The 57,671-nt window shown below is 52.2% G+C and carries 55 protein-coding genes and 1 pseudogene; 28 read left to right on the forward strand and 28 right to left on the reverse strand.

What is annotated here, in order from left to right; translation table 11 throughout:
* The 7 genes from LJE94_09470 to LJE94_09500 all read right to left on the reverse strand — a co-directional run.
* A partial coding sequence (locus LJE94_09470; protein MCG6910335.1) for a hypothetical protein occupies positions 1-597 on the reverse strand: 597 nt, incomplete at its 3' end.
* 301 nt (positions 598-898) lie between these two features.
* A complete protein-coding gene (locus LJE94_09475) occupies positions 899-2,251 on the reverse strand; it encodes a B12-binding domain-containing radical SAM protein (GenBank protein MCG6910336.1) in 1,353 nt (450 codons plus the stop codon).
* Positions 2,252-3,055 carry a class I SAM-dependent methyltransferase gene (locus LJE94_09480; protein ID MCG6910337.1) on the reverse strand — a complete coding sequence of 268 codons (804 nt, stop codon included), beginning with the start codon at positions 3,053-3,055 and terminating at the stop codon, positions 2,252-2,254.
* 247 nt (positions 3,056-3,302) lie between these two features.
* The gene (locus LJE94_09485; GenBank protein MCG6910338.1) at positions 3,303-3,515 is read right to left on the reverse strand and encodes a dodecin family protein; all 213 of its coding nucleotides are present in this window, start codon (positions 3,513-3,515) and stop codon (positions 3,303-3,305) included.
* Between the two features lie 256 nt (positions 3,516-3,771).
* Positions 3,772-4,164, reverse strand: a complete 393-nt coding sequence (locus tag LJE94_09490) for a Rid family detoxifying hydrolase (protein MCG6910339.1) — start codon at positions 4,162-4,164, stop codon at positions 3,772-3,774.
* 48 nt (positions 4,165-4,212) lie between these two features.
* Complete coding sequence (locus LJE94_09495) at positions 4,213-7,542, reverse strand: efflux RND transporter permease subunit (protein ID MCG6910340.1); 3,330 nt, start codon at positions 7,540-7,542, stop codon at positions 4,213-4,215.
* Entirely contained in the window at positions 7,539-8,678 is a 1,140-nt protein-coding gene (locus LJE94_09500; GenBank protein ID MCG6910341.1) for an efflux RND transporter periplasmic adaptor subunit, read from the reverse strand. Before LJE94_09500 ends, LJE94_09495 begins: the two co-directional genes overlap by 4 nt.
* 228 nt (positions 8,679-8,906) lie before the next feature.
* Between LJE94_09500 and LJE94_09505 the strand changes: the two genes are divergently transcribed.
* Both LJE94_09505 and LJE94_09510 read left to right on the forward strand, forming a co-directional pair.
* On the forward strand, positions 8,907-9,938 hold the full coding sequence (locus LJE94_09505) for a phenyltransferase domain-containing protein (protein ID MCG6910342.1): 1,032 nt from the start codon (positions 8,907-8,909) through the stop codon (positions 9,936-9,938).
* Between the two features lie 84 nt (positions 9,939-10,022).
* Entirely contained in the window at positions 10,023-10,742 is a 720-nt protein-coding gene (locus LJE94_09510) for an acyltransferase (GenBank protein MCG6910343.1), read from the forward strand.
* Positions 10,743-10,779: 37 nt separating this feature from the next.
* Here LJE94_09510 and LJE94_09515 read toward each other — a convergent pair whose 3' ends face one another.
* A complete protein-coding gene (locus tag LJE94_09515; protein MCG6910344.1) occupies positions 10,780-11,928 on the reverse strand; it encodes an MFS transporter in 1,149 nt (382 codons plus the stop codon).
* A 294-nt stretch (positions 11,929-12,222) separates the two neighbouring features.
* Here LJE94_09515 and LJE94_09520 point away from each other — a divergent pair, with 294 nt between their 5' ends.
* The 6 genes and pseudogenes from LJE94_09520 (at position 12,223) to LJE94_09545 (ending at position 18,790) form a co-directional block, all read left to right on the forward strand.
* On the forward strand, positions 12,223-12,678 hold the full coding sequence (locus tag LJE94_09520; GenBank protein MCG6910345.1) for an Hsp20/alpha crystallin family protein: 456 nt from the start codon (positions 12,223-12,225) through the stop codon (positions 12,676-12,678).
* A gap of 84 nt (positions 12,679-12,762) precedes the next feature.
* Positions 12,763-15,111, forward strand: coding sequence for an endopeptidase La (lon, locus tag LJE94_09525; GenBank protein ID MCG6910346.1), 2,349 nt, complete (start codon positions 12,763-12,765; stop codon positions 15,109-15,111).
* 269 nt (positions 15,112-15,380) lie between these two features.
* Positions 15,381-15,674 (forward strand): annotated as a pseudogene (locus tag LJE94_09530) (septal ring lytic transglycosylase RlpA family protein).
* Entirely contained in the window at positions 15,648-15,959 is a 312-nt protein-coding gene (locus tag LJE94_09535) for an SPOR domain-containing protein (GenBank protein MCG6910347.1), read from the forward strand. The pseudogene LJE94_09530 and the gene LJE94_09535 overlap by 27 nt, the downstream one beginning before the upstream one ends.
* Complete coding sequence (gene gmhB / locus LJE94_09540) at positions 15,949-16,542, forward strand: D-glycero-beta-D-manno-heptose 1,7-bisphosphate 7-phosphatase (GenBank protein ID MCG6910348.1); 594 nt, start codon at positions 15,949-15,951, stop codon at positions 16,540-16,542. Before LJE94_09535 ends, gmhB begins: the two co-directional genes overlap by 11 nt.
* A gap of 31 nt (positions 16,543-16,573) precedes the next feature.
* A complete protein-coding gene (locus LJE94_09545) occupies positions 16,574-18,790 on the forward strand; it encodes an ATP-dependent RecD-like DNA helicase (protein MCG6910349.1) in 2,217 nt (738 codons plus the stop codon).
* Here LJE94_09545 and LJE94_09550 read toward each other — a convergent pair.
* Positions 18,785-19,204: a DUF1178 family protein gene (locus LJE94_09550; protein MCG6910350.1), complete on the reverse strand. Its 420-nt coding sequence runs from the start codon at positions 19,202-19,204 to the stop codon at positions 18,785-18,787. The genes LJE94_09545 and LJE94_09550 overlap by 6 nt on opposite strands.
* A gap of 390 nt (positions 19,205-19,594) precedes the next feature.
* On the opposite strand from LJE94_09550, the gene LJE94_09555 reads away from it, so the two are divergent.
* The 4 genes from LJE94_09555 to queD all read left to right on the forward strand — a co-directional run bounded on the left by LJE94_09555 (position 19,595) and on the right by queD (position 23,495).
* A complete protein-coding gene (locus LJE94_09555; GenBank protein ID MCG6910351.1) occupies positions 19,595-20,161 on the forward strand; it encodes a TIGR04211 family SH3 domain-containing protein in 567 nt (188 codons plus the stop codon).
* Complete coding sequence (gene nadB / locus LJE94_09560; protein ID MCG6910352.1) at positions 20,158-21,798, forward strand: L-aspartate oxidase; 1,641 nt, start codon at positions 20,158-20,160, stop codon at positions 21,796-21,798. The genes LJE94_09555 and nadB overlap by 4 nt, the downstream gene beginning before the upstream one ends.
* 157 nt (positions 21,799-21,955) lie before the next feature.
* Positions 21,956-23,074 (forward strand): molecular chaperone DnaJ, encoded by a 1,119-nt coding sequence (gene dnaJ / locus LJE94_09565; protein ID MCG6910353.1) that lies wholly within the window; start codon positions 21,956-21,958, stop codon positions 23,072-23,074.
* A 49-nt stretch (positions 23,075-23,123) separates the two neighbouring features.
* Complete coding sequence (gene queD, locus LJE94_09570) at positions 23,124-23,495, forward strand: 6-carboxytetrahydropterin synthase QueD (protein ID MCG6910354.1); 372 nt, start codon at positions 23,124-23,126, stop codon at positions 23,493-23,495.
* A 9-nt stretch (positions 23,496-23,504) separates the two neighbouring features.
* Here the strand turns inward: queD and pyrE are convergent, their stop codons facing one another.
* The gene (gene pyrE, locus LJE94_09575; protein ID MCG6910355.1) at positions 23,505-24,071 is read right to left on the reverse strand and encodes an orotate phosphoribosyltransferase; all 567 of its coding nucleotides are present in this window, start codon (positions 24,069-24,071) and stop codon (positions 23,505-23,507) included.
* A gap of 253 nt (positions 24,072-24,324) precedes the next feature.
* Between pyrE and LJE94_09580 the strand changes: the two genes are divergently transcribed.
* Genes LJE94_09580 through LJE94_09605 form a run of 6 tightly spaced genes read left to right on the forward strand, consistent with a single transcriptional unit; the run spans position 24,325 to position 30,704 of the window.
* A complete protein-coding gene (locus tag LJE94_09580) occupies positions 24,325-25,629 on the forward strand; it encodes a TolC family protein (GenBank protein ID MCG6910356.1) in 1,305 nt (434 codons plus the stop codon).
* Complete coding sequence (gene ftsE, locus LJE94_09585; GenBank protein MCG6910357.1) at positions 25,626-26,297, forward strand: cell division ATP-binding protein FtsE; 672 nt, start codon at positions 25,626-25,628, stop codon at positions 26,295-26,297. Before LJE94_09580 ends, ftsE begins: the two co-directional genes overlap by 4 nt.
* The gene (gene ftsX, locus LJE94_09590; GenBank protein MCG6910358.1) at positions 26,297-27,178 is read left to right on the forward strand and encodes a permease-like cell division protein FtsX; all 882 of its coding nucleotides are present in this window, start codon (positions 26,297-26,299) and stop codon (positions 27,176-27,178) included. The genes ftsE and ftsX overlap by 1 nt, the downstream gene beginning before the upstream one ends.
* A gap of 7 nt (positions 27,179-27,185) precedes the next feature.
* A complete protein-coding gene (locus LJE94_09595) occupies positions 27,186-28,358 on the forward strand; it encodes a peptidoglycan DD-metalloendopeptidase family protein (protein MCG6910359.1) in 1,173 nt (390 codons plus the stop codon).
* Positions 28,359-28,369: 11 nt separating this feature from the next.
* A complete protein-coding gene (locus tag LJE94_09600) occupies positions 28,370-29,725 on the forward strand; it encodes a S41 family peptidase (protein ID MCG6910360.1) in 1,356 nt (451 codons plus the stop codon).
* Positions 29,718-30,704: a divergent polysaccharide deacetylase family protein gene (locus LJE94_09605; protein ID MCG6910361.1), complete on the forward strand. Its 987-nt coding sequence runs from the start codon at positions 29,718-29,720 to the stop codon at positions 30,702-30,704. Before LJE94_09600 ends, LJE94_09605 begins: the two co-directional genes overlap by 8 nt.
* 17 nt (positions 30,705-30,721) lie before the next feature.
* Here LJE94_09605 and prmA read toward each other — a convergent pair whose 3' ends face one another.
* From prmA to LJE94_09655, 10 genes are all read right to left on the reverse strand, one after another.
* Positions 30,722-31,660: a 50S ribosomal protein L11 methyltransferase gene (gene prmA, locus LJE94_09610; GenBank protein MCG6910362.1), complete on the reverse strand. Its 939-nt coding sequence runs from the start codon at positions 31,658-31,660 to the stop codon at positions 30,722-30,724.
* Positions 31,661-31,832: 172 nt separating this feature from the next.
* Positions 31,833-33,107, reverse strand: coding sequence for a radical SAM protein (locus tag LJE94_09615; GenBank protein ID MCG6910363.1), 1,275 nt, complete (start codon positions 33,105-33,107; stop codon positions 31,833-31,835).
* Complete coding sequence (locus LJE94_09620) at positions 33,104-33,979, reverse strand: carbon-nitrogen hydrolase family protein (GenBank protein MCG6910364.1); 876 nt, start codon at positions 33,977-33,979, stop codon at positions 33,104-33,106. The genes LJE94_09615 and LJE94_09620 overlap by 4 nt, the downstream gene beginning before the upstream one ends.
* A gap of 30 nt (positions 33,980-34,009) precedes the next feature.
* Positions 34,010-35,008 carry an ABC transporter ATP-binding protein gene (locus LJE94_09625; protein ID MCG6910365.1) on the reverse strand — a complete coding sequence of 333 codons (999 nt, stop codon included), beginning with the start codon at positions 35,006-35,008 and terminating at the stop codon, positions 34,010-34,012.
* Between the two features lies 1 nt (position 35,009).
* On the reverse strand, positions 35,010-36,047 hold the full coding sequence (locus LJE94_09630) for an ABC transporter ATP-binding protein (GenBank protein MCG6910366.1): 1,038 nt from the start codon (positions 36,045-36,047) through the stop codon (positions 35,010-35,012).
* Positions 36,048-36,052: 5 nt separating this feature from the next.
* A complete protein-coding gene (locus tag LJE94_09635) occupies positions 36,053-36,943 on the reverse strand; it encodes an ABC transporter permease (GenBank protein MCG6910367.1) in 891 nt (296 codons plus the stop codon).
* Between the two features lie 16 nt (positions 36,944-36,959).
* Positions 36,960-37,976 carry an ABC transporter permease gene (locus tag LJE94_09640; GenBank protein ID MCG6910368.1) on the reverse strand — a complete coding sequence of 339 codons (1,017 nt, stop codon included), beginning with the start codon at positions 37,974-37,976 and terminating at the stop codon, positions 36,960-36,962.
* A gap of 64 nt (positions 37,977-38,040) precedes the next feature.
* Positions 38,041-39,588 carry an ABC transporter substrate-binding protein gene (locus LJE94_09645; protein ID MCG6910369.1) on the reverse strand — a complete coding sequence of 516 codons (1,548 nt, stop codon included), beginning with the start codon at positions 39,586-39,588 and terminating at the stop codon, positions 38,041-38,043.
* A gap of 71 nt (positions 39,589-39,659) precedes the next feature.
* The gene (locus LJE94_09650) at positions 39,660-40,304 is read right to left on the reverse strand and encodes a GntR family transcriptional regulator (protein MCG6910370.1); all 645 of its coding nucleotides are present in this window, start codon (positions 40,302-40,304) and stop codon (positions 39,660-39,662) included.
* A 173-nt stretch (positions 40,305-40,477) separates the two neighbouring features.
* Positions 40,478-40,984 (reverse strand): molybdenum cofactor biosynthesis protein MoaB, encoded by a 507-nt coding sequence (locus LJE94_09655; protein ID MCG6910371.1) that lies wholly within the window; start codon positions 40,982-40,984, stop codon positions 40,478-40,480.
* 223 nt (positions 40,985-41,207) lie between these two features.
* Between LJE94_09655 and LJE94_09660 the strand changes: the two genes are divergently transcribed.
* From LJE94_09660 to LJE94_09695, 8 genes are all read left to right on the forward strand, one after another.
* Entirely contained in the window at positions 41,208-41,840 is a 633-nt protein-coding gene (locus LJE94_09660; GenBank protein ID MCG6910372.1) for a molybdenum cofactor guanylyltransferase, read from the forward strand.
* The gene (locus tag LJE94_09665; protein MCG6910373.1) at positions 41,818-42,180 is read left to right on the forward strand and encodes a molybdenum cofactor biosynthesis protein MoaE; all 363 of its coding nucleotides are present in this window, start codon (positions 41,818-41,820) and stop codon (positions 42,178-42,180) included. The genes LJE94_09660 and LJE94_09665 overlap by 23 nt, the downstream gene beginning before the upstream one ends.
* 2 nt (positions 42,181-42,182) lie before the next feature.
* On the forward strand, positions 42,183-42,668 hold the full coding sequence (gene moaC, locus LJE94_09670; protein ID MCG6910374.1) for a cyclic pyranopterin monophosphate synthase MoaC: 486 nt from the start codon (positions 42,183-42,185) through the stop codon (positions 42,666-42,668).
* 76 nt (positions 42,669-42,744) lie between these two features.
* Entirely contained in the window at positions 42,745-44,211 is a 1,467-nt protein-coding gene (gene rmuC / locus LJE94_09675) for a DNA recombination protein RmuC (protein MCG6910375.1), read from the forward strand.
* On the forward strand, positions 44,208-45,443 hold the full coding sequence (locus tag LJE94_09680; protein MCG6910376.1) for an MltA domain-containing protein: 1,236 nt from the start codon (positions 44,208-44,210) through the stop codon (positions 45,441-45,443). Before rmuC ends, LJE94_09680 begins: the two co-directional genes overlap by 4 nt.
* A 118-nt stretch (positions 45,444-45,561) precedes the next feature.
* Positions 45,562-46,092 (forward strand): Sec-independent protein translocase protein TatB, encoded by a 531-nt coding sequence (gene tatB / locus LJE94_09685; GenBank protein MCG6910377.1) that lies wholly within the window; start codon positions 45,562-45,564, stop codon positions 46,090-46,092.
* The gene (tatC, locus tag LJE94_09690; protein ID MCG6910378.1) at positions 46,079-46,828 is read left to right on the forward strand and encodes a twin-arginine translocase subunit TatC; all 750 of its coding nucleotides are present in this window, start codon (positions 46,079-46,081) and stop codon (positions 46,826-46,828) included. Before tatB ends, tatC begins: the two co-directional genes overlap by 14 nt.
* A 124-nt stretch (positions 46,829-46,952) precedes the next feature.
* Complete coding sequence (locus LJE94_09695; GenBank protein ID MCG6910379.1) at positions 46,953-47,423, forward strand: cytochrome c family protein; 471 nt, start codon at positions 46,953-46,955, stop codon at positions 47,421-47,423.
* An 82-nt stretch (positions 47,424-47,505) separates the two neighbouring features.
* Here the strand turns inward: LJE94_09695 and LJE94_09700 are convergent, their stop codons facing one another.
* The 7 genes from LJE94_09700 to LJE94_09730 form a co-directional block, all read right to left on the reverse strand.
* On the reverse strand, positions 47,506-48,405 hold the full coding sequence (locus LJE94_09700; protein ID MCG6910380.1) for a 50S ribosomal protein L11 methyltransferase: 900 nt from the start codon (positions 48,403-48,405) through the stop codon (positions 47,506-47,508).
* Positions 48,402-49,853, reverse strand: a complete 1,452-nt coding sequence (locus LJE94_09705; protein ID MCG6910381.1) for a cobyrinate a,c-diamide synthase — start codon at positions 49,851-49,853, stop codon at positions 48,402-48,404. Before LJE94_09705 ends, LJE94_09700 begins: the two co-directional genes overlap by 4 nt.
* A 65-nt stretch (positions 49,854-49,918) precedes the next feature.
* A complete protein-coding gene (locus LJE94_09710; GenBank protein ID MCG6910382.1) occupies positions 49,919-50,158 on the reverse strand; it encodes a dissimilatory sulfite reductase D family protein in 240 nt (79 codons plus the stop codon).
* A 60-nt stretch (positions 50,159-50,218) separates the two neighbouring features.
* Positions 50,219-51,364, reverse strand: coding sequence for a dissimilatory-type sulfite reductase subunit beta (gene dsrB, locus LJE94_09715; protein MCG6910383.1), 1,146 nt, complete (start codon positions 51,362-51,364; stop codon positions 50,219-50,221).
* Positions 51,365-51,377: 13 nt separating this feature from the next.
* Complete coding sequence (gene dsrA, locus LJE94_09720) at positions 51,378-52,694, reverse strand: dissimilatory-type sulfite reductase subunit alpha (protein ID MCG6910384.1); 1,317 nt, start codon at positions 52,692-52,694, stop codon at positions 51,378-51,380.
* 311 nt (positions 52,695-53,005) lie between these two features.
* Complete coding sequence (locus tag LJE94_09725) at positions 53,006-54,061, reverse strand: hypothetical protein (GenBank protein MCG6910385.1); 1,056 nt, start codon at positions 54,059-54,061, stop codon at positions 53,006-53,008.
* A gap of 85 nt (positions 54,062-54,146) precedes the next feature.
* A complete protein-coding gene (locus tag LJE94_09730) occupies positions 54,147-54,767 on the reverse strand; it encodes a tetratricopeptide repeat protein (protein ID MCG6910386.1) in 621 nt (206 codons plus the stop codon).
* A gap of 217 nt (positions 54,768-54,984) precedes the next feature.
* Here LJE94_09730 and LJE94_09735 point away from each other — a divergent pair, with 217 nt between their 5' ends.
* A complete protein-coding gene (locus LJE94_09735; protein MCG6910387.1) occupies positions 54,985-55,317 on the forward strand; it encodes a hypothetical protein in 333 nt (110 codons plus the stop codon).
* A 13-nt stretch (positions 55,318-55,330) separates the two neighbouring features.
* Complete coding sequence (gene dapA / locus LJE94_09740; protein ID MCG6910388.1) at positions 55,331-56,371, forward strand: 4-hydroxy-tetrahydrodipicolinate synthase; 1,041 nt, start codon at positions 55,331-55,333, stop codon at positions 56,369-56,371.
* 295 nt (positions 56,372-56,666) lie between these two features.
* Here the strand turns inward: dapA and LJE94_09745 are convergent, their stop codons facing one another.
* Positions 56,667-57,458 (reverse strand): YkgJ family cysteine cluster protein, encoded by a 792-nt coding sequence (locus LJE94_09745; GenBank protein ID MCG6910389.1) that lies wholly within the window; start codon positions 57,456-57,458, stop codon positions 56,667-56,669.
* Positions 57,459-57,671 lie beyond the last annotated feature (213 nt).

The following is a 57,671-nucleotide window of genomic DNA, read 5'->3' on the forward strand; positions in this document are numbered from 1 at the left end:
TTCGACATTTGTCTCAGGATTGATCCACTGGGATGTCTGCGGTGGTTCAAGCGAAATTTTCACGTGAAAAGAATCCGTTGAAAAATCCTTTAAAACGCCTTTGAAAATAACGCTGTTTTGTATGAGCTGGGCGGTTATTCCCTCACAGGGATGATGTGAAATCGCTTCATACTGCAATGGATAGTGCATCTCGGAAAAGGCAAGCCTCAGACCGCACCCATCAATATGGACAACCGCCGGATACAAAACCAGCTTTTTAGCATCGTTGATCAAATTGACACTTTCGAAGGCATACCTGGCCAGCTTGCGTTCAGCCTCCGACCGGTCGACCCACTCGCAAAAAACCTCATCACCTGCACATGGCTGTGGCTTGGCCTGCAATGAAATCAGATTGTCAAAACGGGTGTTTCTCAAATTGACGATTATGATTTCATCCTGAAAATTCAAATAGTTAAGCATGTTGATGATTTGCTTTTGACCGATTCTTTTCGCAGCACCTTCGTCTTTGTTGCCAACAGACGGCTTAATGCTGCCGACAACTTTGGGATTAACGGTTGCTGTGTTGTTCGTGCCCGGTTGAATGATATGGTAGCTCATCTGGGGTATTCCTTGTTCGCCTAAGTAAAATTTGTGGTGCCCGGGATGTGGTCGTCAATCTGCGATTCCTTGAATTGGCAGGCATTGCGAAGCAGACAGGCCCGCAACCAACTTGTTCAATAAATCTAAATACATTTAGCACAGATACCGGGTTTGTTCAAGTTGATTGCCCCCAAAAGAACCACCCTCTCAATTTGTCGGATATGCCCGGGAAGAGCATGTTGCCTTTCCTGCGGAACATTTCCAAACCTGGAAGGCTACAAGCTCCTCTTGTACCAAACACGACCGCCGATACTGAAATTTAGCTGATCTTTTTTGGGTATTTTGAATAGTAGTGCGCATTCTCCCAGCTTAGCTTCAGCGCCTTGTTCAACATGTAGGCCGCGTAAAATTTTTTCAAATTTTTGAGCCTTGCTAGGGATTTAATCATGCGTATTGGATAGGTGGGAAACGCGTAAAGCCTCTTTTTTATGTAATTGTCAGCCACGTAGACCCTGTCGAGGTTCGTATTGTCAGATTTGTGCACAACGTAAGAAAACCTGTATTTATCCCAATCTGCTGGAAAATCGCTGTATATAAGGCGATTTTCTTTATTCATCTGGTCCATCAGATCGGTTCCCGGGAGTGGTGTAAGGATGCTTATCTGAAACATGTCGATCCCGGAGTCCACCATAAAATCGGCAAGATCTTTGTAATATCGATCAGATTCATGGTCATTACCGATGATAAAGGCACCGAACACGCCGATGCCGTATTTGTGAAAAGTCTCCACAACCCGCTTGTAATTATCCACGCCGGTTTTGACATTAACGCCTTTTTTCATGCTCTGCAATGAATCCAGGCTGATTGTCTCAAATCCGATAAACACGAACATACAGCCTGCCTCGGCGGCAAGCCGGATAACCTCGTCATCGTCGGCCGCATTAATCGACGTCTGCATCCACCACTTTTTATTCAGGGATTGTTGGATCATGCCTTTGAACAGTTCTTTGGCCCTTTGGATACTTTCCGGGCTGTAGCCGATCAGGTTGTCGTCCACAAAGGCGATATAAGGACTTTCGATCGCTTTCAATTCGTGCAGCACGTCATCCGGACGCCGGCACCGATATTGCTTTCCCAGGTAGCGTGACACCGAGCAGAAATGGCAGTTGAAAGGACACCCTCTGGAGGTCTGGACCGAACTCCAAAGGTAATCAGGATGCAGCAAATCCCTCCGAGGCATAACGTCGAAGTTATCCAGATCGACACGCGGTCCGTCATAACGCCTGGCCAGGCAGCCGTTTTCAAAATCTCCAATGACTTTTCCCCAGATTCCCTCGACCTCTCCCACGATGATACTGTCTACGTGTCCCATCACCTCTTCAGGAATCATTGATGCGTGGATGCCGCCCATGACAACCGTTGTCCCCTGATTTCTATAGTGAGAAGCGATTTCGTAAGCGCGGTTTACGTTACTGGTAAAGGCCGTAATAGCGACCAGGTCCGCCGCCTCCGGCTGGAAAGCGTCGAAGTTCTCATCTGCAATCTTGACGTCCCATCCCGATGGTGTTACCGCCGCCACATAGGCAAGGCCCAAGGGTGAAAACGTCGAATATTTGCTCATCAAATAGCCACTCTTGCGGCCGACGGGATTTATCAACAGAAGCTTTTTCATTTAGGCCGGCCTTTTCCCCCTGCATAAAATAATGGGCGTGTAGGTAAATCTTCGGGGGTCTGCAAAGGCCGTCTCGAATTCCCGGTAAAACTCCTCGTAGCCACCCTCGTATTGATCGAACGGGTAGGCCATAGCGCCATCCGATTTGACTTTCATTGCCCAGTTAAAGGCGTCTATTTCATTCAACTCTCCGAAGATGAGGTGATGGGGTGCAAGGGAAACATCGATGTCTCTGTAACCCAGATCATATAAAAACGAATACAGCTTTCTACCGATATACGGATCAAAATTGGCCTTCTTTTCCAGCATGCTTTTCATCCCAACAATGGCGGATTCAAGCCTCTCGGGAAGACCATAGTGGGTTAGGCAATTGTAATCCAGGTCTGCCAGGCACAATATACCCTCGGGTGCCAACATACTGGTAATTTTCTTGACAATTTCGAAACTGTTGGAGCGATAGTACTCCAAAACGAACCGCATCCACACAAAATCGAACCGTCCCAATTCACCCAGATCCTCACGAATGTCCCTCTGTACAAACGACAGGCCCTCATCCTGATAGTTTTTTTGGGCAAAACAGATGCGTTGAGCTGCATTGTCCACACCGATGGTTTCACCGGTCGGTTGCACAAGTTTGTTTAAATAAAACGAGGTCTTTCCCGAACCGCACCCCAGGTCGGCCACCCGCATCCCCGCTTCGATACCCGCCCACCGAGCATGCTCCTGGACCGTTTTAGGATTTGTTTTTATATCCAGTCGACGCGCTTCCTGATCGCTTTCCATTAGGTAACCGCTGGAACCCATGTACCACCCTGACTTGCAATGTACTGTTTAAGATAATGCCTGTATAATGCGCGCGTCAAAACATTCCCATTTTGTCAAGCCGCATGCAAAATAGCAATAATAGTCTTACGCGCATTAGTACAGGTTGCCATTTTTGTCAATATTGCAGTGTTTCAGATCCGGTCGTCAGGCATTGTCCATAAAAAAGAGCCGCTAATTGCGGCTCATGCTTTATTACATTTATCGTTTACCGAAAGGACAGAAAAAATCAATCGGCTCCGTACTTGAAAGACAGGGCAACCCGTGCTCTGAAGGCGGTTACCTGTCCATCCTCCACCTTCATGTCGAGTTTGGTAATTTCTGCAATTCTGAGTTCCCTGAGACTTTTAGACGCTTTCGCGACAGCATTTTTAGCCGCATCCTCCCAGGAATCACTGCTTGTTCCCACGAGTTCGATGATTTTGTATACGCTATTAGTCATTTTTTCCTCCTTTCCTGCAAACATATGGAATTTGCAGGCCTGTGGTTTGGAACAATTCTGGATTGTTCCGTTTGGAATGGAAATCAGGCAACAATATGGCGGTGCAAACTAGATCGGAAGCAAAATGGGCTTGGGGATGTCAGCGATAATGCCCGAATGGATGCATGATAGGATATGTAGCCAGCGCAAGTCAACTAAAAACAGCCATTTCCCTTTATCCTGGCCTCAACGTTGCAACCTCGAGGTTAGGTCTGCATCACCCACGGTCGATAAAACCGACGGCATCAATTTCAACCCGCAGACCAAACGGAAGCTTGTCTACCTGAACACACGTGCGGGCGGGGTAATCTTTAAGGAAAAAGGTTTCGTAGACGTCGTTAAACCGCCCGTAATCCCTGATGTCTACAAGGTAAGCGGTCACCTGCATCAGATTGCTCATGGACGCTCCGGCCGCCGCCATGATGATGCGAATATTCTCCATGGCCAGTCTGGCCTCTTCCTCAATCGTCCCGGTTCTGACCCTGTTGGTAGATGGGTCGACGGCACCCTGGCCGGATAAAAAAATAAGCCCGTTGTGGGTGACCGCCTGCGAATATGGACCGCCCAGCTCAGCCGCCTCGGAAGTGCACACCATCACTTTATCTGTCATAGCTACCTCCCGCCGATCGATGAAAACCAAAGGAATGCCAGGCCGGTATTACTCCTCATCCGGTTTGGTTCCCACCATGCGATAAAAAGGCGCCCAATATGCTCTGTGAACCGCCTTGGCCCCGCGCGACAAGGAAAGGCTCGTCGTGTATATGAGAGCATACAGCGTCGGTACGACGATGAGGGTCAGGATCGTCGCCAGTGCCAGACCAAAAATCACCGCGCTCGCCATCGAACTCCACCACTGAGTGGACGCGCTGACCCAGGATATTTCCATTTTTTGAAAATTATAAGCCACCCCCGTTACCATGGGCAACAGGCCCAGGATGGTTGTGATCGCCGTCAGCAAAACCGGTCTGAGCCGGGTGCAGCCTGCTGCAACGATGGCATCCCTGAAGCGGATGCCCCGCTCGTGAAGTCGGTTGGTGTAATCGATCAAAACAATGGCATTGTTCACCACGACCCCTGCCAGGGAAATGACGCCAACACCGGTCATGACAACCCCGAAGGAAAATTCCATGACTGAAAGCCCCAAAAACACGCCGCCCAGAGAAAGAATGACCGAGGTCAAGATGATTAACGGCTGCAGGATGGAATTGAACTGTGTCACCAGGATTATCATAATTAAAAAAAGAGCAGCGGCAAATGCCTTGGTAAGAAACGCCTGGGCCTCATCCTGTTCCTGCTGCTCTCCGGTGAGGCTTAACTTGTATCCCGGGGGCAGCTTGATTTTGTCCAATATCTTTGCGGCCTGGGCCCTTACCACCGCACTGGGGACATGCTGTTCGTCGACATTGGCCGTGACCGTTACCACCCTTTGGTGATTGATGCGATTTATCTCACCCAAACCGCCGGTAATTTCAAATTTGGCAATGGTGCTCAAGGGCACTAAGCCCTCTTCCGTGGGTATGAGCAGCTCCCTGAGAATGTCCGTCGCCCGACGATCTTTCTTGGACAACTGAACCGTAATGTCAAAATCCTCGTCACCCTCCCTAAAGGTCGACACCTTTATGCCGTTAAATGCCACCTTCAGGGCAAAACCGACAATTTCCGTGGACAACCCCAGCAGCGCAGCTTTCTGGCGGTCCACGCGCACCCTCACCGTTGGCGCGCCGGCCACATAATTGTCGCGGATATCCTGCACAAAGGGTATTTTCTCGAGTGTGCCGCGGATCTCTTTGGCAATGCGCCCCAGAACCACAAAATTATCACCTGAAATCTCGATGCTGATGGGTGCACCGGTTGGCGGCCCCTCCTTCTGCTCTGCTACGCTTACGCGCGCCCCGGGAATACCGGTAATCCGCTTGCGGATCTCTTCCGTCGTCGCCTTGGAGGATATGTTGCGATCTTCGAGATCATAAAACTGAATCCCGATGTGATTGGGGGAATTCCTTTCAAACTGGGAACTGCCGCCTATAACGGCAACTGTCCGGGAATAGATGTCCTTGACGTTCTCCATGTCGGTAAGCCCAACCACCTGTTTGCCGTTTCTCAGGGAGTTGTGCTTCGACTCCAGATTTCCCTGGTAGCAATCCTTCGGGTCTTCATCGGGAGGGGCCAAGGGGGTGCCGGGTCCATTGCAGAGGGCCATCTCGACCTGGCGGGCAATTCTGTCCGAATACTCTATATCGGCGCCCTCGGGAACATCCAAATTGATGTAGACGCTATCCGGATCGACGCTGGGGAAAAACTCGACCGGTTTTTCGATACCAATTCGGTAAAACCATATCATTACCATGGCTGCCACGGTTAAAAAGGATATGCAAAGCACCGCCACACGGTGATTCAGCGCGCTTTCCAGAATCCAGCGGTATGCTTTCAGCATCGGTCCCCGAATAGTGATAGGGGACTCACCGGCCCTTTCGATCTCTTCCGCCGTGGCTGACGCCACGGTCGGTCGCTTGCCGAAAGGCAGTTTCAAAAAAATGGCCGCCATGGCTGGGTTAATCACCATGGCAACAAAAAGCGACGACGACAGGGTGATGATGACGGTCTTGGGCAAATAGGCCATAAATTCACCCATGATGCCCGGCCAGAAAATCAAGGGAAAAAAAGCCGCGACCGTTGTCAAGGTGGAAGCAATAACCGCTTGGGCCACCTCTCCCGTAGCCCGCATGGACGCTTGTACTCTGGGAACCCCCTGTTCCATGTAGCGAAAAATATTTTCGACGATCACGATGGCATTGTCCACCAGCATGCCCAAGGCAAGGGTCAGGGAAAAGAGGACAACCATGTTAAGCGTAATACCGATAGCGTCCAACACAGCAAATGAAATCAACATGGAAAAGGGTATGGCCATGCTCACCAAAATGGCATTGCGCACACCCATGACAAAGAAAAGCACCACCACCACCAGAACCAGGCCGGTGATAATATTGTTTTCAAGATCGGAAACCATTACCCGGATCTCTTTTGCCTGATCCATCAGTTTGGTTATTTTCGTTCCTGCAGGCCAGGTATGGCGTTTATTTTCGATGATCCGTGATACCGCGCTCATTATTTCCAGAATGTTTTCACCGGCCCGCTTTTTTATCTGTATATTGATGGCCTTCTGGCCGTTCAGGCGTGACCGGCCCTCTTCATCCTTGAACCCGTCCACTACCCTGGCCACATCCTTGAGGTAGACCGGCTGACCATTGTGCAACCCCACCACCAAACCATATATCTCGTCCGGTGTTCTGAACTCCCCCGGTACCCTAAGCTGGAAACGTCCATCTCCCATTTGAATGGCACCGCCGGAAACATTTTGATTTTCCTGGGCGATAACGTCCTGCAGCATCAAAATGGAAAGACCGAAATATGCCAGTTTGTCTGGGTAGGGTTCTACGCGCACTTCCCGTTCCAGTCCGCCGGTAACATCCACCTCCAGCACCCCCGGAATCGATTCAAAATCCTCTTCCAGGTCTTCGGCGATCTCTTTAAGTCGTTCAAGACCGGCCGGCCCGGACAGGGAAAAAACCACGATAGGCAATTCAGATATGTTGATCTCCCTGACATCCGGGTCGTCTTCAAGGTCCCGGGGCAGGTCGGGCTTGGCCATATCAACTTTGTCTTTGGTTTTGCTCAGGACGTCGTCGATGTTGGTTCCCGCCACAAATTCGACCACGATGGAACTCATTCCCTCGGTGCTGGACGACTCTATGCGTTTGACCCCCTCTAGCCCCTTCAATTTTTTTTCGATGGGTATGGTGATCGAATTCTCGATGTCTTCAGGAGCGACGCCGGGGTAGCTGGTCATAATGAAAATGTAGGGAATCGTGATGTCGGGTGCGGCTTCACGCGGCAGGTTGTTGTAGGAAACCACCCCGAAAATGAGAATCATCAAGGCCAGCACCATAACACTGGTTCTTTTTTTTACGGCCATGTCGGAAACGATCATTGTGCCAGGATCTCCTCTGGGCTGCTGACATTTTTCACGACATCGACCGCCTGCCCCTCTTCAAGCAGCCGGTGCCCCACCACCACCAGCCTGTCACCAGCTTCGAGTCCGGAAAGGATCTGAACCCGCCAGTCCACAAGAATGCCGGTATTGACCTGCCGTTTTTCGGCACGGCCTTTTTTCTCAACAAAGACATGGCTCTCGTCGCCCTGACTGATGACCGCATAAAGGGGTATGACCAGTGCGTTTTTATACACATTTCTAACCAGTTCTACCCGTGCGAACATTCCAGGCAGGATCTTGCCGTCCGGGTTTGGAATCATGAGTTCCAGGTCGAAAAGACGTGCCAGGTTTCTTGGCTGCCGGGAGAGAAAAACTTTTTCTCCCGTTACCCGCCTGTTTCCCAGGGCTTCGATAACGACCTCGGACGTTTTGAGGCTAAAAAAGGATGTTACGTCGCTTTCGGGAATGCCCACCTTCACTTTTACCTTCCCAACCTGCAGAATCTGGGCGATCTGGGCTCCCACCAGAACCAGGTCACCCTGCTTGGCCGCTATTTCATTAATCCGCCCCTCGATGGGAGCCTCGATGCTGGTGCGTTCCAAGGCCAACCTGGCCTCATCCCTTTGGGCAGTGATGTCCTTAAGGTTGGCACTGGCCTCGTCCATACGGTTGGCGGCGGTGATCCCTTTCCTGTCCAGGGCTGCAATACGATCGTATTCCAGTTTGGCAAGCTTATACGCCGCTTCAATACGGGAAAGCCGCAAGCGATAATCCCTGTCATCCAGTTCGACCAGAATTTGCCCTTTTGTGACGGACTGCCCTTCCTTCACGGGAATATGCATGACCTGACCGCCAACTTCGGCCTTGACCCAGAGTTCCTCATAGGGAGCCACATTTCCCGGCAAATTGATCTTATCCACCAAACGCATGGGTGACAGGGTAAGCGTAATCACACTGACCGGTGCGTTGTCGATTTTTATTGCCGCCTGTTTTGCTTTTTCTAAGCGGATCTTTTCATCTTGAACCCGCCCACATAAAACAAAAATAAAGCCGCAAATGCAGGCCACAATCAACCATGGGATAAGCCCCCACACGAAACGCAACAGTTTGGTCCCGACACCATTTTTTTTCATTTTATCGTCTTTGGCTAGATGGATTTATATCCGAGGAAGCATCAAGAGTCTATTCTGTGGTTAAGGTTGCCTGTTTATCTTTCTGGTTAAGGCTTGTCAATATTCATAAGCCTAAAATGAGCAAATATCGCCGGGCCATTTTTTCCAAACATATATTTTTCTTGCACCGGCATCGGATTCACACTATGGTTAATTTTCTATTTGCACCGTTCTGAAAGGCGAGAATTTATGAATGCTTATGCTTTAAGAAAACTTCAGGAACTTTCCATCGACATCGAGGCCGTGGCCGGATTAATTGCCGATACCCAGAAGGAAAATGGTGAAATACCGTGGAGTCCGGGGGACAAAACAGATCCCTGGGATCACGTCGAAGCAGCCATGGGGCTTTGTATGGGCGGGCACCATGACCTGGCCAGAAAAGCCTACCGCTGGCTGGCTGACATACAGCTTGAAGATGGAAGCTGGTTTTCGTCCTACAGGAACGGAACCCCCGAAGACAAAACCCGTGACACCAACATGTCCAGCTATCTGGCTGTCGGCATGTTTCACTATTACCTGGTTACCGGCGATGTTGCCTTTCTGCATGAACTTTGGGAACCCATGGCAAAAGGTATCGCGTTCGCCCTGAGACTTCAGAGAACCGGCGGAGAAATCTACTGGGCCATCAGCCCGGAGGGTGTGGTTGATAATATGGCCCTCCTCACAGGTTCAAGCTCAATATACATGAGCCTGAAGTGCGCCGTTGCGATCGCTAAAATTATAGGATACGACCATCTGCCCTGGAAGCAATCCATGCAGCGACTCGGCGATGCCATCCGGTACAAAGGACACCTGTTCAACATGACCAAAGCGCGCTTTTCCATGGACTGGTTTTATCCGGTGCTCAGCGGCGCCGTGCAGGGGAAGGATGCCCGGAAACGCATCGATCGTCATTGGAAAAAATTCATTGTCTCCGGACAGGGGGTGCGCTGTGTATCGGACGAACCCTGGGTCACGCTGGCCGAAACATCGGAACTCTCACTGGCGCTTTCCGCCATGGGCAATCGGGAGATGGCCGAAATCGTCTTTAACTGGATCATCCACCGTAAATTCGAAGACGGCTCCTACTGGTGTGGATATACCTATCCGGACATCATCGTGTGGCCCCAAGAAAAGATCACCTGGACCAATGCCGTCATCCTCATGGCAGCGGATGCCATCTATGGGCTCACACCGGCGAGTCAACTTTTCAGTCATCGCCTCTGGGCAACGATCGGCTGAAGACAAGTCCCGGCGTCGCCGGATACACCTGGCGACGAAACGGTGTGATCGTCTTCCCCGCAACCGAACAGACCGGGTAGAACATTGCGCAAAGACCACAGACCCTACTATATAAAACAGCTCTATCTCCGCTTTCAGAAATTGTACGGCACCCACTTCATCAAACCCCAGCTCCAATCCCTTGGCCCGGGTGCCACCTTCATGAAGCCCTGGCACGTGGAGATATTCGGCGGCCCCATCCATATTGGCAAATATGCCACCATCATCGCCTCTTCGGACAAAAAGGTCCGGATTTCAGTATGGCCCGGACAACCGGGAAAAGGCGCCATACAGATAGGCGATTACTGCATGCTGTGCCCCGGTGTCCGCATCAGTGCCGCCGATGGCATACATATCGGCGACAGTTGTATGTTCGCCAACAATGCCTTTGTCACCGATTCGGACTGGCACGGCATCTACAACCGTGTCTCCACAGGAAAAGCGGATCCCATCACCATCGCCGACAATGTGTGGATAGGCGACAGCGCCATTATCTGCAAGGGTGTGTCCATCGGTAAAAACAGCATCGTGGGTGCCGGTGCGGTGGTAACCGGTGACATTCCGGCTGACGTCATCGCGGCCGGCAACCCCGCCAAGGTGGTCAAACGGCTCGATCCGGGCAAGCCTGTAACCACCAGGGCACACTGGCTCGGAGAGCCGCGGCGCCTTTTTAGGGACTTCGACCGTTATGACCGAGCAACACTGAAACATAACAGTCTGTTAACTTGGATCAGACACCTGGTTTCGCCGTCGAACAACAGTTGAAGCACCGCGCCCACATGCGACCTGCCATATGGGAACATCAATCATTCGCTCGCACCTGCCGGCGGTGCACCAAACTGAATCCCGAAAAAACCGCGCCGCCGGTCAACGCAATCAGGGCACTCACCAAAAAACTGAACTGGGCTCCCGCGCGTTCATACAGGAAACCGCTCACGAAAAAGCCGGTCATCAACCCCAGGCCGTAGGTCACCGCATTGTTGATGGATTGCCCCAGTGTCTTCGTCCCTTCGGGAGAAAGGTGGTCCATATACAAAATGCTGGCCATGTGGAACATACCGTAGGTGACCGCGTGAAGAATCTGAAGCAGCAGGATGGCAACCCCCGAGCGCAAGGTGCCCAAAAGTACCCAACGCAGCGCTGCCACGGGAAACGAGAAAGCCAGAATCCGTTCAAATGACAGGTGTTGAAAAAATTTTTTTGACTTTACCATCACTATGATTTCGGCAATGGACGCCGTTGCCCAGGCAAATCCGATAAAGCCGCTGTCAAAGCCTAGATGCTCCAGGTAGATCGATAAAAAGGCGTAATAAGCGCCATGGCTGACCAGCATCAGATAGGCGCAGAAAAGAAAGACCAGCACCCGTCGGTCGAAAAAGGTGTTTATGTTGGCCATGAAGGGGGGAGGTTCAGGTAGGGCGCTTTCCGGCGTTTTCAGCGAAACCAGCGTCAAAAAACCTCCGCCTGCCAAAATGAAAACCAATATGATCCTGATATCAAACCGCTTGAGAAGCCAACCGAGAAGGATCACGACGGAGATAAAAGCGATCGAGCCCCAGGCCCGAATAGCGCCGTAGGCACGCTTCTGCCCTGCCAGATGATCCATGGAAAAGGCCTCGAGAAATGCGATGATGGGCGCGTAAAAAATCCCATAGAAGGCGGTAATTATGAACATTGACCAGAACGTGTCGAAAAAAAAGAAAAAACAAAAAACAAAGGTGCTAAAGAGATTACACAGGATATAAAGAAAGCGGCGTTTATGATACCGATCGGCCAAAGCAGCCCACGTCAGTGAGAAAAGAACCATGATCAGCGACCGCAGGGAGGACAGAACACCTATTTGGACACCGTCGAAACCCAAATGATAGCAATAGAGGTTAAAATAGGGCAGGAACACCCCCATGGTGCCAAAATACAACGCGTATTGGATCGATATGTTCCACCTCGCCATCTGTTTGTCCTGGTCAATCACAACTCGCATCTTAGGGGAATTGCTTGAAAATCGCAATTTCTATCTTACCTTTACAAAAGTGGATGTTGATGTTAATTTTGCAAGGATTCGGAACCAGTTCCCCTGATCGATTTCAGCGGTCGGAAAAGCGTGATTGACATCATCCGAATTTTAAATGCTCAACCCAAGATCATGCGTTGAGCGCTCAAGATCGCCCGTCCACCAATAACCAGCGTCTGAGTGAATGCTTTTCATCGCTCAGGCGGCATGCAACAATTATCCGGGAGCACGGAAATGGACTATATCAAGATACGGTTCAGCAAAGAGTTTGAACGGGTGCAAGAAAAAGGTGAAAGCTCCATCGAAGATATTTTTCGATCCATCAATCCCATGTTCTCTCTTGAACAACGAACATGGAAACCATCCGTTGACATTTATGAAACCGCGGATGACATTATCATCCGCGCTGAAGTTGCCGGTGTGGATAAAGACAGGCTGGAAGTTGAAATATGCAGCAGGGCCCTAAAAATATTCGGTGTGCGCCGTGAGCTGCCGCGCAGCGGAAACGCGACGTATCGGCTAGCGGAAATTCAGTACGGCAACTTCGAACGCACGCTTTATCTTCCCACGACTATCGATACCGATAATGTCTCGACATCTTACGTCAACGGCTTTCTCGAAATCAGACTGATCAAGAAACGATTCGATAAAACGTATAAAATACCTGTATCAGAGGGAAAAAGCATTTGACCTAACAGAATATCACTCGATCCCCCTTGGCGGATCGATTGATGGAATACCGGGCGCTGCCCAATTTGAACAGCGGAGGAAATCATGGCTGACCAGAATCCCAGCATGGACTTCGATCACAGCAAACTGCCGGAAGTGTTACCTATTTTGCCCCTGTATGATACCGTTCTTTTCCCCAAAATGGTCCTACCTTTGGTCGTCATGCAGCAGGAATCGGTTCAACTGATCGACGATGCCATGTCCGGCGATCGTATCATTGGACTCGTGGTTTCTAAAAACCCGTCCGGCGAAAAGCAGTCTTCTCAGGATGAACTCTACAGCATCGGCACCAGTGCGCTGATTTTGAAAATGGCCAAAACCGACGACAATAGATCGCAAATTTTGGTTCAGGGGCTTTCCAGGTTCGAGGTTTCGGAATTTGTCGGCGATAAATCGTACCTCATGGGAAAAACGAAATACATCGAAGAAAAGGAAGAAAAAAATACCGAAACCGAAGCGTTGATGTCCAACATCATTCACCTTTTTTCAATGGTTGTGGATCTGTCCCCCGTACTGCCGCCCGAAATCAGCGCCATGGCCAAGTCGATACAGGAGCCGGGCACGTTGGCCAACATGGTCGCTTCCAGCATCAGCGCGACCGCAGAGGAAAAACAAAAAGTTCTGGAAGCCGACAATGTAAAAAACCGACTCAAGGAGGTCATGCGGCTGGTCAATCACCAACTGAAGGTATTGGAACTGGGCAACAAAATTCAGTCTCAGGTCAAGGGAGACATGGACAAAAGCCAGCGCGAATACTATTTGCGTCAACAGCTGAAGGCGATACAGGAAGAGCTCGGAGAAAAAGACGATACGGCGGTCGAAATCGAGGAATACCGCACCAAGATAAAAGAAAGCCGACTGCCGGAGGAAGCAGCCAAGGAAGCGGAAAGAGAGCTGAACCGCTTGTCCAAGATGCACCCGTCGTCTGCGGAATACACCGTCGCTTCCACCTATCTCGACTGGATGACATCCCTCCCGTGGGAAAAAAGCACGACCGACAACCTCGATATCAAAAAGGCCCGCAAGCTGCTGGATGAAGACCATTTCGGCCTGGATAAAGCCAAAAACAGAATTATCGAATACCTGGCGGTAAGAAAACTGAAACCCGACTCAAAGGGGCCGATTCTTTGCTTTGCAGGCCCTCCCGGTACGGGAAAAACCTCTTTGGGAAACTCCATTGCCCGGGCCCTCGGTCGCGAGTTTATCAGAATTTCTCTGGGCGGTGTCAGGGATGAAGCTGAAATCCGTGGCCACAGACGCACGTACGTGGGAGCACTCCCCGGCCGGATCATCCAGGGGATAAGGCGGGCCGGATCAAACAACCCCGTATTCATGCTCGACGAAATCGACAAGGTCGGCAGCGATTTTCGGGGTGACCCGTCGTCCGCGCTTCTAGAGGTGCTGGACCCGGAACAAAATTTTTCCTTTTCCGACCACTACCTGGACGTTGCCTTCGATTTGTCCAAGGTTATGTTTATTACCACGGCCAATGTTCTCGACACGATACCGCCCGCATTGCGTGACAGAATGGAAGTCCTGCAGCTTTTAGGGTATACCGCCGATGATAAGGTAAAAATTGCCAACCGCTACCTGATTCCGCGCCAGCGAAAAGCGCACGGCCTGAAAGCGGACCAGATAAGATTCAGCAATGGGGCTGTAAAACGCATCATCACCGGATATACCCGGGAAGCCGGCTTGCGCAACTTGGAGAGGGACATCGCCACGATTTGTCGCGGTGTGGCCGCCGGCATTGCCGAAGGAAAAATGAAATCCGTCAATGTCAACGTTGTCAACCTTTCAAAGTACCTGGGACCGGTGAAGATTGTTGCCGAAGCCAAGGCCAGAATCTCCACACCGGGCATCGCCATGGGGCTGGCCTGGACCCCGACAGGCGGTGAACTTCTATTCATCGAAGCGACGGCGATGAAGGGCCAGAAAGGGCTGACGCTTACCGGACAACTTGGTGATGTCATGAAAGAATCAGCCACGACCGCCCTGAGCTATATCCGCGCCAACGCCAAATCGCTCGGAATCGCCGAGGACTTCTTCGACACCCATGATCTTCACATCCACGTACCGGCCGGCGCCATCCCCAAAGACGGACCCTCCGCCGGCGTTACCATGCTGACCGCCCTGGCGTCCCTGTTGACCAACAAAACCATAAAAAAGGACCTGGCCATGACCGGCGAAATTACCCTGCGGGGACAGGTTCTGCCTGTGGGTGGAATCAAAGAAAAGGTCTTGGCGGCACACAGAGCCGGCATCAAAACCATTGTTCTGCCGCAATGGAACCAGCAGGACCTTGAAGAACTGCCCAAGAAAGTTCTAAAAGACGTCAAATTCCATCCCGTGGAAAAAATGGGTGATGTTTTGAAGATAGCCCTCGGCAAGTAAAGACGCTGTCATTTTTAGCGTATTATTTATCGGTAATTGAATCGCCCATTTCTGGGTTGAGGCCCTGTCATCGGTATGCTTAAGACCGGAGTTTAATCGTGAGGAAAACGTTCAGCAACTGGATAATTTACATCGGCCTGATCTGCTTTTTGATGTCTGTTGCCAGCAGTTGCAGCTTACGCAGCCCCCAACCGGCAGCCACCCCCGGCAAGCCCAAACCATACCGTGTGGGAAAAACATGGTACTATCCTGTTTCCAATGCCACCAATTTCAGGCAGAAGGGAAATGCCTCCTGGTACGGCCAAAAATTCCACGGGAAAAAAACATCCAGCGGCGAAACGTATAACATGTATGCCATGACGGCGGCGCATAAAACGCTGCCCCTGGGAACCTACGTTCGCGTGCACAACCTCAATAACAGCAAATCGATCGAGGTCCGCGTCAACGACCGCGGTCCGTTTGTACGCGGCAGAATCATCGATCTATCCTATTCGGCGGCAAAAGAACTGGATATCGTTGGACCGGGCACGGCACCGGTGGAAATCGTCGCCCTGGGAAAACCCGGTTCATCGGGAAGCGGCAATAATACCACGTATGAACCCGTCGATTTCTACTCAGGAAATTTTACGTTCCAGGTGGGCGCTTTCAGCCAGAAGGAAAATGCCGAGCGCCTCAAAAGAAAACTCGAAAAAAAATACATAAACGTTCATATCGTTCCCTATGATGACGGTAAGCGCATCATGCACCGGGTACGTGTCGGCAGGGCGTCTTCGTTGAAACAGGCGGAGGAATACGAAACGACTCTTATACAGCAGGGCTTTGAAGGAGCCTTCATCGTTGCCGAATAACACTTCCGACCCGGTCGTTTTCCTGGACAGAGATGGTGTCATCAACCGCGATTCGCCCGCCTATATTAAATCGCTCGCTGAATTCGAATTTTTACCCCGAAGCCTGGAAGCCCTTTGCAAGCTGACCGCCAACGGCTTCAAAATCATCCTCATCACCAACCAGTCTGCCATCCACCGGGGCATGCTGCCCATGGAAACGCTCGAGAACATGCATGCCGCCATGATGGATGAAATTCAGGCCAATGATGGAAAAATTGATGACATTTTTTTCTGCCCGCACACACCGCAGGAAGGGTGTGCATGCCGCAAGCCGAAACCCGGTATGATCCATCGGGCGAGGGATAAGCACAACATCGATCTTTCCGCGGCCTGCATGGTGGGCGACAGTGCCAAGGACATTGTCTGCGCTCGGCGAGCCGGTGTTGGCTGTTCGATATTGGTGAAAACCGGTGATTTTGCCAGGGCGCAACAAGAGCTGAACAACCAAAAAATCGCTCCCGACACCATCGCCCGGGACCTGTTCGATGCCGCGGACTGGATCATCGAACGATATCGAAAAAATCGGCAGTCGCCATCGGTATAAGCGCTTTATGCAACTTTGAGGGTACCCCTGAATGGCAGAGCAATCAACAACCCTGGAAGGCCAGCTGGTTCACATCACTTATTACAACCGTGCCAACCATTACCTGATTGCCAAGTTCAGGGAAAGCGACTCCAACAGCCAAATCAGCATACTGGGATATTTCCCGGATCCAAGCCTGGGAGAAAATCTGCGCATAACGGGTACGTGGCAAAACCATGCCAAATACGGAACCCAGTTTCGGATAGCGTATTATGAAATAATGCTCCCTGAAACCCCGGACAGCATCCGCCAATATCTTCTTTCGGCACAAGTCAAGGGGCTTGGACCTAAAACGGTTGCGCGGATCATTCGCCATTTCGGAATGAAAACGCTGGAAGTCATTGACCGGACGCCACAACAACTGACCGCTGTCAGGGGCATCGGCCAACAGCGTTTGCAACAGATTTCCGATTCGTGGAAGGCGCATCATACCCTGCGAGACCTGCTGTCCTTTCTTCGCGGTAACGGGGTTGACCTGTCTTTCAGCACCAAAATATTCAGGGAATACGGCGCCGACGCCATCGATATCCTGCAAAAAGACCCTTTTAGAATTATCAATGACATTCCGGGAATCGGCTTTTATGTAGCCGATCAGATTATAAAAAACGCTGGCGAACCCATCGACGAGCTCAAGCGGGCCAAGGCCTGTGCCGTTTACACCCTTAACCGGGCCGCCGATGAAGGGCATGTTTTCATTCAGGCAGGCGAGATCTTGAAACGCTGCGCCAAGGGCTTCGGCATTAATGGCGACCTGATGTCCGACGCCCTCGATGATCTTGCTTACGAAGAAGAAATAAAGATTCGGGACGGCGGAACAGATTCAAAGATCCCCAATGCCGTCGACAAAAGCGATACAGCCGTTTACCTGAAGGATTTGTTTCTTGCGGAGCAGGGCAGCGCAGAAAAATTGGCCGCAATGCTGTGCGTAAGGGACCATGCCCCCCTCTTGAATGCCGACAGAATCAATCGAGAAACCGTAAAGAAGCTGGCCATAAAACTCTCTGCAGAACAGCTTGACGTGGTGGGAGGCGTTTTGTCCGAACGCGTGGCCGTTATCACCGGCGGACCGGGGACCGGAAAAACCACCCTCATCCGAGCCATTGCCGCCGTTTTCGATGCCCTCGGGATGAAAACGGCACTGGCAGCGCCCACGGGCAGGGCAGCCCGACGCATTTCAGAGGTCACGCACAAAAAAGCCGCCACTATCCATAAACTGCTGCAGTACAACCCAATGGAAATGGTTTTCGAGAGGAACCGGGACACACCCCTAGACGCGGATGTCGTCGTTGTCGATGAAGCCTCGATGGTCGACATACATTTGATGCACAACCTGCTCGACGCCATTCCGGTTACGTCAAAACTGATTCTGGTCGGCGACACGTCTCAGCTGCCGTCGGTGGGTCCGGGAAATGTCCTGGCCGATTTGATCGACTCAAAACGCATCAAAACCTACACGCTCACCAATATTTTTCGGCAAGCCCGGCAGAGCAAAATCATCATCAACGCCCATCAGGTGTGCCGGGGCCGACTGCCCGCACTCGAGGAAACTGAACCGGGAGAACAGTTCAGCGAATTCAACTTCATCGAAGAAAACAACCCGGAACGGGCTGCCAAAAAGATTGTTCAGTTGTGCAGCAAGACGATCCCCCGAACACTAAAACTCCATCCCGTTCAAGATATCCAGGTGATCACGCCGATGCACAAGGGTGTCGTCGGCACACTCCAACTGAACAAGCTGCTGCAAAAAAGCATGAATCCGAACCCTGCGCCCAGGTCATCAACCGGCATACGTTTCAAGTCTGGTGACAAGGTTATGCACTTGAAAAACAACTACCAAAAGGAAGTCTTTAACGGTGATATCGGTGTGGTGGCATCGGTGAATACAACCAAAGCGGCTATGGAGATAGACTACGACGGACGCATCGTGCCATATGAATTATCCGAAACCAATGAGTTGACCCTGGCCTACGCCATATCCGTCCACAAATCTCAAGGATCCGAATATCCCGTCGTGGTTTTGCCGCTCTTGACCCAGCACTACATGCTTTTACAGCGAAATCTATTGTACACGGCCATAACACGGGGAAAACAGTTGGTGGTGATCATCGGCAGCCGCAAGGCCGTCAACATCGCCCTAAAAAATGACAAGCCGCGTCTGCGTTCTTCCCGGCTGGCGCAACGGATCGCGGTATCAAAAGACAGCTCATGAGTCAGAATCCGAAGAAGCAGGCAGAGGAACCTTGAAAAAGGGAATGCCCTCCTCCTTCAGGGTTTTTTCTTCTTCCTTGGTGCTGACGCCCCTGATATTGCGTGGTTCCTCGACACCATAGTGAATCTTCAAGGCCTCTTTCGCAAAGTCGCATCCGACGTTATCGAAATTTTTTTCAACATATTCCCTCAATTCCCGGCCGACGCTTTGCAAATCCGGCTGCTGCCGGATTTTGTCCGGCAGAGTGGGCGAACCCTTTATGGCAAAAGATGAAGGCTTTTTCGTCACAGAGGTTACGTTGCAGACGGGGCAGGCCACCATCTGCTTTTTATTCTGGCGTTCGAAGGCCTTGTTGTCCGCAAACCAACCCTCGAACGTGTGTCCATTGGTACATTCAAGATCGAATACTATCATCGGTCAATTCCCGCTCAGACGCCTTGACTCTTGGACCCTCAGGTTTTTGCAACACTGGGGTTTGTTCCTCCGGAAAATTCGGATAATTCACTATTTTAATACGTAAAAGTAGCATAATTCGTCGCAGATTAAAAGAAATTATTGACAGCATCCTCGTTTTCAACACAAAATACAGACGTGGTCAAAGGTATGCGTCTTAGCGCTTTTTCTGCCTAAAAGATGGCGGCGACGCCTGAACGTCTCAACGAAATTTTTTCAACATAGGAGTCAAGAATCTTAGGGGAACGAAACGATATGCGTTGTAAAATCAAACCTGTTGGCATTTTCTGCTTCTGCATCCTCATGCTCGCCGTTTCCGTAAATGCTGAAACACAATATGTCAGCGACGAAATGCATATAACTTTCAGATCAGGACCCGGGAACGACAGGAAAATCATCAAGCTGCTGGTTTCAGACCAGGCCGTTGAGGTAATGAAAAAAGAAAATGAATGGGCCCTGGTCCGCTTGCCCGATGGTAGGGAAGGTTGGGTGCTGCACCGCTACCTGACCACGAAAGAGCCCTGTGACACGGTATTGGCACGCCTGCAGTCCGAACATGCGACCATGCTTTCTCGCGCGGATACCCTTGAGGAGGAAAATGATGCGCTGAAAAAAAAGAATGCGACGCTTACGGCCAACCTGCAGGCCACCCGGGAGGAAAGGGATAAAACCAACAAAGCGTTTGGAGATCTGAAAAAGGAATCCGCTGCCTACCTGGAACTGAAATCCAAATACGAAAAGACCGCCGCCAGTTTATCCAAACAAAACAAGCGCGCCGATGCCCTGGAGGATGAACTGACCACCCTCTCGAACAATCACAGCATAAAATGGTTCCTCAGCGGAGCCGGCATACTGATACTGGGCGTTGTCATGGGGCTAATCTCAAGACCGAAAAAGCAAAGGTCTTCACTGCTATGAAAGATAATTGGGACTTCCTCGTTATAGGCAGCGGTGTTGCCGGGCTGACCTTTGCCCTTAAAGTGGCCGAGTTCGGCAGCGTTGCTGTCATCACCAAAGAAGGCGTGATGGACAGCAACACCAGTCTAGCCCAGGGAGGTATTGCATCCGTCTTCGGCGAGCTCGATTCTTTTGACCTTCACATTCAGGACACCCTGGCATCTGGAGATGGTTTGTGCAACCGAGAAGTTGTTGAAATGGTTGTAAAAAACGGCCCTGAAAGGATCCGTGACCTTATCCAGCTCGGCGTCCATTTCAACCTGGAGGATGAGGAGGCTCCGGCTGGCACCCCCCTCCGCCTGGACCTGGGCCGGGAAGGCGGTCATTCCAAAAAGCGGATTGTGCATGCCGAGGACATGACCGGCAGGGAACTCGAACGCGTGCTGGTGGAACATGTCAAAAAGCACCCCAATATCGTCTTGTTCGAAAACCATATTGCCATCGACCTGATTACACGCTCCACGCGTATGCAACGGGGGATGGTCACGACCGCCCACGAGGATATATGTTGCGGCGTATACGTTCTCGACCAAAAAAACAATCAGGTAAAAACCCTGCGCGGTCAGATCACCCTGCTCGCCACCGGCGGGACCGGAAAGGTATACCTCTATACCAGCAACCCGGATATCGCCACCGGAGACGGCATTGCCATGGGCTACAGGGCCGGCGCCACCCTGGCCAACCTTGAGTTCGTGCAGTTTCATCCCACCTGCCTCTATCATCCGAATGCAAAAAATTTTTTGATCTCGGAAGCCGTCAGGGGCGACGGCGGCATACTCGTGGATAATGCCGGCATCCCGTTCATGCACAAATACGACCCGCAAAAAGACCTGGCCTGCCGGGATGTGGTCGCCCGGGCCATCGATACCGAACTGAAAAAAAGCGGGGCCGACTCGGTATTTTTAGACATATCCCATAAGCATTCGTCGTTTATAAAAAAACGCTTTCCAAACATTTACCGCCGTTGCCTGAAACTCGGCATCGACATGACTGTCGAACCGATTCCCGTCGTCCCGGCCGCCCATTACATGTGCGGCGGCATTGCAACCGACACGGAGGGTAGAACCGACATTAAACGGCTGTATGCCTTGGGTGAAACGGCCTGCACCGGACTGCACGGGGCCAACCGGTTGGCCAGCAACTCACTGATCGAAGCGCTTGTGTACGCTCACAATGCCGCACGACAAGCGGTTAGGGAATTGAAGCGCGAAGACACTGAATTGATTTCGCCCCTGCCGGAATGGGACGAGGTGGGGACAACCGACAGCGACGAAGGGATTATGGTGGCCCATAACTGGGATGAAATCCGCCGTCTGATGTGGAACTATGTAGGCATCGTTCGCTCCAACAAGCGTCTGGCAAGAGCGAGCAGGCGCATCGATATCATTCAGAAGGAGATCCAGGAGTATTACTGGAACTTCAAGGTAGCGCCCGACCTGATTGAACTGCGCAACATCGCGACCGTTGCAGAACTGATCATCAAGTGTGCCACTTACCGCAAAGAAAGCCGGGGGTTGCACTACAATATCGAATATCCGCAAAAACACGACTCGCGATGGCTCAAGGACACCCTTACCCGCAGATCCTTTCTCGACTGATCCAATCTTGTTCCGGGATGAATTGACAACCCTGTTTTTTGCATTATTTTAGTTAATTAATTGGACAGGCCCGGAGCCCTCTCAACGTCGTTCTCGCTGACAAAGGCGAACAACCCCGTTCCGTTCATTAAAGCGGAACACGATATGTGACAATTCAATGCCATCTAAAAGAGATTACTATGAAATCCTGGGTGTGGATCGTTCGGCATCCGACACCGAAATAAAAAAGGCCTACCGCCGACTCGCCCTCAAGTTTCATCCCGACAAGAATCCCGGTAATCAGGATGCCGAAGAAAAGTTCAAGGAGGCCGCAGAGGCCTATGAAGTGCTCCGGGATGGAAAAAAACGCAGCATCTATGACCAGTATGGCCATCAAGGCCTGGAAGGTGCCGGCTTTTCAGGATTTGGCGGGTTCGAAGATATTTTCTCCAGTTTCGGGGATATCTTCGAAGATTTCTTCGGTTTTGGGTCCGGTGGCCGTTCCGGCCGCACCCGAGGTCACAGAGGGTCTGACTTGCGGTATGATCTTTCCATTTCTTTCATGGACGCCGCCTTCGGTACGGAAACTGAAATCGACGTGGAAAAAATGGAGACCTGCCCGACATGCGAGGGCAGCGGATGCGAACCCGGAACCTATCCGGAAACCTGCAGCAGCTGCAATGGACAAGGTCAGGTTTCAAGAAGCCAGGGATTCTTCACGGTTCGCACCACCTGCCCCACTTGCCGTGGCGCCGGCCAAACCATCGCCAGTCCGTGCCAGTCATGTCGGGGTTCCGGTCAGGTGCGGACCAGCAAGAAAGTCTCTGTTAAAATACCGGGAGGGGTGGACACAGGTTCCCGGCTGCGCCTTTCGGGAGAAGGGGAAGCAGGGCAGCATGGCGGGGGACCGGGAGATCTTTATATCTTTATTCATGTTCAGCAGCATGAATTTTTCGCCAGAAACAATACGGACATAATCTGTGAAATACCCATATCCTTTGTCCAGGCAACCCTGGGAGATGAAATCAGCGTTCCCACGTTGAATGGGGAAAAATCGCTTAAAATTCCCAAGGGTACCCAACCCGGCGCCACCTTCCGACTTCGGTCCGAAGGCCTCCCCTCTTTAAGGACAGGACGCCGCGGGGACCAGATCATACAGGTGGCCGTAAAGACCCCGACCCATATATCCAAAAAGCAGGAAACACTTTTAAGGGAATTTGCCCGGCTGGAAAGCAACAGCTTGTCCGACAAGCTGAAAAATATCTTTAAAAACGGTAACGAACGCGTCGCCCAATAACCACCCGGCCGCATCAGGCGGGCCATTCGTCAAAGGACAATTTATCAGAATGTTCGAACTAAAAGTCACCAGCCATTTTGCAGCGGCTCACCAGCTCACGATGGTTGCCAAAAAATGCGAAAATCTGCACGGGCACAACTGGAAAATAGAGGTGCGTATTGCCGGCAACCGGCTGAACAGCGCCGGCGTTGTGATGGATTTCGGTGAAATCAAACAGCAAGTCCGTGCCATCATGAAAACGTTGGACCATAAGTTCCTCAACGATCTCGAATACTTTCACGATGGAAACCCGTCATCTGAAAATATAGCCAAGTATATCGCCGAAACGCTTCAGATAAAAATTACCAATCCGGACGTATGGGTTGCCAGCGTCACCTCATGGGAATCGGAGGACGCCTGCGCCACTTACTTTCCCGAATAAAATCGTGTGTCACGATTTATGGAGGCTTTTCCAGTATGCCACCAATTCATCCCGGGTAATAATTGCGGAGATATCCGGAACATGCTCGCGGATGTTGTCAACCCCGCCTTCCTGCCGGTCCACCAGGATAACCGCCTTAACCACCACCAGGCCTTCGGATGTGGCCCGCTCAATCGCCTTGATGGTTGATCCCCCCGTGGTGGCGACATCGTCGATGATCACCACTCGGGACCCCGCTTCCAGGTCGCCCTCGATCCAGCGAATATCGCCGTGATCCTTTTTCTCTTTCCGTATGGAAAAGGCCTGAAGCGGCTTTTCTTTCAACGCCGACGTGTAAGCCGTTGCCACCGCGATGGGATCGGCTCCAAAGGTAAGCCCCCCAATGCCGCAGACATCCAATGTTTTCACCGCATTATAAACCAGGTTTCCCACAAGGAACATGCCCCTCGGACTCATGGTGGTCGGTTTGCAATTGACATAGAAGCGGCTCATTTTTCCTGAAACCAGCTTAAAAGTTGGTTCTTCGCTGAAGCGGAACGATTTGTCGCACAGGGTTTTAATCAGTTCTTCCTTCATTCCCGACCGTCCTTTATCTCCTGTCCAGGACAGCGTCCAAAACAAGAAATGGTTGATTTAATTGCATTCATCAGGTAATAAAAAGCCTCCACCGAATGGAAGAAGCGGGTATAATGGGCTTCAGTGGAGGCTTCTGAGAAAGGAAAACTGATGACAGCACTCCTCGATCTCGATAGAAATTTAACAACTATTGCCAAACAGGTCAAACCAAAATCCATCTACAGGATCACACCCCGGATAGGATACTAACCCCATGAAAGTCGATCGAACAATTGCCCTTACGCTAATCCTGGTCGCCTGCATGTGTCTCATAACGCCCATCGATGGTTTCGGCCAGACCGATACAAGCGCCCCCTTGACGCTGCAGCAGGTCATTGACATGGCCGTCCAGGCCAATATCAGCATCAAGTCGTCCAGAGAAGAAACCAACGCCGCTGTAGCCACCAAAAAACAGAGCCGCACCGGCTTTTTTCCGACATTCAACGCAACCTATCAGTATACGCGTAACGACGAGGATACCGCCAGGAAGAGTCTCTTTACAAATTTAGATGAGTATTCTTTTTCAGCATCGGTCACCCAACCGCTGTTCGCCGGTTTTTCCATTGTAAATCGGTACGAAATGGCCGGTTACGGCGTCGAAATCGCCCAGGCCAACGAACAGTTCGTACGGCAGAATGTCGTTCTGCAGGCCAGAACGGTGTACTTTACGCTGTTGAAGGCCGAAAAACTCTTGAAAGTGGCCCAGGAAACCGAAAAGCAGATTGAAGCCCAGAAGAACGTGGCCAAGAATTTCTATGAAGTGGGGATGTCGCCCCTGAACGACCTGCTCCAGGCGCAGGTCGAACTGGCCAATGCGACCCAGAATGTTATCCTGGCCCAAAACGATCTTGAAAAAGCCCGATCCGACCTCAACATCCTGTTGCGCCGACCGATCAATACACCTGTCGAGATCGAGGATATGCTCGATTTTGAGCCCTTTGGCCTGGTACTGGAAAATTGCCTCCAAAGTGCCGAGGAAAACAGGGTTGAAATAAAAATCGCCAACATGGAAATCGTCCTGGCGGAAAAGGATGTCAAGCTGGCCAAAAAAGATTACTATCCATCGATTAACCTCATCGGCAGCTATTACCAGCTCGGTGAGGAGTGGGATGTGGAAGACGACACCTTGTGGGATATTCGTGCCGTGGCCTCCTGGGATTTCTGGGAATGGGGCCGAACGAGTTACGGCGTCAAGGAAAAAAGCAGCCGTTTGTCACAAGCGGCGCTCAACAAAGACAAAATTTTGGAAGACATCAGCGCCGAGGTAAAACAGGCCTATCTAAGAACCCAGGCCGCGGAAAGGTATATTGCCACGGTGGAAACCTCCATCCAACAAGCCGAGGAAAATTTCCGCATCAACGAGGAGCGCTACAAGGAGCAGGTGGCAACGGCCACCGATGTTCTCATTGCCCAAACGCTTCTTTCCCGTACCATGACCAATTACTACAGCGCCCTGTATGAATATAAAATTGCCAAAGCGACCCTCTACAAAGCCATGGGGCAGGAACTTATGGAATGAAAGCCCATGACGATGCCTTGTTACGGCTGTTTCATGTAACCAAACGCTACGGCGTGAAGAATGCCTTGCTGGATATTTCCCTGGACATCTTTAAAAACGAGTTCCTGTTTCTGACGGGTCCCAGTGGCGCCGGGAAATCAACGCTGCTCAAGCTTCTCTACCTCGGTGAATCGCTCTCCGAAGGCCAGATCTTGATCGACAAAATGAACCTCTCCAGGATTTCCCGTAACCGTGCGCCGGAGCTGAGAAGAAAACTGGGTATCATTTTTCAGGATTACAAGCTCATCCCCACCAAAACCGTATTTGAAAATGTCTCTCTGGTATTGGAAGCCCGGGGAATGGGCCGTAAATTCATCCGGAAGAAAGTTGACAGCGTGTTGCGAACGGTGGGCATGGAAGCAAGGAAAATGTCCTTTCCGCCTAGCCTTTCCGGCGGAGAACAGCAAAAGGTGGCTGTTGCCAGAGCTGTTGTGGGCGATCCAAAAATCATCCTGGCGGACGAACCTACCGGAAGCCTCGATGCCGACTCAGCCGAGACCATCATGGACCTGTTGATCAATATTCATGCCCGCGGCGCAACCGTGTTGGTGGCGACACATGACACGGAGCTGGTTCGCAGCATAAAGGCTAGGGTAATACAGCTCAAAGAGGGCAGGGTCGTACCATAATGCAATCTTTTTTTTTCAAACGGGCCTTGCAGGACATTCGCAACAACCGCTTCCTTAACACTATCACGGTGATTACCATTGCCCTGTCCGTTCTTATCGTCAGCACCTTCACCCTTTTTTTCACGAATGCCAACGAACTATTAGATACTTGGAAAAGAGGCATTCGTGCCCTGGTCTACCTCCAGCCGAACACCGACGACGCCAATCGCCTCGATCTGAAATACAACCTTCAGCAACTCAAGGGTGTCAGCGAAGCCCGCTTCATATCCCGAAAGGAAGCCCTGGCCCAAATGAAGTCACGGCTGGGGCGTCAATCCTCTTTGCTGAATGGCCTGGAACCAAACCCTCTACCGGACGCTTTCGAAGTGCATCTGCTTCCCGAATCACAAACAATGGCGGAAATCGAAAGGCTCGCCAAAACCATCGAAGCCCTGCCCCACGTGGATGAAGTTGAATACGGACAGGAGTGGATTGGAAAATTCACTAACATCATCAATATATTCAAGTTTGTCGGCTATGGCATGGGCGGCCTGTTCATTGTTGCAACCCTGTTCATCATTGCCAATACCATTCGTTTGGTTCTTTATTCCCGCCAGGAAGAGATCGCCATCATGCGCCTCGTGGGTGCCACCGACCGGTTCATAAAACTGCCGTTTTACATTCAAGGCATCTCGCTGGGCGCCCTGGGCGGCATGATTGGAATGTGCGGTCTTTACGCCGCCTTCTGGTTTTTGTCCGGAAAGTTTGGCCGGGGCTTGACGGCCGAGCTGCTGGAGGTGCATTTTCTCGCCCTCGACATATGCGTCGCAATCATTGCCGGCAGCATGTTGATTGGATGGGTCGGTTGCTATCTTTCATTGAAACAATTTTTAAAAGCCTAGTTGATATATGCTGCACGACCGCAAACATATTGCCAGTATCGACGCCCGGCGATTGCATGCAACGTGCTACTTTTTAGCGCTGTATCTTTTTTTATGTACGGCGCCCGTTCCTCTTTTTGCGGGCACCGAAGATGTAAAAACGCATGAAAAAAATGTCGCCGCCATGGAAAAAAGAGAAGCGGCCGTCCTTAACGAATTAAACGACATCGACTACGCCCTGAATGTAAAAAAGAAGGAAGTTGCGGCGCTCAAAAGTGCCGCCGCGGATATTGACGCAAGGATCGCTCTGAACACAGAACGCTCAATGGACCTGGCTGAAATGCTCGATGAAAAAAAGAACTATGCCGCCAAGAGGCTTGTGGCCCTGTATAAACTGAATCAATTGGGGAGGCTGCACTACCTGGCAACAGCCGATTCCATGTATCAGTTCTTCTACCGCCGGACCCTTCTCGAAAAAGTTCTGGAGCAAGACCAAAAACTACTGAAGGACCTGACCGACGCCACCCTTGACCTGGAGCGGATTTCAACGAATCTTAAAAGCCAGAAACAGAAAAAGCATGCCCTGCAAAACGACCTCACCCGCCAAATTAACAATATGTTGGCGGCAAAGGAAAAACGTGCCGAACTGTTGAATAAAATTCGAAACGAAAAGTCGCTTGAGCTGGCTGCCATTCAGTCATTGGAACATTCGGCCAAGGCACTCAACGAAAAAATCAACCGGCTGCAGGTTGACGTCGAACCAACCGAAGAGGACCAGGTCGCGCACGCTAAAATATTCAGCGACCTAAAAGGCTTGCTAAAAATGCCGGTAAAGGGTAAAATCACTCATTTTTTCGGTACATATACCGATACGCGCTTCAATCTAATCAATTTCAGAAGCGGCATTAACATAAAAGCGGACCGGGGGGAACCCGTGCATGCCGTGTTCGGGGGAACCACCCTTTATGCCAGCTGGTTCAAGGGATATGGCAACATGATCATCATCGATCATGGAGACCACTACTACACCGTCTACGCCCATGCCGAAGAACTTTTTAAAAAGAAGGGTGATCCTGTTAAGGCGGGTGAAGTCATTGCCACAGTAGGCGACAGCGGATCCATGAGCGGCCCCGGTCTTCACTTTGAAGTTCGATACCACGGAAAGCCGGTTGACCCCATGCAATGGATTCGAAAATCCTAAAAGGAGAAATAATGCCCATAAATCGTCATAATAGCCATCGGCCGTGGCTGATCATTGGTATCGTCATCATTCTATGCACTGTTGGAAGCGGCTTCTACCAAAACCTTTCCGCGGAGGACGAAGAAACCTACAAGGGCCTGAAAGTTTTTTCTGATGTCATTGAACTGATTCAGAAAAATTATGTCGATCCCGTCGATACACAGAAACTGATCGAAAAGGCCATTCAGGGAATGGTAAGCAGCCTTGATCCGCATTCGGCTTTGTTGCCGCCGGATGACTTTGAAGAACTGCGCATCGACACCAAGGGGAAGTTTACCGGTATCGGCATCCACATTACCATGCGCAACGGGTATGTAACCGTCGTATCGCCCATCGAGGGAACTCCCGCTTACAAGGCCGGCATCAAGGCCATGGACAAGATCGTTAAAGTGGACAATATGGAGACTACCGATCTGAGGGATGCCGTCAACCGGATGAGGGGCCCGAAGGGAACGACGGTCGTTGTCACGGTTGTCAGGGACGGCACCCCGGATCCCATCGAATTCACCCTTGTGCGCGATGTCATTCCCATTGAAAGCGTGAAAAAAGTAACGCTCAAACCAGGATATGGCTATGTCTGGATCACCAATTTCAGGGACAAGACCTCCGACGATCTAATTGATGCCCTGGATAATCTGGAAGCCGAAAATCCTTCCATGAAGGGTCTCGTGCTTGACCTGCGCAACAACCCCGGCGGCATTTTAAACCAGGCCATAAAGGTTTCCGACATCTTCCTGGAAGATGGCACAATCCTCACCATCAAAGGCCGGGAAGGCAAGCATTCCAAAACATTTAAAGCCACTCCAAACGACAAAAAACGGAATTACCCGCTCGTCGTGCTCATCAACGGAGGCAGCGCAAGTGCTTCGGAAATCGTTGCCGGTGCCCTTCAGGACCAAAAGCGCGCCCTTATTCTCGGCACGACCTCTTTCGGCAAAGGCTCCGTTCAGACCGTAGAAACCCTGCGGGATGGCTACGGCCTCAAGTTTACCATTGCCCGCTATTATACACCCAGCGGCAGGTCGATTCAGGCCAAGGGCGTTGTACCTGACATCTCCGTTGACTACGAGCGTCTGGAAAAGAACGGTGAAAAAAATGACCGAGAGGATGTTTTGAAGGAAAAAGACCTGAAAAATCACCTCGACGCCAAACCGCTGAAAGGCAAGCAAGATACCGATTTGCAGAAGAAAAAGAAACTGGAAGAAAAAGAAACGCCGCAGTCGCCCGATGCGCTCATGCGTACAAGGCTTATGGAAGACAACCAGGTTTTGCGCGCGCTCGAAATTCTGATCAGCTACGATATTTTTAAAGAAAGTCAGAATGGCTAACGCGAAGGCGAAAAAGACCCAGAGGCAAAAAAAGAAGCCGCGCAACAACAAGCCGCCAAAAAGAAAAGCCGCGCGCAAGCGAGCCACCGCCACCTCGCAACTGCTAAGGATCATTGCCGGACTCGCCATCCTGACCCTCTTCGTGGTTGCCGCCGGCGTTCTTTTGCATTACCTGCTTCAAAGAGGCAATCCACCCCTTGGGGTTACGCCGCAGATCGATTCGCAGACCACCCGGCCGTTTGAAATCTATCCATCTGTCGATCATCCGCCTAAAAAGACGGTTACATCCGCCCCGCCGGTACATCCAGAGCTTCCCAGGGTCGCGATCATCATCGACGATGTCGGCTACGACCGCAAGGTCGCAGCAAAATTCATACGTCTCGACAAGGCCTTCACCATTTCCATTCTTCCACAGAGCCCTTTTACGAAGCGAATCGCCAAAGATGCCCGTAAAAACGGCCTGGAAATCATGCTGCACCAGCCCATGGAACCCAACGAATACCCTCGTGTAAACCCCGGCCCTGGCGTTCTGCTCACCTCCATGTCTCCGGATGAAATCATCGAGCAGTTGAACGCAAACCTGAACGCCGTTCCGGGGGTCATCGGCGTGAACAATCACATGGGCTCAAAAATGACCAGCGACGCACCCCAAATGCGCCAGATATTCTCCGTTTTAAAGCGAAGAAAGCTCTTTTTCATCGACAGCCGGACAACCGGTGATTCCAAATGCAGGCTTTCCGCCAGTCTCCTTCAGGTTCCCTTTGCCGAGCGGGATGTATTCATCGACCATCGGCAAAATTCCGCCTTCATCCACAAACAGCTAAAGGAACTGGTACGCATCGCCAAAAAACATGGCACGGCAATCGGCATCGCTCATCCGCATGCGTCCACTTACGATGTTTTGCAGGAGGTGTTGCCTGAAATGAAGAAAGAGGTTGAAATTGTGCCTGTGTCCCGACTCGTGAAAACCGTTTCGTAAAGCAACCCGGCGATCTGTCACACTTTCGGGTTTCGGACCGCATACCTGCCCGCAACGGCGATCCACTCTTCGCGCCGTAAGATCTCCAGAATCTCGTAACCCGTTGACCGCATGTTATCCGTCAACGCTTGTTCATGACGGCGGATAATGCCCGAGCAGACCAGGATGCCGTTCTTTTCCAGGCGGCTGTGGATGTTGCCCAGCAGTTCCTGAATGACATCAAAAAGAATGTTGGCGGCGATGAATCCAAAACGCCCGCGAATCCCCTTTGCCAAGTGGCCCACGCGCATATGGTATATCCGGCGGTCGATGCGATTGAGCCGCATGTTTGCATCCGCAACCCGGACGGCAATTTCATCGTTGTCGATACCCAGAAGTTTTTCCGCCCCCGACTTGGCGGCGGCCAGCATCAAAATGCCCGACCCGGTGCCCACGTCGAGAAAAGAGGTACCCTTTTTCAAATACCGTTCGATCAGGCGGACGCACATGGCTGTCGTTGGATGGGTGCCCGTACCAAAGGCCATGCCGGGATCGATTTCCAGAACCACCTCGCCCGGTGCCCGTCTGTACTCCCGCCAGGTCGGCTTCACCACAATGCGCTCCGTTATGTGCTCCGGGTGGAAAAAGGCCTTCCAGGATTCGGCCCACGCTTCTTCATCGATGCGGCGCACCTGAAGGTCGTAAGAAAAGCCCTCCTGCCGGCTGAGCTTGGCGACGCCTTCTTCCAGAATGCGGCTTGCTTCTGCACACCGCTTTGTTTGGGCAATGTATCCGGTCACACCGTTGCGTGCCGGCGGGCCGACGGCATCCCGGCCCCACCCCTCGTCGGGCGCAAGATCGGGGTCGTCGATCACCACGCCTTTCAGCCCGAGGCCGTAAAACAGGTCCGCAATGAGGTCCGTGACCAACTGTGCCTCGTCACTGTCGAACAATACTCTAATTTCAAGCCAATCCATTATAAAAATATTCTAACTGTCTATTCTTTTATCCCGATGTCTTTCCGTAAAAGCAACGGTTGGTCATGCCTGCCGATCAAAAATTCACGGACGGATGTGAACATTCACAAATCTGCGGCGAAGCCGCCGGTCAACATAACTGGTTTTTATTTTTTCTAAAATGCAAAACCAGTTATGTTGGGGGATTGAAGTAGCCATGCCTGACATCGGGAAACCGGCACCGAACGGCCTCGATCGCCGCCTGCATGCCCAGGGCCGGCTCGAGCGGGCACACCCGGTCCATAGCCTCCCAGTAATGCAGGGGATCGAAGTTGAGATTGCGCCATTGAATCATGTGGATCGGATAGTCCGCCAAAAAGGCGGCCAGACTTTCCATCTCACCCGGCGTATCGGTGAACCCGGGCAGGTTCAGATAATTGATGGCCACATGCCTGCCGTGCTGCAAGGCCGTATCGATACTTTTTTTAACATCATCGAACGTATACTTGGGGTTGAAATAGGCCCGGTAGCAAGGCTCGCGGACGCTGTTCAAACTGATGCGCACGCTGTCCAACCCCGCTTCGACAAGTGTTTTCAGCGCATCCGGCAATCCGCCGTTGGTGTTCATGTTGATAGTTCCCCGGTTTGTCGCGGAACGAATCAGGCCAATCGCCGGACCGATCACCCCTGCTGCCGTAAGCGGGTCTCCCTCACAACCCTGGCCGAAACTGACAACGCAATTTTCCACCCGGCCGATGTGTTCGAGGGCCACAGCGGCGATCTCTTCCGGCTTGGGCGTAAAATCGATGCGCTCCTGGCTGCAATGAATTTCCGTCCCCTGCTGGAGGGACAGACACCCCAGGCAGGCCGCGTTGCAGGCCTTCGCGGCTGGTAGAGGCGCTTCATATCGTCCTAGAAAAAAGTTCTTACCGGCTGGACAACCGTATTCCAGCGCACAGGTTTCTAGGTGCTTTCTGAGCCGATTGCCCGGCAATTTTTTACGCATTGCCTCGACGCCGCGGAGCACATCCGCTTGTTTCATGAACCGTAAATCCTGCCGCGGTTCAGCATCGACCAGGATGGCCGCCGATCGAAACCCTTCCTTGCCCCAACCCACGGCGCCATAGGAAAACAGGGGCAGAACGCACGCATCCCGCCTTTGCCTGTATGCACTCACGGCGGAAATGACATGTCCGGGAGAATTGAATGCCGCCACAGGAAACACATCCTCTTCCGGCGCGTAGGGATTCTTTTCAACGGCCTTGAACGATCCGCTTTCCAGGTCATACAATACCGGTGCCCGGTCCGGCAGGCGCATCAACTCGCTGCCGAAAGGCAGCTCGATGGTGCCCGTGTCCGTCAGAGGAAACAGGCTGTCACCGGCCATCCCTGCGGCAGCGTATCCCTCGAGGTCGAAAATGTCGCCCTCTTCGTTGGACACGATCGCTGTAATCAATGCGTCCGTCATGTCCCGGACCTCAAATCGTCTCCTTGAAACCCAGCCACTGAGATTGCCGCCGGACACGCATCATAGGCCTGGGTTTGATACTCAAACCGGTGGGCTTCATGAAAAAAACTGCTCATCACCCGGCTGACGCCACAGGTTCCGTATCTTCGGGCCTGGTCCACCTGGTCCAAATCCAGCATGCTCATCAGATTCTCTGGGAGTTGGCCGGCTTCCTGCATGATCCGGCCTTCCGGATCGATGATCACGCTGCGGCCCACCCCTCCCGGCCTGGTCCCGTTGACGCTGACAACATAGCACTGATTGGCGGCTGCCGCCGCCTGGCAGAGAATGAGTTCTTGGCGCCGGTCCTGGGTGACCGTTAATGTGGGTATCAGCACGATCTCGGCACCCTTCCAGACCAGGTCTCTGATCACCTCCGGAAACCAGAGGTCATAACAGATGCATAAACCGACAATGCCGACACCCGCCACCTCGAAGGTGATGGTACGATTGCCGGCAGCGGTTTTCTCATGGGGGCGCCAGGGATACATTTTTCGGTAAACCGCTACCAGGCTGCCAGATGGGTCGAAAACCGGGGCGGTGTTGAAGATGCGATCTTCCGCTTTTTCATAAATTGACCCGGGAACCAGGTAAATTCCCTGCTCCCTTGCCAGTTTTGAACAAAATGCCGTAATCGGGCCCGGGATCGCTTCGGCCGTATCCGCCATGGGCCCCACACCCGAAATAATCAGCTCGGGAGCACAAATCAATTGGACCCATGAACAACACGACTTGATGGCCTCGACTTTTTTAGCCAGGGCGTCGAGATTGGCCTCAACATCCGCATGACACGTTTCCATTTGGCAGGCGCCAATGCCTAAAAGTCGGCTCATTTGCTTTCCTTTCGGGATGTTTTTCTGATATCAGCGATACTGGTCTGCTTGATGCTGCAATTGTTGGTGATAATGGCAACGAACCCAATTGCCCGGCTTGATCTTATCCTCCCGCGGGGCCTCTTTTCTACAGCGCACAGTGGCATGCTTGCACCGTGGATGAAAGCGGCATCCTTCTGGCGGTTGCAGCAGACTCGGCACTTCTCCCCCCAGGATGGCCATCTGACCGCGCCGGGTAGGGTCTGCCACCGGTACGGCGTCCCGCAACGCTTTGGTATACGGATGCCGTGGAGATGCAAACAACGCGTTTGAGTCCTGAATCTCCATTATTCTGCCGGCATACATCACGGCAACCCGATGACAAATGTGTTCCATGATGCTCAGATCATGACTGATGAACAGGTAGGTCAGTTTCAACTGTTCCTGCAAGTTCGTCATGAGGTTGATGATCTGGGCTTGAACCGAAACATCGAGAGCAGATGTCGCTTCATCAAAAACGATGAATTCGGGTCTAGTAGCCAGGGCACGAGCGATACAGATACGCTGCTGCTGTCCACCGCTGAATTCATGGGGGTATCGAAAGAGATGTTCCGGGCGCAGGTCAACCATATTCAACAGCTCGGTAGCCCGCTGTACATATTCCTTTACACCGATACTAGGGCATATAGCCAGTGCCTCACTGATAATCTGCAAAACCGTCATCTTGGGGTTGAGCGATGCCCGAGGGTCCTGGAACACCATCTGCATTTTTGGCCTGAAAAGCTGAAAGCCGTTATCCGCCAGGTGTTGAATTTCTGTTCCATCATAACAAATTTTTCCCGATGTCAACGGAGCCAGTTTCAATAACGTCCGACCCAGGGTGCTCTTGCCGCAGCCCGACTCCCCCACCAGCCCGAGGCACTCACCGCGAAAGACATTCAGGCTTACATCGTCGACCGCTTTCACCCATGCGCGCACCCTGCCCATCAGCGATTTTTTTTGCGGAAAATAGGTTTTAATTTGATAGAGTTCGATCAACCGTTCCGCCATATCATTTTCTCGACAACGAGGTACCGTACATATGGCACGCTACCAAGTGGCCCTCCCCCTTTTCTATGTTTTCCGGCTTTTTCAGACGACAAACTGCCATAGCGTGCCGGCACCTTGGATGAAATCTACACCCGGCCGGTGGGTTGGCCAGATCGGGAATCATCCCCGCCACATATTTCAACGGTTCTACATTGCCCAGCCTCGGAACCGCATCGAGCAACCCCCGGGTATAGGGATGTAAGGGCTTTTGAAAAATGTCCAGGGTAGCCCCAATTTCCACGATGCGCCCGCTGTACATCACGGCCACCCGTTCACAAATCTGGGCCGCTATCCCCATATCGTGGGTGATAAATAAAATAGCCGTCCTCTTTTTCAGAGACAGTTCCTTTAATAATTTCAAAATATGGGCCTGAACGGTCACATCGAGTGCCGACGTAGCCTCGTCGGCAATCAGGATCTCCGGTGAGCTTAAAAGCGCCTGTGCAATTTTGTAGCGCTGGGCCATACCGCCGCTAATTTCATGGGCATATGCCTTCAGCAGACGCCCGGCATCGATCAAGCCTACCTCGGCCAGTTTATCCCGCGCGATTCTGCGTATGGCGGCATTTGCCTTCATGTTCCGCCGCCGGCACAACGTGTCGATTTCATCCTGCAAGTACATACGGATCAACCTGAATATTTGTTCGCCCAGGGTAAACACCGGATTGATGCTGGACTGGGGGTTCTGGAAGATCATCGTGATGGATTTACCCCGCATCCGGCCGAGCGACTTGTTGGAGAGCTTAAGCAGGTTTTTTCCGTCAAACCTTACCACCCCTTTGCGTTGCTGGGAAAGCCGGGGTATCAAATTCAGGATGGTTTTAGCGGTCACGCTTTTTCCGCAGCCGGTCTCACCAACCAAGGCCAGTACTTCTCCGGGATATAGTGAAAAATCGACCCCCTCCAGTATTCTATAGGTTCCCCGGGAGCCCCTGAAGTCCACCTCCAGGCCCTCGACACGGAGCACGGGGCCCCTCTGCAGGTCTTTGTTCCTTGTCATCACGGTTAATTCGGGTCCAGAATATCCTTCAAGGTATCACCGAAAATATTGAAAGCGGTTACCAGCAAAAACATGGCAAACCCGGGCACGATCGCGATCCACCATTCACCCAGAATATTGGGGGCTCCTTCCCAAACCATGAGTCCCCAGTCGGCACTGGGAGCCTGGGTTCCCAGCCCAAGAAAACTCAGAACACCGATGGCGATGATGGCCGGTCCTATGTCCAGCATCATCATGACAATCACCGGTGTCAAAATGTTGGGCAGCAGATGGCGAAACAGGATATAGATCCTCCCATAACCAAGCATCTGGGCGGCTTCGACGTAAAGCATGTTTTTTATGGATAGTACCTCGCCTTGGACCAGCCGTGTGTACCAGGGCCACCAGGGGATGATCAGGGCCACCAGAGCTGTAATGGATCCGGCACCGACGACGATGGATACCCCCATAGCCACCAGGACCGACGGAAACGAGAGGACGAGTTCCGCCGTACGCATGATGACAGCGCCGGATACTCCCTCCCGGTAACCGGCCCACAAACCCAGGGGCACCCCGATGAGCGCTGCCATCAGCACGATGAAAAAGCCTCCGAACACGGAGATGCGTCCGCCGTAGATAGCCCGGCTCAAAAGATCGCGTCCGTAGGTGTCGGTTCCTAAAAGGTGTTTCCTGGAAAACGGCTGCAGTCGGTCCTCAAGGTTCACCGATCCCTTGCCCTGATCCGGATAGGGGGCTACCCAAGGGGCGAACACAGCGGCCAGCATGATACTCACGAGCACGAATGCCGAAAATACCGCCAGCTTTTTCTTCAAGAAAAGCCGAAAGAGGTAAACCCTTTCGTTGCGATGGTCTTGAATGGCTTTTCGGGCTATCTTGTTAAAATCAAGGGTTTCCATAAATAGCCATTTAGAATTATTGAATCCGCGGATCCACCAGGCGCCTCACGATATCGGCGGCCGTGTTGGCCAGCACATAGGTGGATCCGATGGTAAACGACACGCCCATCAAGGCCGGAAAATCCAGGCTGACGATAGCCATTAGCGCGTAATAGCCGATCCCCGGCCAGTTGAAAATAACTTCCACGAAAAAGGTGTTCAGCATTAGCAGTGCCACCGAAAGCCCAATCACCGTCAGGATTGGAGACAGAGCATTGCGCAGCCCGTATCTGAAATAGAGGGTTTGCTCACTGACCCCTGATGCCCGTGCAGCCAGAATGTAATCCTGGCTCATCACATCCAACAGGGAAGAGCGGGTCAGGCGGGAAATGAACCCCAAAGGACCCATGGTAAGGGCCGCCACCGGAAGCACCATGTGCCATATTACATTGAAAAGGGCCCTGTAATTACCCGTTACCACGGTGTCAACCACACTGAATCCCGTAATCAGTTCTATGGGGTTGGTAAACTCCAGCATGCTGTCCAGGCGGCCCTGCAGGGGAAACCACCCGAGCAGATTGAAAAAAATCAGCTGCAGCAAAAGGGCCAGGAAAAAAATGGGGATGCTCACCGCCGCCGCTGTGAACCACTTGACAGCTTCGTCCAGCCATGTCCCCTGATATACAGCAGCGACAACCCCCAGGGGGATGCCCAAAAGGCTAGTCAGGAACAGGGCCAGCAACACCAGCTCCATCGACATGGGTATTTTTTCCGATAGATCCTTGAGTACCGGCCGGTGGGTCCGCAGGGACAGACCGAGGTCGCCCTGGAACAGTTTTCCCATGTAGCGCAGGTACTGGGTGTAGATCGGTTTGTCCAACCCCAGCTCAACGCGGGCCATTTCGATTTGCTCAGGCTTGGCGTTGCCCCCCACATACAGTGCCGCCACATCACCGGGGATGGCCCGAGTAAAGAAAAAAACCAGCATGCTGAGAACCAGCAGCAGCATGACGAGCCCAGCGAGGCGTTTCAATGTGAAAAGAGCCAGGGACATGAGCATCCAGTGTAATTTACAGGCCCCGGCTGCATCGCCGGGGCCTGTACGACGTTTTGGGCGTTTATTCTATGGACAAACCATAAAAGAAGGGCACATTGGGATAGGCGGGATTGATCGTAAATCCCTGCAGCTTTTTGTTCATGGGCCAGTTCCCCTGGACATCCACTAGCCAGGCCACCGGCGCATCCTTCTGCACCAGGTTCTGGGCCTCGACGTACAAATCCAGGGCTTTTTCGGGATCACTGCCGGTCACTTCATAGGCCTCACGGATCAGCTTGTCGTAGGCGGGATTGACATAGTACGCCAGGTTCCAAACCGGTTTGCCCTTCTCGTTGTGCAGCAAAGAATAGAGGGTTTCATAGGGGTCGCTGTACGTCGGCCACCACAGCAGTAGGAAAATGTCCTGAGCCTCCTTGGGGTCCCCTTTGGCCATAGCCCATTGCTGCGACCAGGCGATTCCCTTGATCTCCACCTCGACACCCAGTTTCTTGAATTCATTCTGAATCAAGGGAGCGAAACGCTTTTCCTGCACATTTTCTGCGGCATAGGTCAGGGTCAGCTTGAAGCCGCCATTGGGAAATCCGGCCTGGGCCAGCAACTTCTTGGCTTTTTCCAGATCATAGTCATACTGGAAGACCCTTTCCGAATAGCCGAACTGGCCCTGCGGTACGGGGCCCCTTGCCTGCGTGGCCTTGCCGTCAAAACCAACCTCGATAATGGCATCATAAGGCATGGCATGGGCCAGAGCCTTCCTGACTTTCTGGTTGTCCAGGGGCGAACGCGTGGTATTGAAAAAGGCCATGTAGTTGGAATAACTCGGTCCGTCCACCACCTTTGTGTTGCTGTCTTGCCTTACCTTGGCATAGCTGTCGATGGGAATTCTGCCCACCAGCATGGCCTCGTTGGACTGTAGCATCTGCAGTTGCACCAGTGCATCTTTGGTGTATTTTACAAGAACATTCTCCACATGGTTGCCGCTCCAGCCGCCCCAGTAGCCGTCAAATTTTTTCAGGATCCAGCTTTCGCCGTCTTTGTAGTTTGCCAGGGTGTAGGGACCTGTTCCTGCGTCATTGCCCTGGTTGAACCACTCCGCGCCCTTTTCGCCCACCGCGGGGCTCATGATGTAGGAGGCATAGGCGGACGCGGCTATCGCTGGCAGCGGTGCCGGCGCATCCAAAATCATCTTTACGGTGTAGTCATCGACAATCTGGATCTCTTTCAGGTCACCCCAGATAAAAGCAGCTCCTTTTCCTATTTTCCTGGTGCGTTCGATGGAAAACTTGACCGCCTCGGCCTTAAACGGGGTACCATCATGAAATTTAACCCCTTTTCTTAAATTAAAGGTGTATTGCATCCCATCGTTGGACACGGAGTATCCGGTTGCCAGAACATAACTGAACATTTCCTTACTGCCCGGCGGATTGACCCTGAGCAGGGTCTCGTAAATGTTGGCCATGTAGGTCAGCTCCGTTGAATAGGAAACACTGGGATCCAGGGTTGTAATCCCATAGGGCGAAGAAAATACCATGTTCTTCTCTGCAGCGCCCGCCGGCACAACCAAGAAGCTGAAGGCGAGAACAAGAACCATACACTTCATCATCTGTTTCATCTCCTTTCCTCCTTTTTCTGATGGGTTTCGTCTCTTCTTAATTTTTCATCGACTATTGAAAAATTAAAAACTTACCAGTTCATGGAGCAATGCACGTCACGCATGAAGTCAGCCGCGCCCCTGTAATTTTTCTTTTCGATCAGATCAATCATGGTCAGGTGTTCGGTATAGTTAGGCTGCAATACTTTTCTGCGCCATTCACCCCTGTCTCCGAATTCGAACAACCGCTGTCTCAAAATATTGACCTGATTGAGAAGCGGGCCGTTGTCCGAAAAATCCAGGTATACATTGTGAAAATCCCGATTCAACTTGAAATAGCGATTGTAGTGCTGTTCATCGATAACCTCAAGCATGCGTTCGTTGATCTTTTTCATCCGGGCGATCTCCATGGCACCCACTTTATGACCGATCGACATCAGTACCCTTGAATCCAGGGCTCCTAGCATTTCATAAATATCCTCCAGATCTTTTTCAGTCAGCGCATTGATGCGAATGCCACGCTGGGGCAGGAAGGTGACAAACCCCTCGGTCTGCAGCTGAAGCAGGGCATCTCTCAAGGGTGTCCGGCTCATGTCCAATTCTTTGACCATCTGGTTGATGCTGATGAACATACCAGGCCTTATGCTGCCCGTACGCAGCGCCTCGCGCAGGTACTCGTAAATCTGAGTCCTTAACAACTGATGGTGGTTAAGAGCGGCTTGACGATTCGTGTTCATAGGTCTCTTTCAACAAGATGCTGTAAATCACGGCCGTTAAAAGTTAGATTTGTAAATTTGGTAGAGCGATGGGTGGCTTGAAACGCTGACTAATATACTAGTATTCTAATATATTTGTCAACAAAAAAACGAAACCGCACTGAATAAGGGTGCGGTTCAACTTCTATTTTAGTTTATCCAATGTATACGTGCCTGACGATGTGGCCCAACTCGGGAAAAATCAGGGCGTTGCAGGCAAGCTTGCAGGCTTTGAGGCTCCCGGGCATGCAGAAAATCGCCGTTTTTCCCACCGTTCCGGCGACGGCGCGCGACATGATGGCTGCCGAGTCGATTTCCTCGTAGCTGAGCTGGGCGAACAAAGCGGCAAACGCCGTCAATTCCTTGTCTAAAAGGGGTCTGACAGCTTCGATGGTGACATCTTTTTCACTGATCCCGGTACCACCTGTTACCAGAATGGCGTGGACCGCCCCCGATTCATTCCATTTATTGACAACGTCTGCGATCACATAACTTTTATCCGGAACCACCTGGTGGTGGACCACATCATGGCCCTCCTTAGCGGATTGTTTCGCGATCCAGTGGCCGCTTTTATCTTCCTTCAATGTGCGCGTGGATGATACGGACAAGATGCCGACCTTCAACTTTTTAGGTGCGGTGGCTTTATGTTCAGCCGTGCTCATGGTTCCTCCCGTTTTTCATGATCGAAGCCGATAGCGTCCTTTGAAAAAATTACTGATTCAATCTTCCGAAACCCACATTGAGCGGTAACGCTTGAAACGCTCGACTCGGGTGAAAATGTAATGTACCAACTGGGATATTAACCACAAAGTCATTCAGGACGCAAAGAAATAGTGCTGCCGAATTGCCTTGATTTTACACCCCGGTTTTTTTATTCTGCACGCCATGTTGAATAGCGAATGCACCGGGATTATCCTGGCAGGCGGTGAAAACAAACGCTTCGCCGGTACGGAAAAAACCTTTGAGCGTGTGGGAAAACTGGCGATATTTGAACACGTCTTCGGCATTTTCAAGGAGATGTTCGACCATATCCTGCTAATCACCAACCACCCGGAAAAATTCATGGCCTGGGATATTGTCATGGCCGCCGACCTGTTTGACGTTCGCAGCTCCCTCACCGGCCTGCACACAGGGTTGTATTACACGGCCACACCCTATGCTTTTTTTACTGCCTGTGATACACCCTTTATAAAAAGGGAAATGATCCAGACCGTTCTCGATGCCGTAGAACCCGATGTGGATATTGTCGTACCGCAGACATCACTGGGATATGAACCGCTGTGTGCCGTTTACAGCCAAAGATGCCTGAAGCCGGTCCAGGTTCAGCTCGAAAACCGGCAACTGCAGATTCAGCGTCTTTTCAAAAGCATGCGTACCAAAAAAATCCCTGAATCGACGCTGAGGACGATTGACCCGGATCTGGATTCATTCTTTAACGTCAACACCCCTGAGGACCTTGAAAAAGCACTCCGAATAAATGAAGGACGTAAGCGCGATGAACATGCATCAATTGATTGAAAAGATCAAACAACACCCCGATTACCATCGGGCCGGTATGATTCTGGCGCACAATGGGGTGGTGCGTCAAACCTCCCGTGACGGTCGGCCGGTAGCCGGCCTGCGGGTATCCGTGGACCATGGCAAATTGGAACGCCTGATCGAGCAGAAAAAAAGGACGGCCGGCATCATTGAAATTTTGGTCGAAATTTTCGATGAAAAAGACCTTGGTGTGGGCGACGATGTGATGCTGCTGGTGGTGGCGGGCGATATCCGGGAAACGGTTATCGCCGTTTTGAGCGACACCCTGAATGCGATCAAAACCATGGTCACGCAAAAAACTGAAACCTTTCAGGAGTAATCATGTCCGAGTTTTCTCACATCGACGGAAACGGGCGGGTGAGGATGGTGGATGTTACCCCCAAGGCTTCCACGGACCGTACGGCTGTTGCCCAGGGTTTTGTCTCCATGACCGTCGAAACGTTTCGTGCCATCCGGGATCAGCAGGTTAAAAAGGGCAATGTGTTGGAGACGGCCCGGATTGCCGGCATCATGGCCGCCAAAAAAACAGCCGAATTGATTCCGATGTGCCACCCGCTCAACATCACCCACGCACAGATCGATTTTTTTTGGGATCAGGACGAGCCTGTGATTCGCATCGAAAGCCGTGTCCGCATTCATCACCAGACAGGCGTGGAAATGGAAGCGCTGACGGCTGTCTCCATCGCCGCCTTGACGATTTATGACATGTGCAAATCTTTCGACAAACAGATGACCATTTCGGGAATATCCCTCCTGAAAAAAACGGGTGGAAAAAGCGGAACCTTCATTCGTACCACACCGGAATAATCCAATGTCTCAACTGCACTTAGCCGGTTACCACATTGATTATATTACACTTTTTATTGTCGGAGGCCTCCTTGGCATGGCACTGGGCTGGCTGCTGGTTCGTCACCGATGCCTTCCCCGCCTGACGGCTTTACAGGTCGAAAACACGGCTTTGAGCGAGCAGAACCGCCTCAACGCCAACGATATTGAGGAGCAAAAGGCCATCGTCAATACCCTCCGGACCGAATTGACCCGCCTGTGGGATGAATTTCTGGACATAACGCGGCAGAATGCCGCGGCAACCGGCCGGCTGGACCGACTGGCCAGCCTCGAGTCCGCACTGGCAGACAGGGACAGCAAGATCGAAAGCCTGCAAACCCTCATTGCCGACCTCAAAACGCGCCAGGCCGAATTGACAGTCAACCTGGAAAACCAGCGGCAAGTCTTCGATGAAAAAACAGCCCTGCTGAAAGACCTTCGCAACGGACTTTCCGAAACCCATAAAGCCCTCTCCACTGACGCCCTCCGGCAGAACAATCAAGCCTTTCTCGAATTGGCCCAGGCCACATTTTCCAAGTATCTGGAAACAGCCAAGACCGATTTCAGCTCGCGCGAAAAGGCGGTCAAGGATACGATCCAACCCATCAAAGAAGCCCTCGATCGTTATGACCGGCAGATTCAGGAGATGGAAAGATCTCGTGAAAATGCCTATGGCGGCCTTGCGCGACAGGTCGAATCCCTGATTCAGACGCAGGAAATCCTGCAGAAAGAAACCGGAAAACTGGTCAACGCCCTGCGGGTCCCCCACGTGCGCGGCCGCTGGGGCGAAATCACATTGAAACGGGTGGCCGAAATGGCCGGTATGCAGAACCACTGCGATTTCTTCGAACAAACATCCACCCAAACGGATAACGGGCTCCTGCGACCGGATATGATTGTCCACCTGCCCGGAAAGCGTAACATCATCATCGATGCCAAGGTGCCCCTGTCCGCCTATTTGGAGGCCATCGAAGCAGAAACCGAATCAGAAAAAGAAATAAAACTGAACAACCATGCCCGCCAGGTGGCCGTCCACATCAAGAAACTGTCCCAGAAGGCGTATTGGGCTCAGTTCGAAGCCACCCCCGAGTTCGTGGTTCTGTTCATTCCCGGTGAAAACTTCTTTGCCGCCGCCCTTGCCCACAACCCGCAGCTCATCGAGTGGGGGGTCAGGGACGGGGTTGTCCTGGCGACGCCGACGACGTTGATATCGCTATTAAAAACGGTTGCCTACGGCTGGCAGCAGGAAAAAATGGCTGAAAATGCCCGCAAGATCAGCGTACTCGGCACGGAGTTGTTTGAGCGTCTGTCCACCATGAGCCGCCATATCAACAACCTGGGTCGTGACATCGAACGCAGTGCCAAAAGCTACAACCAGGTTGTCGGGTCACTGGAAAGGCGCGTTTTCTCATCTGCACGCAAATTCAAAGCCTTGGGGGTGTCATCCCGGGACGACCACCCTCCCATAATTGCAACGCCTGTGGACTCAAACACACGCAGGATCCAACTGGACGACGACAAATGAACCCGACCGCCACACGCACTCGAACCCACATGCGGGTTGCTTCCCTCATAATCATGCTGATGACGCTTTTTCTTGCAACCGGCTGCGGGCTTCTGAAAAAGCCTGAAATCACAGGAAAAACATCTCTTGAAAGGCTGAGAATCACCCAGTATCCTCAATTTGACGACAGCCTTGATTACAGTGGGCTGATCGACGGCATCGACGGGAGTCTCGAATATTTGAACAGGGTTCCGGAAACCAGGGAATTTTATGTCGGCAGGGACATATACACGGCCGCACACCTTAAAAAATCCCTGCAGCATTTCCGGGATCGACTCGCCGATTCCCCTGGCCGAGAGACCTTGAATCGATTCATCAGGGATGATTACATCGTGTACCAATCCGTCGGCCGTGACGGCCGGGGAGAGATGCTGTTTACCGGTTACTATGAACCCACTATCGCCGGCAGTCTCACCAAGCTACCTGAGTATCCTTACCCGGTTTATGCCCGGCCTAAAGACCTCACGACCATCGACCTTTCCCTGTTCGGAGACGAATTCAAAGGAAAACAAATTGTCGGCCGTTATACCGGGGAGTCCGTCGTGCCCTACTACCCGCGCAGCGAGATAGACCATACCGGCATTCTCGACGACCGCTGTGATATTCTGGCCTGGGTCAGGGATCCTGTCGACCTGTTTTTTCTGCAGATACAAGGCTCCGGAAAAATAATGCTGGCACAGGGGGGCCACCTGAACGTTCACTATCACGTGGTAAACGGACACCCCTACCGCAGCATCGGCAGGATGCTGATCGATGAAGGCAAAATTACCAAAGAAGAGATGTCCATGCAGAAGATCCGGTCCTACCTCAAAGAACACCCAGGGGAAGTGGACCGGGTGCTCAACTACAATCCGAGCTACGTCTTTTTCAAACTGGAAGAGGAGGGGCCCGTCGGGTTTCTGCAGGTGAAATTGACGCCTGTGCGTTCCATCGCCCTGGACCGAAGACTGTTCCCCCCTGCGGCCCTGGCCTTCATCGAAACCGAAAGACCCGAACTTGACCACTACGGCGAAATCTTCGAGTGGCGGGACCTGAAGGCTTTCGTCCTCAACCAGGATACCGGCGGCGCCATCAGAGGGCCCGGACGGGCGGATCTCTTCTGGGGCAACGGTCATTATGCCGAAGTGGCGGCCGGTTACATGCAGCACCCCGGCAGACTATATTTCCTCGTTTTGAAGCCGGACATCGAATGACCAGGCACAACCAAGGAAACTTTGTTTCGGAACGGTTTGTTGCCAAACGCTATAATAGGTTGACACCACAATCGAAATTAATGTATTTCGGTTCAAATTAAACATGAAGGAGCCAACTATGTTCGGTATCGGTATGCCGGAAATGATATTGATTCTAGCGGTGGCCCTGATCGTGATCGGTCCTAAAAAACTGCCGGATCTTGCCAAATCCTTGGGGCGCGCCATGGGGGAGTTCAAGAAGGCCACCAATGACCTCAAACAATCCATGGAGGCTGATACGGGACTGTCAGACGTCAAGGAAACCATAGACGACATCAACAAAGACATCAAAGAATCCGTAAGCTTTGACAAGATAGAAGACGACCGGCCGTCATCACCGCCTTTCCATCACTCCGCCATAGACCAGGACGACAACGCCGACGCCGATGGGCATCCTGCCGATGCCAAAACGGCTGAAGGTCCGGCGAACGGTGAGGGGTTCAAGGAAAGAAAAAGCACGCCCGAAGCGATGGCCGATCTGAAGAATGCCTTCGATGGCATGAATGCAGCCAGCGACGAGGCGCCCCCTTCTGGCGGAACCGATCACACCAACGCAGAGCCGGCATCTGAAAAAACGGAAGAGGGGACATCCTACGATGAAAGAGGATGAAAAGCTCCCTTTTACCGTACATCTGGAGGAACTGAGACGCCGGCTTATCACCTGTTTCATCGCGGTCGCCATCGGTTTTGTGGGCTCGTACGCTTTCAAGGAAAAACTGTTCGACATTCTCACCGCTCCGCTGATCTCGGTGATGAAGCCCGGTGAAACCCTGATTTACACCAACTTACCCGAAGCCTTTTTCACCTTTTTAAAAGCGGCCCTGATATCGGGCATCATGCTTGCGTCCCCCATCATCATCTATGAGTTCTGGATGTTCATCGCCCCGGGACTCTATAACAAAGAAAAGCGCATGCTGATACCGGTGGTCATCCTTTCCACCTTTTTTTTCGTGGGCGGCTCCCTGTTCGGCTATTTTATCGTTTTCCCCTTCGGATTTAAATTCTTTCTGGGTTTTGCCTCGGAAACGATCCGCCCGTTGCCCTCCATGAAAGAGTATCTCAGTTTTTCCTCCAAGCTCCTTCTGGCCTTCGGCCTGGTTTTTGAACTACCGCTGGTAATCACCTTCCTGGCAAAACTGGGAATTGTGTCTGTTGACTTTTTAAAGAAAAATCGAAAATATGCCATCCTTCTGTTCTTCGCAGGGGCCGCCATCCTGACCCCACCCGATGTGGTAACCCAGGTCATGATGGCCATGCCCATGATGCTGCTCTACGAAATCAGCATCGTCGGCGCCAGGATTTTCGGTAAAAAGAAACCTGTTCCGGAGACCGAAGAGGAGACCTGAGGCAAGACGGATATGGGCTTTGCCATTGACTTGTAGGTGAGAACTTGATAATCATCCGGGGTATTTGTTTCAGCTATCCGGAGCATCTAACCAGAGACCGTTAGAAAGGAGGCACAAGGACACCATGTTGAAAAAGGGCTTACTGGCAACAGCGGTTCTCGCTTTCATCACCGTGTTTACCGTCGGGGGACTCCAGGCCGGTACGGAGGTCGCCGACACCTTCATGATGAAAAGCGACTATCCACACAAGAAGGGCATTGTCGAATTCTCGCATAAAAAACACAACGCAGAGTACGGGATCGCTTGTGGGGAATGTCACCACGATGCCGACCACAAACCGCTCAACGATCTGAAAATGGGCGACCATGTTAAAAAATGCATCGAGTGCCATAAAAAGCCCGGTGAAGTCCCCAGGGAAGTGAAAAAGGAGTGGAAGGCCAAAAAGATCAAAAAGAAGGAAAAAGACCGCCTGTCCCTCGAGTATCACGCCGAGGCCGTGCACGAAAATTGCCGAACCTGTCACAAAGAGTACAACAAGAAGACCAAGACCAAAGACGCGCCCACCACGTGCTCCAAATGCCATCCTAAACAATAGCGGAACATCCTCAAGAAAAGGGCCGCATACAACCTGTGCGGCCCTTCTCTTGTCGAAGATTTCTGTCCATCGGAGGGTGCTGCTATCCAGATGGTAGCGGTCGGCAGCCCCTCCCTCCGTGGTCCTTCTCATGACCATTTTCCACCAGTGCCAGTGCTCCCCATCCCCGCTCGATGCCCTGCCAGCACATGTTGACCTCATAATTTTCGGAAATACGTTGCAGTAGACCGATTTCATTCGATTTTATCCCCGACAAAACCATACATCCACCCGGCGCCATAAGACCGATCATCTTTTCAAAATAGACTTTCAGGGTGGGCAGGCGCAGGTTGGCGACCACCAGCTGGAAGTGTTCCTTGATGGCATCAAGCGCCCGATTGGAAATTTCGGCCTGCCCCAGGAGGTTGTTCAGGGCGACATTTTCCCGGGCTTCCACCCGCGCGCAGGGATCGATATCCAGGCCGATGCCTCTATCCATGCCCATCTTCAAGGCGGCAATCATCAGAACCCCCGATCCGGTGCCGATGTCCAGAACGGCACCGCCTCGGTCGTTTTCGCATGCGGGCAGGCCGGCACAAACTGTTTCAAGGCCTTTCAGGCACAGCCGCGTGGTGGGATGAAAGCCATTGCCGAACGCCGCACCGGGCCTGATAGTGATCACGATGTCGCCGGGTAAGGGGCGATAGTCGTACACCGGTGGTTTAAGTATGAAGAATTTAGCGACACGCACGGGTTTGTCAAAGGAGGGCTCCAAAAAGGAGTTGCCGAACTGGTAGGTGTAGATGAGCGCTTTCTTCCCTATGAGACGCTTTATCGCCGATCCGAACTGCCCGCGTTTCAAGGGCAGCTCTTTTTGAACCCTTTTTCTCAATTCATGCGGGGTCAGGCGTTCCCAGGCATCCAGCACCATCCCGAGGATCAGCTCGTCAACCCGGGTGCCCATGTCATGCGGATCCGTCCCCTGAAATAGTGTGGAGTTCATGAACCCGTTATACCACCGGATCGCCCTTTAAACGCCCGCGCTTTGTCGACAAGTGCTCCTGCCCATTCCGGGGTGCCCAAGGCATGAATATGGGTGTAGGTCGCCAGCACGTTTTTATAAACGATGCCGTCTTGGCCGTCCCTTAAACCGACGCCACGCTGCATCTTAAAAGCGAAGCTGTCTCTGTCGCCAGTGAATGCGATCGCCTTGGAATAATGGAACTCATGTCCCTTGATCTGATTCCCAACCGGAAAAAACGGGTTTTCGGCGGCCACCGACACAATGGTATACCCATGTCCCTGCGGCTTTAAATGGAAATCGAATTCAATGGGAAAAACATCTGCCATCGGGTAGGTTTTTCCCTTGAGAAGCAGTGATTTTCCCAGATACATCAGTCCGCCACACTCGGCGTAAATGGGCAGCCCTTCGTCAGCCAACGCCCTGATCTTTTCCCGATAGGTCCTGTTTTCAGTCAGTTCGCCCGCATGGGTCTCCGGAAAACCGCCACCGATGTAAAGCGCGTCGACATCCGGCGGTGTTGTCTCCTCCAGCGGGCTCGTAAAAACCAGCCGCGCACCGGCCCGTTTGAGGGCTTCCAGGTTTTCCGGATAATAAAACTGAAACGCCGAATCCCGCAGCACGCCGATCCGAGGTCCTTCGTCGACATCCGGCTGCGCTTTGATTTCAAAAGGGCCACTGGTTGCATCCGAGCCCTCCCCGGCAGCTACAGAGACATCGACCGGACCCGATCCATCGATGGCTATTTTTTCAATGGCCTTAAGATCCAGATAGTCCGATGCAATCCCGGAAATTGTTTGGATGGATTCGACCGCCCAGCCATGCTCGGGTGTGGGGACCAGCCCCATGTGCCTTTCCGGGAAGGCCTGCTCTTTGAGTTTGGGAACGGCGCCTACGACAGGGATGTCGCAATAGTGCTCGATGCAGTCCCTGAGGTTGTTGCGGTGCCTCTTGCCGGCAACCCGGTTTAGGATGACCCCGCCGATTTTCACCCGCGGATCGAAATGCATACATCCCAGTACCACGGCCGCCATGGTGCGCGTGGTTTTGGTACCGTCAATACACAGGATGACCGGCAGATCGAGCCACTTGGCCAGTTCGGCCGTACTCGTATTGCTGTTGCGGTCGATGGCATCATACAGACCGCGGTTGCCTTCGATAACGGAAAGGTTGGCCATCCGGATAGAACGGCGGTATGAATCGATAAGAACGGGTTTTTCGATCAGGTAGGTGTCCAGATTGTAGCAGGGCCGGCCGGCCGCCAGGGACAGCCAGCCGGCATCGATATAGTCGGGACCCTTTTTAAAGGGGGCAATGGTTCTGCCGACTGCCCTCAAGGCGGCAATAATGCCGACAGAAAAAATGGTTTTCCCGGAACCGCCGCGTAACGCCGCTACAACAATCCCCGGAGTACCTTTCTTCCCTTGCACTTTATGGATGGCATTCAAATTTTACGTTGACAAGGAAAACAAGACGGTTCACGAAACACAAGAAATTAATCTTCGTGCTCGGCGCCTGCCTGTTTGCCGGTTCCGGGCAGCCCGTACATAGAGGTGCTGCCGCTGGACCAGTATTCCAGCACGCCTTCGGTCACCATCTGGTTGACCAGCTTTTTGGCCAGCCGCGGCTTCATGTCCAGAATCTTGGCCAGGTCGTTAAAGTAAAATTTGGATTTCATCTTTTGCTTTTTTGTCAGACCTTCGACAATCTTTTCTTTTGCCTCTTCGTATTCCATGAATACACCCCTTTTTTTAAAAGGCGGGAGGCACAGCGTGCCTCCCACCGGTAGGTAGAACTAGAACTTGAACTGCGAGGTCTGGCGCCAGGTGTAATAGGCCGGATCCCGGAAGTCATCAATCAGATGATGGGTGAATTCAAGCTCGCATTTTTCAAAGAAGCGCTCCCAGCCGATCCTCTCTGCCCAGTCACCCACGCGCTCATACTTGTTGGCCCCGGCAGCGTAGGCTTCGACAATCCGCTTGATGGTGTCGGTCATGGTCGGCCAGCGCGGCATTTCATTGGGGATGAACGCCACGACCACCTTGGAGAACTTGGGTGCGCTGATGCGGTTGGAGACTTTACCACCCGCCATCAGGACGATGCCGTCGCCCTCCGTGTCAGCCAGCGGCATGGACGGGCACATGGTGTAGCAATTCCCACAGAACATGCAGCGTGATTCGTTAACGGCCACACTGTTCACTTTTGTTCCGTTGATCTCCATCTTGGCCGGCTTGATGGCCGCGGTCGGACAGGCGGCGATGGCCAGCGGAATTTCGCACATCTTGTCCAGGTATTCATGGTCCAGCATGGGTGGTTTGCGGTGATAGCCCAGGATGGCGATGTCGGAGCAGTGGACCGCGCCGCACATGTTCAGGCAGCAGGCCATGGAGATGCGGACCTGGGCCGGCATTCTCATCTTTCCGAAATCGTCGAACAGGGCATCCATGGTCGCTTTGACCGTGCCGGAGGCGTCCGTGGCCGGTGTGTGGCAGTGAATCCATCCCTGGGTGTGAACGATATTGGTGACGCCTGCACCGGTGCCGCCGATCGGGAATTTCTGGCTGCCGGCGTCGAACTTGCGGCTTTCCAGATCCTTGATCAGGGGGTCCACCTTGTCCTTGGAATCGACCATGAACTCGATGTTGTTACGGGTGGTGAAACGCAGGTGTCCGTCACAGTGTTTGTCCGCAATCTCACAAATTTCACGGATATGGGTCACGGTCATCAAACGGCAGCCGCCGACACGGACCGTATAGACCTCGTCGCCGCTTTCCGCCACATGGACCAGCACGCCCGGCTTCAAAATTTCATGATACAGCCATTTACCCTTATTCTTTGCTATGACCGGAGGGTAAAATTCATCATATTTTCGAGGCCCGATGTCCGTAATGCGGTTTTCCATCGGTTTGTCTGGATTGTAACCTGAAGATATAAATGCCATGGTGATTCCCCTCCTATCTCTGATGGTGTTTTCTGAATTCGTTAATGTCGCGCTCCCAACCGCCTTCAACCTCATCTTCTTTCCAGAAAATGTACGGGTTGGTACGCGGTTCCTGCACCATTCGCGGATCCGCATCGAACCCGGTGACTTCGAGCAGTTTCTGGAAGCCCTGGCGTTTCATCAGCTCGCCGAGGCGCTCGCGGTTCTTACCTTCTTCCATCCACCAATCCCAGATGGGTTCGATGACATTTTCCTTGATCTCGTCGAAGTCATCTTCAACCTTGATAAACGGCACGATGAGGGAACCCATTTGGGCACCGTCGAGGATCGGGGCCTTGGCGCCGGCAAAAATGGAACATCCGCGATCATTACCGATGCGCAAGGCTCGCGGCATGACATTGATGCAGTGCATGCAGCGAGTGCACTCCCTGTTGTCGATTTTAAGGGTCTTGCCGTCCATCCACATACAGTTGGTGGGGCACAGGTCGATGACCTCCTTATGGATGTCGAAAGCACCCCAGTCGCGGTCCGCATGGGCGCCGCCATTGGGGGGAATCTCTCCGCCCACGTAGGCTTGGACAGCTTCCTGATCGATACGGATATCATCCCGCCAGGTGCCGATAAAGGACAAATCCGCCCGAGCGATGGAGGCCACACAGCAGTTGGGGCAGCCGTCGAATTTGAACTTGAATTTATAGGGGAATGCCGGACGATGCAGTTCGTCCTGATAGTAATTGGTCAGTTCATGGCAAATGGCCTGGGTGTCATAACAGGCATACTCACAGCGTGCTGCACCGACACAGTCGGAGGGAGTCCGCAGGTTGGACCCGGAGCCGCCCAGATCTTGATTCAGGTTATGGGTCAGTTCGAAAAAGACTTCTTCCAACTGGGGGGTGGTGGTACCCAGAAAAATGATATCGCCGGTGGAGCCGTGCATGTTGGTAACACCGCTGCCCCGCCGTTCCCACAGGTCGACAATGTCACGCAGGTACTTGGTCGTGTAAAATTTACCGGCCGGCTGGCTGACCCGCATGGTGTGAAAGTGGGCCACCCCCGGAAAGGTTTGCGGCTGGTCACAGTAACGGCCGATAACACCGCCGCCATACCCGAAAACCCCCACGATGCCGCCGTGTTTCCAGTGGGTTCGACCATGTTTGTAGGAAAGCTCAAGCACTCCGAGGAGATCATCTACGCAATCCTCTGGAACCTGGTACTCGACGTTGTTTTCATTCTTAGCCCTTGATGCTGCTTCTTGCTTGAGGTCGGAAACAAAACTCGGCCAAGGCCCGCTCTCAAGCTGGTCCAACAAAGGGGTTTCATGCTTTGCCATCTCTTTACCTCCATTTTCATTAAAATTAGCCTAACAAAACTAAAAATGTCCGATTTACCCCTAAGGGTATGATAACGTCACCTCCTTCCAAATCACCTATTTGCTTTTTAAATATTCGCATACACGATTGAAGTCGATTTTATAACCAAGTGGGAGATATAGAATTATTATTTAGCATTGTCAATAAAAATCCCCGGTTTCATACGGTCGGAAAACGGTTAATTCCGGGAAGGGGGCAAGATCTCTACATGCGGAGATACAACCGGGCAGCCATACACCATATAGTGCTGTGCCGCCGATTTGAAAGTAAGCTAGTCGACTGTCCGGACGGCGTTGAAAAAGGCCTCGGCATGCCTTTCGGCATGGGAGGCGACGAGCGGCGTGTCCGGTGAATCCGGCGGTTGTCGGGCGGCCATGGAAGCAAACAGATCCAGCATATCACCGGCAGTCATTTTGGCCAGGTAGGATCTAAAATAGCCGGCGAATTTTTCAGGAATGCGCCTGTTCAAGTGCTGCAACGCAAGCCCCTTGTAAAAGCCTTCCAATGTGGCAGGTACAACGAAGTCGTCAATCCAGCACAGCTCCCCGACCCCGTCCAAGCGGTCAATGCGCATATGCATCGACATGTTGAAAAGGAACAGCAGAAGAGCGTCTAACATTGCCTCGCTGTCATCGTTCGCCGCGACAACCAGGGGCGCGTATCGGCGTACTGTCACCAGCTTTACCAGCGGTTCGCGGTTTGCGCTCAGGTTGACCACGAAGTCACCAGCCGCGTGGTGCCACGCAAAAACCTGTTCAAAAGTTTCAACGTCGTAGCAGGCGGTCAGAATCATGGCCGCCTGCCTAAAAGCCGATCGCGCCTCATCTATAGACAGAAAACAATGGTCATTGGCTGGATCCCAGAGTCGGATACCGCTTGAACCGGTCTGCTTTATTTTCGAAACATGAAATTCATGGTGGGATTCGAACCATTCGCCTAAAAACAGACTTACCGATCTTGATTCACTGATCGCCGTCTCCCGACAGGCAAACACCCTGGGTAAAAAGGGGTAGGCATATTTTTTTTCCAGCATTTGCAGAATTCTGAATTCGTTTCTCAGATACGCTTTTCCAATCGTGGAAGCCGCAACATTGAGGACATACTGGGCCTTACGATTTTCATTTGGCTCGACGATTCGACTGGGGTGATAAAAGGCACCGTGCTTTTCAAGATGCACCTCCAGCTGCTCTGTTGAGGCAATCCGCGCAGAAACTGTCTTGTCCACGTTGTCGACTAAAAAGGACTCGACCACCTCGAAATACTCCCCATAGGTCAGGCTGTCCGGGGCGGGCTGTCTAGCGGATGACGGCCCGCTGTGGCGTGTCATGGGAAGGTGTGTGTTCCAAAGGGGATGGCCAGGTCTAATGGCATGGTCTTGGTCGGAAAGGTAGAACTGCATGTCGTCCTGACATTCAACGGTGTTCCTCGAGTTCCTTTAAAATTTCGGGAGCAATCTCGTAGCCCATCGACGCGGCCTTGTCAGCATTTTCAATGGCCAACTCAAATTCACCCTTTTCCATGTAGGCGATGGCCAGATTGTTATAGGCCACCTGAAAGGATGGCTCCAGCTCAATCACCTTCAGGTTGGTTGCGATGCTCTCGTCGATCTGCCCCTTCATCAGATAGGCATTGGCCAGGGTGGCATAGGCCTGCAGGAAATTAGGGTTCCAGCGCACGGCTTTCTCCAGCGAAGGGATAGCGTCATCGACTTTCCCCATTTGCATGTACACAAATCCGATGTTTCCATGACCTTCGGCAAATCCTGCCCTGGAATGGACAGCACGTTTGTTCCAGTCCAGACACCCCTCCAGATCGCCCCGCCGAAGGTGGATTGCACCGAGCTGAACGTAGGCCTCGGCCAAGGTGGGACTGCATGAGATGGCCTCCTGGAATTCCCCTTCAGCCTCTTCGTATTGCTTTAATCCCATCAAGGCTATGCCCAAATTATAATGTGAGGTTCCGCATTCCGGATTGGAAGCGATGGCCTGTCTTTGGGTGGCGATATATTCCTGTGCATTTTGAAATTTTGTCATAATGTTGTCCGTCTGTTTTTAAATATTTTCGATATACGCAAGTGAGCCAGCACAAAATCTAGAGCGCAGCCAACCGATTGTCAAGTAAAAACACCTGTGGCCGCAGGCGCCTGCCCGAGAAGCTTCTTGACATGAATTTAATTTCTATCTATAAAATCCGGGATATTCTGCAAACTGTTACTGGTGACTTGAATCGTTATCAAAAGGAGGACATGTTATGGCCGATTGTTTTGTAAACATCATCTTAGACGACGACAAGATCAAGCAACTCGAAGGGGTCGGATTGGGAAATGAAGTCAAAGATATAGATGGTAAAAAGGTGCTTCAGATTACCATGACCAAAAAAGATCAGAAAAAATTGAAAAAAGGGTTTAAAGATCTGACCATCGCCGATGACGACACCTGCTCGCTGCCGGAAGACGGGGAAAAGACCCTTTTTGACATCGTTCTGGAAATGCAATCCGTTGATGTAATGAAATTTGCTATTACCAAACTTTATAACCCCCTCGCCGGTAGGGATGTGTTCGGTCGCGGCACCGGCATGCGCTAAAGGAGAAATGACAATGAAACCGGGATGTTATACCGCCATTGTCACGCCTTTCGAAAACAATGGCTCGGATGTCGACTTCGAGGGGCTGGCGAAGCTTGTGGACTATCAGATCCAAAACGGCATCACTGGCATTCTCGCCGCGGGTACAACCGGAGAAAGCCCCACCCTGGTGTGGAAAGAACACCACCTGGTAACCGAAAAAGTGCTCGATCAGACCCGGGGCAAGTGTCTGGCCATCGCCGGCACCGGCAGCAACAACACCAGCGAGTGCCTTGCGGCCACGGAACATGCCGCCAAAGCGGGGGCCGATGCGGTCCTTTTGGTGGACCCCTATTACAATGGGCCGAGTTCCCTGGAAATCCGCAGGGAATACGTGGCCCCAGTGGCCGGAGCGTTCCCGGACCTCACCGTTATCCCCTACGTCATCCCGGGGCGTACCGGCGCCCAGCTGTTTCCGGAGGACCTGGCCCTTTTATTCAGGGAGTTCGGCAACGTGAACACGGTGAAGGAAGCCACCGGCAACCTGGACAACATGAGGCGCACGAGGGAATGCTGCGGTGAGGACTACGTGATCCTGTCCGGCGACGACGGTATCACCTTCGACATGATGACCGATACAGCCATTGCGGCCGCCGGGGTGATTTCGGTGATCACCAACGTCGCCCCCAAAGGGGTGGTGGACATGGTGCGGCTGCTCATGGAGGGCAGGGTGGAAGCGGCCGGACAGCTGAAAGAGGCCCTGGATCCGCTTTTTGGCCTGGTGACGGTATCCACCCAGGAAACGAGCCCCTACGGTGACGTGCTCTGCCGGGCCCGGAACCCCCTGGCCATCAAAGCCCTGATGTCCATCCTGGGGATGCCGTCCGGAGGCTGCCGCCGGCCCCTGGGCAAAATGTCACGAAACGGACTGAACAAGGTGCTGGAGGCGGCCAGAACGGTTCAGGCGCGTAATCCGGAAATTTTAGCACCCATAGCCGAATTTTTTAAGGTCGACATAGAAGAGCGGCTCGGCAACCCCGATTTCGCGGAAGGGCTGTGCTACGATTCCTACTGAACCTCGAGGTTGCAATTTTAAAATAAAAACCGGCCCGTGCGTTTAAAACGCCTGGGCCGGTTAATTTATTCCTCCGGCGGTTACATACCTCAAATCCGTCATTCCTGCGAAGGCAGGACACGCAGTGAATCGTCAGTGCTGTCCAGAAACAGATACTGTATACCGGATCAAGTCCAGCATGACAGGTTAGGCTATTGGCTTGCCAGGTTAATATCTAAATGCGATAACGCGTCATATCTATCGATGGTCATCCGATGGATGCAAACGTACGCGCCCCGGGAAGAACCATATTTTCTCATTTCTTCTTTGCCGACGCCCGGGCCTGCTCCTCCGGCGACGATTGTTTGAAAAAAATATCCTTGAGCCAGTTGATCCCGAAGTTGAGCAACTCGATATCGTCGTTTCTGATCTTTTCCAGGGTTTGCGCATCGACCTCGAAACGCTGAAGGAAGGTGCTTTCAAAGACAAACTCCCGGAACTTGTCGACGTTGTAGCTGACCATGAAAAACATCTCTTTGGCCTTGTCTGTCAGCTTGATGTTGGGCGGGAACGAACGCTTTCTGACCACTAAGTCGGTCCAGTTGCGGTTGATCTCGTCGTGGATGTCCACGCCCTGGTCCTTTCGCCATTCCTTGACCGTCCATTGCCGGTCCTCTTCAAAACCGAGACAGTGGGACTCGTTGACGAAAAAGTAAAACCCCTCCTCATCCGCGCCCTCTTTATGACTCAGCGTGGCCACCCCCAAAGGGTAATAGCGGCAGGTTGTCGGTCGGTCCTCGTACAGAATGCAGCCGTCCTCCCTCAAAAAAGGACAGGATTCCTTTTCACCGTCCACCATTTTCAGCGTTACGATCGGCAGGTCGGTTTTTTCTAAAAGATGCGGCTCGGTGTAGATGGCCAGAAACTCCTGCGACGAAAGCTGCAGTCTCTTCTTCAGCCGGATGATGTCATAGGGTGTCAGGGTGATGCGAATGCCGCTGCAGCACTTGGTAAAACATTTCACGCCTTTGTGGCACTCAAATCTAAACTTGCTGTCGGGGCCGAGTCGAACCGGTTCGATGTTGGCCGCTTTTTCCGGAGTATCCATGATGCTTCCTTTCAATAAAGAAATCCCGGTTGCCGGCAATTGAAGACCCCTGCGGCAAGCTGCAGAGAACGCGCCCGCAATCTCCGTTCAAGACAACCGGTATCAGAACATATTCATTTTACCTGATTTTGCAACCGGACCAACCCAATTTCCCGTTGAATCCGGGTGCCCCGACGGTTTTCGCTTTCTAAACCCCGTAACAATATGCTATAA

Source organism: Deltaproteobacteria bacterium (assembly GCA_022340465.1).
Taxonomy (GTDB): domain Bacteria; phylum Desulfobacterota; class Desulfobacteria; order Desulfobacterales; family B30-G6; genus JAJDNW01.

Coding starts and splice junctions, on each gene's coding strand:
- tatC (MCG6910378.1), top strand. CDS start 46,079: ATGAAAGAGGATGAAAAGCTCCCTTTTACCGTACATCTGGAGGAACTG.
- LJE94_09605 (MCG6910361.1), top strand. CDS start 29,718: ATGGCTAACGCGAAGGCGAAAAAGACCCAGAGGCAAAAAAAGAAGCCG.
- LJE94_09490 (MCG6910339.1), bottom strand. CDS start 4,164: ATGACAGATAAAGTGATGGTGTGCACTTCCGAGGCGGCTGAGCTGGGC.
- LJE94_09615 (MCG6910363.1), bottom strand. CDS start 33,107: ATGACGGACGCATTGATTACAGCGATCGTGTCCAACGAAGAGGGCGAC.
- LJE94_09485 (MCG6910338.1), bottom strand. CDS start 3,515: ATGACTAATAGCGTATACAAAATCATCGAACTCGTGGGAACAAGCAGT.
- LJE94_09640 (MCG6910368.1), bottom strand. CDS start 37,976: ATGTCCCTGGCTCTTTTCACATTGAAACGCCTCGCTGGGCTCGTCATG.
- LJE94_09595 (MCG6910359.1), top strand. CDS start 27,186: ATGCTGCACGACCGCAAACATATTGCCAGTATCGACGCCCGGCGATTG.
- LJE94_09650 (MCG6910370.1), bottom strand. CDS start 40,304: ATGAACACGAATCGTCAAGCCGCTCTTAACCACCATCAGTTGTTAAGG.
- dnaJ (MCG6910353.1), top strand. CDS start 21,956: ATGCCATCTAAAAGAGATTACTATGAAATCCTGGGTGTGGATCGTTCG.
- LJE94_09645 (MCG6910369.1), bottom strand. CDS start 39,588: ATGAAACAGATGATGAAGTGTATGGTTCTTGTTCTCGCCTTCAGCTTC.
- LJE94_09520 (MCG6910345.1), top strand. CDS start 12,223: ATGGACTATATCAAGATACGGTTCAGCAAAGAGTTTGAACGGGTGCAA.
- queD (MCG6910354.1), top strand. CDS start 23,124: ATGTTCGAACTAAAAGTCACCAGCCATTTTGCAGCGGCTCACCAGCTC.
- LJE94_09635 (MCG6910367.1), bottom strand. CDS start 36,943: ATGGAAACCCTTGATTTTAACAAGATAGCCCGAAAAGCCATTCAAGAC.
- LJE94_09475 (MCG6910336.1), bottom strand. CDS start 2,251: ATGAAAAAGCTTCTGTTGATAAATCCCGTCGGCCGCAAGAGTGGCTAT.
- LJE94_09480 (MCG6910337.1), bottom strand. CDS start 3,055: ATGGGTTCCAGCGGTTACCTAATGGAAAGCGATCAGGAAGCGCGTCGA.
- LJE94_09495 (MCG6910340.1), bottom strand. CDS start 7,542: ATGATCGTTTCCGACATGGCCGTAAAAAAAAGAACCAGTGTTATGGTG.
- LJE94_09550 (MCG6910350.1), bottom strand. CDS start 19,204: ATGATAGTATTCGATCTTGAATGTACCAATGGACACACGTTCGAGGGT.
- LJE94_09620 (MCG6910364.1), bottom strand. CDS start 33,979: ATGAGCCGACTTTTAGGCATTGGCGCCTGCCAAATGGAAACGTGTCAT.
- LJE94_09665 (MCG6910373.1), top strand. CDS start 41,818: ATGAACATGCATCAATTGATTGAAAAGATCAAACAACACCCCGATTAC.
- LJE94_09515 (MCG6910344.1), bottom strand. CDS start 11,928: ATGGCGAGGTGGAACATATCGATCCAATACGCGTTGTATTTTGGCACC.
- LJE94_09725 (MCG6910385.1), bottom strand. CDS start 54,061: ATGACACGCCACAGCGGGCCGTCATCCGCTAGACAGCCCGCCCCGGAC.
- LJE94_09735 (MCG6910387.1), top strand. CDS start 54,985: ATGGCCGATTGTTTTGTAAACATCATCTTAGACGACGACAAGATCAAG.
- LJE94_09710 (MCG6910382.1), bottom strand. CDS start 50,158: ATGGAATACGAAGAGGCAAAAGAAAAGATTGTCGAAGGTCTGACAAAA.
- prmA (MCG6910362.1), bottom strand. CDS start 31,660: ATGGATTGGCTTGAAATTAGAGTATTGTTCGACAGTGACGAGGCACAG.
- LJE94_09600 (MCG6910360.1), top strand. CDS start 28,370: ATGCCCATAAATCGTCATAATAGCCATCGGCCGTGGCTGATCATTGGT.
- LJE94_09505 (MCG6910342.1), top strand. CDS start 8,907: ATGAATGCTTATGCTTTAAGAAAACTTCAGGAACTTTCCATCGACATC.
- nadB (MCG6910352.1), top strand. CDS start 20,158: ATGAAAGATAATTGGGACTTCCTCGTTATAGGCAGCGGTGTTGCCGGG.
- rmuC (MCG6910375.1), top strand. CDS start 42,745: ATGGCACTGGGCTGGCTGCTGGTTCGTCACCGATGCCTTCCCCGCCTG.
- LJE94_09655 (MCG6910371.1), bottom strand. CDS start 40,984: ATGAGCACGGCTGAACATAAAGCCACCGCACCTAAAAAGTTGAAGGTC.
- LJE94_09580 (MCG6910356.1), top strand. CDS start 24,325: ATGAAAGTCGATCGAACAATTGCCCTTACGCTAATCCTGGTCGCCTGC.
- LJE94_09730 (MCG6910386.1), bottom strand. CDS start 54,767: ATGACAAAATTTCAAAATGCACAGGAATATATCGCCACCCAAAGACAG.
- LJE94_09630 (MCG6910366.1), bottom strand. CDS start 36,047: ATGACAAGGAACAAAGACCTGCAGAGGGGCCCCGTGCTCCGTGTCGAG.
- LJE94_09745 (MCG6910389.1), bottom strand. CDS start 57,458: ATGGATACTCCGGAAAAAGCGGCCAACATCGAACCGGTTCGACTCGGC.
- LJE94_09680 (MCG6910376.1), top strand. CDS start 44,208: ATGAACCCGACCGCCACACGCACTCGAACCCACATGCGGGTTGCTTCC.
- LJE94_09545 (MCG6910349.1), top strand. CDS start 16,574: ATGGCAGAGCAATCAACAACCCTGGAAGGCCAGCTGGTTCACATCACT.
- LJE94_09500 (MCG6910341.1), bottom strand. CDS start 8,678: ATGAAAAAAAATGGTGTCGGGACCAAACTGTTGCGTTTCGTGTGGGGG.
- LJE94_09625 (MCG6910365.1), bottom strand. CDS start 35,008: ATGGCGGAACGGTTGATCGAACTCTATCAAATTAAAACCTATTTTCCG.
- pyrE (MCG6910355.1), bottom strand. CDS start 24,071: ATGAAGGAAGAACTGATTAAAACCCTGTGCGACAAATCGTTCCGCTTC.
- lon (MCG6910346.1), top strand. CDS start 12,763: ATGGCTGACCAGAATCCCAGCATGGACTTCGATCACAGCAAACTGCCG.
- moaC (MCG6910374.1), top strand. CDS start 42,183: ATGTCCGAGTTTTCTCACATCGACGGAAACGGGCGGGTGAGGATGGTG.
- tatB (MCG6910377.1), top strand. CDS start 45,562: ATGTTCGGTATCGGTATGCCGGAAATGATATTGATTCTAGCGGTGGCC.
- LJE94_09700 (MCG6910380.1), bottom strand. CDS start 48,405: ATGAACTCCACACTATTTCAGGGGACGGATCCGCATGACATGGGCACC.
- dsrA (MCG6910384.1), bottom strand. CDS start 52,694: ATGGCAAAGCATGAAACCCCTTTGTTGGACCAGCTTGAGAGCGGGCCT.
- LJE94_09660 (MCG6910372.1), top strand. CDS start 41,208: ATGTTGAATAGCGAATGCACCGGGATTATCCTGGCAGGCGGTGAAAAC.
- ftsX (MCG6910358.1), top strand. CDS start 26,297: ATGCAATCTTTTTTTTTCAAACGGGCCTTGCAGGACATTCGCAACAAC.
- LJE94_09555 (MCG6910351.1), top strand. CDS start 19,595: ATGCATATAACTTTCAGATCAGGACCCGGGAACGACAGGAAAATCATC.
- ftsE (MCG6910357.1), top strand. CDS start 25,626: ATGAAAGCCCATGACGATGCCTTGTTACGGCTGTTTCATGTAACCAAA.
- dsrB (MCG6910383.1), bottom strand. CDS start 51,364: ATGGCATTTATATCTTCAGGTTACAATCCAGACAAACCGATGGAAAAC.
- LJE94_09695 (MCG6910379.1), top strand. CDS start 46,953: ATGTTGAAAAAGGGCTTACTGGCAACAGCGGTTCTCGCTTTCATCACC.
- dapA (MCG6910388.1), top strand. CDS start 55,331: ATGAAACCGGGATGTTATACCGCCATTGTCACGCCTTTCGAAAACAAT.